We start from the raw sequence: 57,671 nt of genomic DNA, 5'->3' as shown, positions 1-57,671 counted from the left end.
TTCTAATGGTCAGCGTCAGCCAATTAATGCAAGTTCTCGGACATATACCACAACTCAAAAAGTTTCACAGGGGCCTAGCACAGGTCAAGTTTTAACTGATGCAGCTATCGGTGCTGGTGCTGGTCTTTTAGGTTCACTAGTAACTGGTAACCGCAAAATTGACGATTTAAAACCTGTTCTCGGTGGGGCTGCGGGTGCGGGAGCAAGTGTGCTGTTGAGGAAAAAACAAGGAAATGCCTTTGTTCTTAGACCCGCACAGGATTTGAAGCTTACACTGAATTCTAATTTGAATTTAGTACCACAATCCCGCTACTAGATTTAACTTAATTTAAGTCGTGACTTTAATCACCCCTAATAGGCGATCGCAACTTTAAATATACTGTGCGATCGCTTTAATTTTTAATAGTAAAAACTTATATTTAATAATAACTAGTTTACCTTTATATTGTTTTACTCACTATTAATATTTATTAGAATCCTTATCTAATTGCACTATGTGGGGAACTAAAAAAATTAACACTATTTTATTCTCTATCCAAAAGAGTATTCAAAATTACGTAATATCCTGATATTTTTGTTAAATAGTGGCAAAAAGGAGCTTTTGCTTGTGGAAATTCGAGGTTTTGGTATAGGTGCATGTCTTGCAATTCCTGTAGTATTAGGTCTTTTAACTCAGGGAGAAAGGATAAAAGAATTTTTAGTTCAAAATATCAATCAAGTATCCACTAACAACGAAATGAGCCTATCTAGTGACCAGCTAATTAGCGCGAATTCACAACCGAAAACATACTATGTTAGTGGTAGTGGAAACGACAAAAATAACGGACTCTCTACTTCAGACGCTTTTAGGACAATTCAAAAGGCAGCAGACCTTACCAACCCTGGCGATACAGTATTGATTATGAACGGCGTATACAAAAATATAGCCAAAGCTGTAAGTGTAGTAAATATTAAACGTTCTGGAAAAGCAAATGCGTGGATTAAGTATAAAGCATATCCTGGACATTCCCCAAAAATTCAGCACAATACATGGAATGGTATCTTGATTTCAAATGGAGCTTCATATATTGAGATCAATGGGCTGGAGGTGATAGGGAACAATGCCAATATCACCCTTGATTATGCGATAAGTCAGAAGACTAACAAAGTAAACCCACTGACTAATGGAAACTGCATCAGCGTTGACGGACGAAAAAATAGTCGTAGTCATCACATCCGTATTCTGAACAACAAAGCGCATGACTGTGGGGGAGCGGGTATTTCAGCGATTCAATCTGACTATGTGACAATAGATAATAACGTAGTGTTCAATAATGCCTGGTATAGCATTTATGGTAATAGTGGTATTTCATTGTTGAACAATTGGAATTCTGACAATAACCGGGGATACAAGATGGTGGTTACCAACAACAAGAGCTACAACAATCGCATGTACATCCCTTGGATTGCAGTCGGGAAAATCACAGACGGAAATGGCATCATTATTGATAGTTCAAGAAATGGCGATCAGAATTTACAAATGAGTCCATATACAGGACGTACTTTAGTTAAAAATAATCTTTCGTTTAATAATGGTGGTTCTGGTATTCATTCATTTTTAAGCGATCATGTGGATATTGTAAATAACACTGCTATTGCAAATAATCAAAGTCCAGAAATTGAAGATGGGCAAATATTTGCTATCAGGTCATCTGATGTCAGAATTTTAAGAAACATTCTTTATGCTTTTCCTGGCAAGGTTATTAATAGTAATTATCAAGCTCAAAATGTTACTTATGACTACAATATCTACCTCAATAGTTCTAAGATAAGTGTTAAGGGGTCTCACGATGTTGTTGCAGACTCAGAGTTTTTAAGTAAGCATCCTACGATTGAAAAAATATTTAACAATTGGAAATCAAAGGTAAATAAACAAAATCCGCCAACGCGGAATAATGTAGAGTCTAAGTCGGCAAGTTTAGTTTGTGAACCAATGACTTATACTTTGCAAAGCGAACCCATCCAAGTGGGATGCTCCTCGACATCTGTGGCTCAAACTCCTACTGCACCTTCGGCTCAAACTACTGCTTTTTCTGATGTTTCATCTAATTATTGGGCGGTACAATTTATTCAACAATTGTCACAACGAGGTGTAATTGCTGGATTTCCTGATGGTACTTTCCGCCCTGAAGAAGCGGTGACACGCGCTCAATTTGCCGCTATGGTCGATAAAGCTTTCAAAAAATCACAGCAACGACAGGCAATCAAATTTTATGATGTGCCTAGCAACTACTGGGCATCAAGTGCCATTCAACAAGCCTATAGCATTGGTTTCTTAGCAGGGTATCCTGGTAATCGCTTTGGGCCTAACCAGGCTATTCCCCGCCAGCAGGTTTTGGTGTCCCTCGCCAACGGTCTGGGATATACTTCTGGTGGCAATACCCAAAGCACTCTCAGGTATTTCAACGATGCCTCTAGGATTGCTAGCTACGCCCGTAGCCCGATCGCAGCAGCAACAGAGAAAGGAATTGTGGTGAACTATCCGAATGTGAAGTCCCTGAATCCAACCGCAACTGCTACTCGCGCCCAAGTAGCAGCTTTTATCTACCAAGCACTGGTTAGTTCTAATCAGGCCCCAGCAATTAACTCCCCCTATGTAGTGTCAAACCCCAGGAATTAACTGCTTGATGTCGTAACTCAATTCAAGTCCTAACTTTAATCATCTCTGATAGGCGATCGCTACTTTAACTATAGTGGGCGATCGCCTTCATTTTTAACCCCAAAAAATCTGTTTTTCAGCAACTATTCTATCTCGGTACCGTCTCATTCAATGTTCATATTTTCTCAAATACTTATTTAATAGTGTTAATCAGTAATAGGCTGATTACACTATTACCTATTGCTAGCTCTGTTGGCAGATATTCTCTGAATTTGACTATCTAATTATATTGTATGTCGGAAGTAATGGTTTTGACAAAAACAGAAATAATTGGGAACCTAATACTTCAGTAAATGTCTAATTAGTTAACAGTAAAAAAACTAATTGTACTGGGATTAAAAATTAATGTTTACTTTAAATAGGTTGCAATCTGGAACAGCTGCACTCATGGCTTTAAGCGTCACAGTCGTTACTGTAGCGCCTTTTATTACAGCTTCACCATCTTTTGCTCAAACTACTTTTTCTGATGTTTCATCTAACTATTGGGCAGCACAATTTATTCAACAATTGTCACAGCGAGGTGTAATTGCCGGATTTCCTGATGGTAGTTTCCGCCCTGAAGAAGCGGTAACACGCGCTCAATTTGCTGCTATGGTCAACAAAGCTTTCCAAAAACCAGCGCAACGGCAAGCAATCAATTTTGCTGATGTGCCCAGCAACTATTGGGCATCCAGCGCCATTCAACAAGCCTATACCATTGGTTTCTTATCTGGTTATCCTGGAAATCGTTTTGAGCCTAACCAAGCTATTCCCCGCCAGCAGGTTTTAGTTTCCCTCGCCAATGGTCTGGAATATAGTCCTAACGCTAATACCGAAAGTACTCTGCAATACTTCAACGATGCTTCTAACATCGCTAGCTATGCCCGTAGCCCGATCGCAGCAGCAACAGAGAAGCAAATTGTGGTGAACTATCCTAATGTGAAATTCCTGAATCCAACTGCAACCGCCACTCGCGCCCAGGTAGCAGCTTTTATCTACCAAGCATTGGTTAGTTCTAATCAAGCCTCAGCAATTAACTCGCCTTATGTCGTGGCTGTCGGGTCTACTACCCCAACGCCTGTAGCTGTGACAATTCCTCAAGGGACTGCTATCCCTGTGAAGTATGATAAAGCAGAAAAAATTCTGGTTACAAAGGATGAAACAGCACCTTTGACATTGACAGTATCCCAGAACGTAGTTACGCAAGACGGATCTGTAGTGATTCCGGCTGGTAGTCAAGTTATTGGTCAACTCAAACCTGCTACAGGTGGTTCTCAATTCGTTGCCGAGAAACTAGTTTTGACCAATGGTCAGGAGTATCAGGTTAATGCTACTTCAGATGTGATTACCAAAACTGAAACCGTCAAGAAGGGTACTAGTATTGGTTCAATTCTCAAAGATACTGTATTGGGCGCAGGTGCAGCAACTGCGGTATCTGCTGTCACAGGCGATCGCGCGATCGCCACAGAAGAAGTCTTAGGTGGTGCTGGTATTGGTGCGTTGGTTGGTCTGTTCTTCGGTAAAAGTAGTGTTGACTTAATCGCTATTGACCCAGATACCGATTTACAAATGACCATCAATCAAAACTTGTTGGTTTCACTAAGATAGTCATTAATCTTTACAAAGGACAAATCCTAAACTTCTGGTAACCAAATAATAAACGTGGTTCCCGGCGCATTAGGTGAAGTTATTTTAGAGTTGATTGCAGGGCTGAAAATCTCGATTTCGCCCTGCATTTGCTCTATTAATTGTTTTGCGATCGCTAACCCCAAACCAGTACCAGGGATTTCTGTTTGCGCTTGTACACCTCGATAATGCCGTTCTCCAAGATGTTCTAAATCCTGGGGGGGAATTCCAGGCCCATTGTCACTAATGACAATCCCTTGAAAATTAGCCTTTTCTTGCCCGGCCTGAATTAAAATTTTGCCACCAGTGGGAGTGTATTTCAAAGCATTATCAATAATGTTAGTTAATACCTCTCGTAATGCTTTGACGTTGGCACGTACTAGGGGTGAATTCTGTTGAATTTCAGTTATTAGTTTTAGCTTTCGCTCTTGGGCGATCGCTTTGGCTGATATTAATAATGGTTCTAATATATCTGCTAACGAGCAGTCAACTGCTTTGTCTCCCGTTCCCGGCAATAATAACGGTGGTTTAGCATCTTTTTGGATAGTTGCTTCTACAAATACTTCTTCGGGGAGATGTAGTGGTGCTAAATCTGCCTCTGTTAAGTTAATTACTTGATCAAATTGTTGCAGCAATTCTTGGAGGCGATCGCTTTCTCGCACAATACTATTTGCCACATTTCGGTTGGTATCTGCTGGTCGCAACCTTTTCAATAGCAGTTTACCAAAAGTCCGCAATGCTGTTAATGGGTTACGAAACTGATGCAACAGATTATCTAGCAAATCTCGCTGTTTTTCTTGGAGAACTTGCTGCTCATGTAATTGCTGCTCAAACCATGCTCGCCGTTGATCTAAAATACAAGCGATCGCCAGTGTTTGGGCTATGCGTTGAATCTGACTTTCTTCGTGTTCATTCCATGCCCGATCTTTCCTACCTGTCACTAGTAACCCCATCATTACACCCTCATAAACCAGAGGTAAAACTATTTGGTTACCACTAAATAGATATTCCTCTTTTAGATGGGGTTGAGACGCATTTGGTATCTCAGACTCCGGTGACGAGGTTGAAGACTCTGATCCTGCTGTCAATAACCTTCTCTGTTGATTAGGTAATATCAACACATTTCCAACTTGAAGTTGCTTGTGTACTGTCGCTTCAGTAGCCTCTTCCCCTGGAGGCAATAATGCTGTTTCCGGGTAAATTACTACAGGAATCAGTTTGGCATCACCCGAAGGAGTTTCTACCAATTCTTGTGTCAGGTACACAATACTTAAAGTTGCTCCCAGCCCTTGGGTTAGTAGCGCTATTTGCTCTCGACATAGAGCCAGAAAATCGGAACTGGCAGACATTAACATTTTTTAGCTTTTGCTCAATATTACAAATTTTGAGGCATGATTAAGAAAGGATACTTAGTTTTACCTCACCCATTTAATAAAGCTTAACTAAAATCTTCTACATGAAAGTTTGTACCAAAGGATTATATCCTTAGGTAGTTTTATTTTACCTATGTCCAAAGATATTAATTTTCTTAAATTAAAAGGTTAAAAACTATTGATATTTTGAACTAGAACCTATATAATTACGACTGATTTTGTAGCTATCACTACAATCTATAGCTTGAAAGAGGAGGACAGTAGATTGGCAAGGAGACGCAAAAGGAAAAGTCGTCGTCGTCAGGAAGGACGGCGGATTTTGGAACATGTGCCTCAATATAGCATCGAAAGTGGCGAAGAAAAACCTGTGACAGCAGCGAGAAGATTCATTCAAGCTGAAGGTATTTTGCCACCCGCCTTGTTACTCGTAAAGCGAAATGAACACACCACAGACCGCTATTTCTGGGCAGAAAAGGGACTGTTTGGTGCTCAATACGTAGAGGAAAACCATTTCTTGTTTCCTAGCTTGAGGGTGTTAGAACCTTCGCCAGGTCAAGAACCTCTTGCTTTAGCTAGTCGGTGAACCATAAATAATCATCTTAGGCATTGAATGTGGCTCCTGACTATCATTAACTGGCAAAATTGCTAAGTTTATGCAAAATTTAATTTTTTTTTAGTTTGGAGTTGATTTGCTTTTTAAGGCTAGTCCAGGTAGTTGGAATTTCAACTTGTGTCAAACCACGCTAGATTGCATGGATTGATACTATTTTGAAGATGCAGAAGGGAGTAGGTATAGAGCCAAGCGCCTCCAAAAGCGCTAGTGAAGTTACGTTTTATGCCATAAATTGTTAAACCTTGCTCTGTCAACAAATTTAAGTTTATGAACTTAAATTTTTCCCCACGACAAAAGTAGTGGGGGTTGACAAAGCAGAAGTTTTAATTTGCTCCTTCCTACTTTCTAATGCCTAAAGAGTAGGTCAGATCAGAAGTCTGCATATCATAGTTAAGAGATGGTCATAAAAACCAACAGTTATTCAGCAGCCTTGAGCTGTAAAATCCTCTGTAACTCGCCCAGTTCATCTCGATGGGCGACTACAGTGATTTTACTTGAGGAGGTTTGTTTGCTCTGAGTTGTTTCTATTTTGAGCAACACCTTCTCAAGTCTTCCAGATTTTTTCCAATAAAATAGACCACTCAAAGGCGACAGCAGTACCATAGGTAGAACAAAGGTACTGAGGTTAGGAAAAAGCAGGTACACGACTAGTGATAGACAAACAATACCAGTCGCTGCTAGCAGAGTTAAAAATATAGCTAAGAACCAACTGGGGCGAACAAAACCTTCAAAAGTCACTTGGTTTTGTTCTCTGTTTACCTCAGCTACTCGGTAAGACCGCGAACGAAAATACTCTTTTAATTGAGACATTAAAGCAGCTTCGTCTTGCTCAGATACCAGTTGTGCTGTTTCTATGCGGTCTTTAGTCGAGGCACGAATAAAGAAAAACAGCCCAACTGATAACAACAAGGTTAGCAGGAACGTAGATGGCAAAATAGCAGTATCCATAACTAATTGTTATTGTTTGACTGGAGGAGACTTATTCATTATCAATTATTCGTTACTTTGTCCTCCTGTTTACGTAGTCAAGCCATTGAAAAGCTAAATCCTGCGCTTGAACTTGCCATTCTGGAGAAACTTGGTACATTCGCCTGGGGCGTCCTCGTCCTTCGAGTTTCTTCCAATATCCAGTGATTGCCCTTTCATCTTCCAGAAATTTGATTGCACTATAAAGTACGGTATCCGAAAGTCTATAGGTTGGATATTCAGTTTCTAATCGCTCAATCAACTCGGTTCCGTAAGATTCACCTTGTAACAAAACAGACAGTATGTAACAAACTGCTACTTCCTGACAAAGGTAAGTTGGCGGAGGATTCTCAAAGAATTGATATATATCCTCAAGTTTCATGGTTAGTGAATGGCTAAAAAAATGCCTTAGGGTAGGGTCTACAATCCTTGTAGCCAGTATATAGTGCTACTGCTAAGTGAGTAATATATATAAAGCTACTTAGGCTAGATATCCATTGTGTAAATACGAAATAATTACCCACAACTTCACAGGTGTGGGACGAGTTTGCGTGTTTAGGGGCACAAAATAGTGTATCCCTACTCAAGCTCGATACGGGTGGTGAGGAGCGAACAGACAGTGGCAAAGTCACTGTCTTGGTGTTAAGTAATGCCGAGCTAGTTAGAACTGCTGAAGCAATAAAATGCCATCGAAGAAATTTTACAGGTAAAATGCTATTTTGTCTGTAAAAGTTCATAAACACTTTGTTTTACAGTGATTTTCCCAATGCGAATTCTAAAAGTTTACGCTAGGGGATATGTCTGGGTTAAAGCTGCTACGGCAGTAGAAACACTTAAGCAGTAACCGTTACTGATTTTCTCAACAAGAGAATCTTTTGTCTCTTATGGCAGGTGTGATAGTAAATTTATCAAAGAAGACCTCAAGGCGGGGGAAAGAAGACCTGACAATTCAAGTTATATGATAAAAGCCCACGAAAAATTTAACCCCCTAGTCCCCTTCCTGCTTCCTAAAGCGGGAAGATTCAAAGTCTCTCTTCTAAAAGGAGAAAGAAATAGAAGTGAGGTTTTCTAGATGCCGTGAAAAGTCAGAAAGAAGGGCGAAAGGCGTGGAAAAAGAACTCTCCGTGTCTTTGTGTCCTCTTCCGTGCCCCTTGATCAAGCACCCAGCAAATTGGTATTACTATGTCACAAATCCCTGATGCCCCATCATCTTCCTCAACTCTGCGGGCAATTGCCCAAATATTTCGTCTCTTCGGTTGGAGTAGCTTCTGGATTCAGTTAGCTTTAGGTGTAGTTTCTGGCGTGATTTTGCTGGCTAACAGCCTTTTTGGTCGGAATATTGGTAGCACTAATAATGCGGGAACAGGTTTTGGTGTCTTATTAGAAGTTTGTGGACTTTTGGCATTGGGTGGAGGCATTTATTTAGCTTACCGTTACACCAGAATTGGCAATCAACTCCAATCCTCTAATCCCAGCAACCGCCCCCGGAAAAGTGAGACTGTACAAGTGTTACGCTTAGGATTGTGGGTGAATTTGGGGGGAATATTATTAACTCTATTAGGGGCGCAAGCAATTGTAGGTAGTTTTACGCTTAGGGCTTTGTCTCAAGGTCAATTGATATTTTCTGCCCAAGCGAATCAAGCGATTATCAGTGGTTTAGATATGTTTGTGGTTTTAGCAAATATCCAGACTTTACAAGCCCACTTTGCTGGACTGTTAGCATCACTTTGGCTACTCAATCGCATCAACCGACCTTAGTTTAGGAGTCAAAAGTCAAGAATTACTAGGTTCTTCTCTCCTCATTCCCCTCTTTTGACTTGGGTGCATAATTGGCTATATGCTGCTGAAATGTTGGCTGGAAGATAATAGGCTAAAAACTGAGAAAAATTTGTGCTGGATATCAAGCAAATACGGGAAAATCCGCAATTAGTTCAAGAACGATTGGATAGTCGTAGTGGTAAATACGACATCGAACCGATTTTACAGTTAGATCGGCAACAACGGGAACTTGAGGGAACGCGCAGTCAACTCCAAGCTCGTAGCAACGAAATTGGTAAAATTGTCGGGCAAAAGATTAAATCTGGGATAAATCCTCAAGACCCAGAAATTCAGACTTTGCGGGATGAAGGTAACTCTGTCAAAGCTACATTGAGTGAACTCGAACCCCAAGAAAAAGACCTTAAAGCTAAAATTGCTCAACTTGTGTTGGCACTTCCTAACTTACCAAGCGACTCTACACCCCTTGGTAAAAATGAGGAAGATAACATAGAAGTACGTCGTTGGGGTGATGAGTACATTCCTCAAAATCCGAATATTCTCCCTCACTGGGAAATTGGCGAAAAGCTGGGTATTCTTAATGTTGAACGGGCTGTAAAAGTTGCCCAAAGTCGCTTTGTAACTTTAATAGGCGCTGGTGCGGCATTGGAAAGGGCATTAATTCAATTTATGCTGTCTCTCCATACTCAAGCTGGTTATGTGGAAGTCAGTCCGCCTCTGTTAGTGAATACCGAGTCTTTGACGGCGACCGGTCAGTTACCCAAGTTTGCAGAAGAAAGCTTTAAATGCGCTGATGATGATTTGTGGCTGATTCCGACGGCGGAAGTTCCAGTTACAAATTTATACCGGGGTGAAATTCTCGCTGCTGAAAACTTGCCTATCTATCACTGTGCTTTTACTCCCTGCTTTCGCCGCGAAGCTGGTAGCTATGGACGCGATATGCGGGGGTTAATTCGCCTGCATCAGTTCAACAAGGTGGAAATGGTGAAATTTGTCGAACCCAGTACATCTTTTGATGAATTGGAAAAATTGGTAGGGAATGCAGAAGCAATCTTACAGGCGTTGAAGTTGCCTTACCGAGTAGTAAATTTAAGTACAGGAGATTTGGGATTTGCTGCTACCAAAACTTATGATTTAGAGGTTTGGTTGCCCTCTTCTGGCAAATACCGCGAAATTTCTAGCTGTTCCAATACTATAGATTTCCAGGCGCGGCGGGCTGATATTCGCTTCAAAGAGGCGGGAAAAAAAGGCACTCAGTTCGTACATACCCTCAATGGTTCGGGTTTGGCTGTGGGAAGGACTATGGCAGCAATTTTAGAAAATTATCAGCAACCTGATGGGACAGTAAGAATACCAGAAGCGCTGCAACCTTACTTGGGGCGTGAAGTATTGTAATTAGTCATTAGTCTTTTACCAATGCCCCATGCCCAATGCCCAATACCCAATGCCCAATTAGAATGGAGATAACTATAGCTTAATATTTTCACTAATTTACTCTATGTCAGTTTTAGCAGCGATCGCAGTTTTGGCTGTTTTGATTTTGGTACACGAGTTGGGACATTTTGTTGCAGCCCGTTCTCAAGGCATTCTCGTTAACCGTTTTTCTTTGGGTTTTGGCCCAGTTCTTCTTAAGTATCAAGGAAAGCAAACCGAATATGCTGTCCGCGCCTTTCCCTTGGGCGGCTTTGTGGGCTTTCCCGATGATGACCCCGATAGCGATGTTCCACCCAATGACCCAAATCTACTACGTAACCGTCCAGTTTTAGATAGGGCGATCGTTATTAGTGCTGGAGTAATCGCAAATTTAATATTTGCCTATTTAGTGTTAGTTCTGCAATTGGGTATCGTCGGCATTCCCAAGGAATTAACCTATAAAGCTGGTGTCGCCGTACAGCCTGTTAATCAAGAATCTGTTGCTTATCAAGCAGGAATTCGGGAAGGAGATATTATTCTGGCTGTTAACGGTCAAGAACTCCCGGCTTCTGAAAAGTCAACTCCTTTGCTGACAAAAGAAATTCAAACTCATCCCAATCAGCAAATTGAACTGAAAATTCTGCGTGACAACCAACAACAAACTCTGAAATTAACACCAAAATTGGGAGCCGATGGTAAAGGTGTAGTTGGTGTGGCACTTAGTCCAAATGCTACGGCAGTTTATCGCCGTCCTAATAGTCCTTTTGAAATTTTTGGGATTGCTGCTAACAGATTTCAACAATTATTTGTTGGTACACTCAGTGGTTTTGGGCAATTAATTACTAACTTTCAACAAACTGCTGGACAAGTTTCTGGGCCAGTTAATATTGTCAAAATCGGTGCAAAATTAGCTGAAGACAATAGCGCAAATCTGTTGTCTTTTGCGGCAATTATCAGCATTAACTTGGCTATTATCAATATTTTGCCTTTACCAGCTTTGGATGGCGGACAACTCGCTTTTCTGCTGATTGAAGGTTTACGCGGTAAGCCTGTACCAGCCCGGATTCAAGAAGGTGTAATGCAAACCGGTTTGGTGTTACTCTTAGGGTTAGGAATTTTTCTGATAGTCAAAGAAACTACTCAATTAACTAGTCAATTAGAGTGGGTGCAAAGATTGTTCCAGTAGAAAATAGGGAGTGGGGAGTAGGGAGTGGGGAATAGGGAAAAGGAAGTTTTACCTTTGAAGCAACGGGCGATAGAAATTTTAGCTAGGCTAAAGCGTCTTTATCCAGATGCTACTTGCTCTTTGAACTACTCAACGCCAGTACAATTGTTGGTGGCAACTATTCTCTCTGCTCAGTGTACTGATGAGCGGGTGAATAAGGTGACACCAGCTTTATTTGCTCGGTTTCCTGATGCTGAGAGTTTAGCGATCGCTGACTTGGTAGAATTAGAAAACCTAGTGCGTTCAACAGGGTTTTATCGCAATAAAGCTAAGAACATTCAAGCTGCCTGTCGAATGATTGTTAGCGAATTTGACTCTGTTGTGCCTAACCAAATGGAGCAATTATTAAAGCTTCCAGGTGTGGCGCGGAAGACAGCCAATGTAGTCTTGGGTCATGGTTATGGCATTAATGTTGGGGTGACGGTAGATACTCACGTTAAGCGCCTTAGCGAACGTTTGGGTTTAACCCAAGCAAAAGACCCCGTTCGGATTGAGCAAGATTTAATGGGTTTATTGCCACAACCTGATTGGGAAAATTGGTCAATTCGGCTGATTTATCACGGTCGTGCTATTTGTAAAGCACGCTCTCCCGTCTGCATTGCTTGTGAACTTGCCGATTTATGTCCTGCTGCTAATAAGCCAGTGGTTGTAGGATAAGCGACACAAGTAACCCCAGAATTGATGGAGAGACTGTAGAATGGAGAACGGTGTCTTTAAATAAGTTAGAGAATAATGGCAAAAAAGAGCATGATTGAGCGCGAGAAAAAGCGCACGAAGTTGATAGAAAAGTATGCTGACAAGCGGGAAGCTCTTTTAGAAGAGTTCAGAAGTGCAGCATCTCCCCTAGATAAGCTGGAAATCCACCGGAAGATTCAACAACTACCCCGGAATAGTGCGCCCACCCGCCACCGCAATCGTTGCTGGTTGACTGGTCGTTCTAGAGGTGTTTACCGCGATTTTGGACTGTCTCGGAACGTGCTAAGAGAATGGGCGCATGAAGGTCTATTGCCTGGAGTTGTTAAGTCTAGTTGGTAGTTAAGAGTCAGTAGAGACGCGATTAATCGCGTCTGTACAATGGTCATTGGTAAATAACAAAGGACTAATGACAGAGGACAAATGACAAAATATTATTGACCACAACACTTATCAATTCCCAGACTTTCTAAGAGTAGATCGCTGACGGCGTTAGCGATCGCAAACTCTCCATAGAAGCTATTGGAAAAATCATACGACTGCATCTCTGTGACAATGGCAATTACCAGAGAACCAAGGTCGTTTTCTCCTTCCATCCGTTGACGCACAAAAATCTGTGCGGCTCGTTGGGCAATGTTTTGGTTGACTGCTTCGGGGATAAATTCTGTATCTAGCCACCGTTGTAAGCGTTCTCGTAACCATTCACCTTCGAGGAGAGGGTTTTCGGGTGGTGGTAGGGTAATGGGGGGAATTGGTTGAGTCATTTTTTTTATTTTAAACGCAGAGGGACGCAAAGGGAAACGCAGAGGAACGCGGAGGGTGATTGATAGGATCGGATGGCGTTTCTATGAGTGTTTTTTTTATATTTATTTATGCAATATGATATCGCGGCTATTGTTGGGGGTTATGCACAAGGCTATTTTCTCATGGCTGATGAGCGCGATCGCCTGAGTTGGTATGCAAGTCGCGATCGAACTTTTATTCCTTTGGATGAACGGTTTCGCTACCCTAAGTCTTTGCAGCGTGTCTTGAATCAAGAGCGTTTTAGTGTGGCTATTAATCGGGACTTTCAAGCTGTGGTGGCTGGGTGTGCTGACAGAGAGACAACTTGGATTTCACCGGAATTACAAAAGATTTACTGGCTACTTTACCAGAGTGGTTATGCTTTTAGTTTTGAAACTTGGCAGGGTGACGAGTTAGCTGGGGGAATTTTAGGGATTGTTATTGGTGGGGCTTTCATTGGAGAGTCGATGTTTTACCGGATTCCCGAAGGCTCGAAGGTAGCGATGGTAAAGTTGGTGGAAAGATTGCGTCAAAGGAAATTTGTGTTTTTTGATGGCCAAATGATGAATCCGCATTTGAAGAGGTTTGGGGCTTATCGGGTTGAAGATGAAGAATATCAAGGTTTACTTAAGCAAGCATTGGAACGTCGCTGTTTTTTACTATAAAAATAAATGGATTTCTCATTCATCTGTAATAAGCGATAATGGGCTTAACTGTTTATGTATTGCTCATTAAGTCTTCATGCAGTTTGAGTGGGACGAAACAAAGAATCTTGAAAATATTCGTAAACATCGAATTGATTTTGCAGATGTCCCCGGAATGTTTAATAATTCCATGCTGATTGAGCTTGATGAGCGTTTTGATTATGGCGAAGATCGCTGGATCGGAATCGGCTTTTTAGGCAACGGTGTAGCGGTTGTCGTTTGGGCAGAACGGCAGAACAACATAATCCGCGTTATTTCAGCACGAAGGGCAAACCGATATGAGCGTCAACGACTTGAACAATACCTCACGTACTGATTGGGCTGCATTAGAGGCGATGACAGATGAGGACATTGATTACTCAGACATTCCACCATTGAGCGATGAGTTTTTTGAAAATGCCACGCTGAGGATTCCCGCAACACGAGCTAGTGACCTGATTGAGTTAGATTCAGAAGTGATAACGTGGTTTCGTAAACAAGGTGCAGAGTACAAAACACTAATTAACTCAGTTTTGCGCCGTTACATTGAAAACAGTGGCGATCAAGGTGCACGCTAACAATAACTTTACAGCAAACGGTCTACCACTTATCCCGGTAAAGATGGAGACGATGTGCCAATCTATCTAGAAAAACAGTTAGCAAGTTTATTAACTGAACTCCAAGAGTTAAGGGAGGACGAGGATTCATGAATCGATACAGTATGATTCTTCAATGGTCTGATGAAGATCAGCTTTTCCTAGTCACCATTCCAGAGTTTGCCGATCGCGTTATTATGCCTTGCACTCATGGCAAAACTCGTGAGGAAGCTATTCGTAATGGCGAAGAAGTGATTGAAATGTACTTGGAAGCTTGGCAAGTAGAAGGTGAATCTATTCCTGAACCTAGTACGCTTCAAATTGCCTGATTACCATTCCAAAACCAAAGAAATGTTTACTGCTTATATGCCTCTAGTGAACTGTGGGGTGTTGGCGATCGCACTCTCAAATCCCTTAGACTTTTTCTTCAGTAACTAATGTCAAACTAATCCATTCGCCTTTATCGTTATAGCTGCGAATCATCCTCTGGCGCAGGTTTGGCTGGATTAACCAACCCGCTTCCAAAAATAATGGTTGACGCAATTGCACCTTTAGAGGAGAAGTTGCAGAAGCGCCATCAGGTAACAATAATACTTGTACTTGCTTTTCGGGATCTTGGTCAAAGAGAACGATGGAACCTTTGATGGTAGCAGTTGAGGTAATTGTACGCTCGCCAAAAGAGGTACTTTGAATTAATCGCCCAGTATCATTAAGTTGTATTTTCAAAGTTGTAGAGTAAATATCAGGCGAACGCAAATCTCGATATATTGTTACTGCTTGCCCTTGCCATTCTCCCAACAAATCATTTATCTGCAAAGGTGGACGTTCTGTTGCTGCGGTTCTGGCTAGATGTTCTCGAATTAGAACTAGTCTACTTAGATTACCAGTCTTATCAAACAGTTGCACCAGGCGTAAGCGGCGATTTTCATGAACAAAAGCGAGTTCTGCACCAAATTCTGAAAATGGCCCTAGCTGAATTAAACCCTCAGAAAATGAACCATTTTCAAAAAAAAGTAGACCCCCTCCCACAGAACTATATTCTCTAATTACATCATCTCCTCCTGAACGGCTTAGAGTTAGGCGTACTGTCTGGTTATTGTTTAAAGCTTCTAGGGAAAGATGGCTAGGAGCATCGTTAAGAAGTGTACCTTCGGGAGAAAAGTTGGTAAATGAACCTTCCCATACACCGAGATTTTGCAGAAAACATTCCCATTGTGATTTCATAAGATTTTGTCATTAATCATTAGTCATTTGTCCTTTGCAATGTCCAATGATTAATGATTAACCTTTGGCAAAACGTCGGACAGCGAATAAGCTTCCCATTAATCCTACAGCTGCACCGAAACTTAAGAGAATTAGGGGCAATAATAAAATTTGGGCTGGAGTGAGTTGCACTCCGTTGGTGATAGCTTGAATAAATTCAGGTTGATTGGCTAGCAACTTACCGAGAAACTGTTGAATCAGAGAAATGAAACTCCAAGCGATCGCACCACCAACTAAACCGAAGGTAATCCCTTGTAAAATAAACGGGAGGTAAATCCAAGCAGAGGTTGCTCCCACTAGTTGCATAATTTCAATTTCCTGGCGTCGCGCCATGACAATCAGCCTAATTGTCGTAGTAGTCACTGCGATCGCTGTTAAAGTCAGAATAATCGTAATTGTTAAAGTAATCCAATTTAGACCTTGGTGCAATTGGGCAATGCGTTTAACCGCTTCATCCACATACTGCACCGTCTCAACTCCCGGCAATTTGGCCAACTCCGTTGCTAAAGTTGGTACAACTTGAGAATTACGCGCCTTCACCTTCATCTCATCAACCAAAGGATTCTCACCTAGCTGCTGCGTAGCCCCCTCTATATCAGAAATTCTCATTTCCTTAACTAACTTAGTCCAAGCTTGTTCTTTGGTAATACTTTGTATCGCCGCCACCTCTGGCATTGTTGCGATGAGTGACTCCATGCTTTCGGCCCGCGTATCCGGTTCGAGATAAACTGAAACTTCTAGCTGACTACCAAACTGATAAAGGAGTTTTTCAACTTGCCAAGAGGTTTGCAAACTCAAGCCAAATAAAAACAGTAACACTGTTACAGTACTTACAGCTGCCCAATTCATCCAACCTCCCCGCAGTAAACCGAGGAAAGTTTCTTTTAGCAGATAGTCAAGTTTCGTAAAAGATTTAAACACACATCACCTCGAAATTTGAATGAACTTAGCGTGTTGACGTTAAGTTCAGCTTTTATGTCTTTGCGTCAATAACATCACTATTTATAGTCAATAGTGCAAAGTTTGCCAATACATTAGCCTTTCTACATTTCTACTTCCTTGCTGCTCCTTTGCTCCTGCTGTCTCGACGATTTACCTTGCTCTTGTGCCATTCCCTATAGATAGACTCACTGTCGATCCCACAGTTATTAATAACAATTGGCTACCTGGTTTGCTTTCTAAGCAATTTTACTGTTTTTACAAGTGACTTTAAAAAAGGGAGAAAATAGTTTGGTAGTTCTACGATGTTTAGTATCTAAGGAGAGATGTAAATTTAAAGGAACAAACAAGATTGATTGAAGGAATTTTAAATTATGAACTTCTTAACTAAAGCCAATTTGAATAATAACTTATTAAGCCAAATCCGATATCAACTTGAGTCCGTAGAAATACATGATTATCATCTAGCCAAACTATTGTGCAAAGTAATTCCCTCCAATTGCCCTTTTGCAAGAACTGTTACAGTTTTCGGTCGGACTCTGTTCCAAATTCCACCTTTGTGTAAAATTAACCCCCTCTATGAACAAATAGTTGGTCTTCGTTTTAAGTGTTTATTATATTTAGTTAATGAATGTGGTGAGGATGCAAGAAAATATTGTTAAATATAGGTTTATTTCAATAAAAGATAGATTGGATAAATCTTTTTACTAAAAAAATATTGTATAGAAATCCTAGTTGCAATCAAAGGTGAATCAGAAATAGGTTGTCAAACGACTTACAATCAATTTCATATTAGGTAAGGCTCAAAAGCTTGAAAAGTACAGTTTGATGACTTTTGACTTTTGACACTTCTCTGCGAGACGCTACGCGAACGACTCCGCTCAGTGTTAACTTTTGACTTCCCTGAACGCGAACAGCGTCCCTAAGGGTTGGGGCTGACTTACCCGCCAGGAACTAAACTTCTTTGGCTTTCAGCTAAAGTCTACTTCAGTAGACTAAAGATTTTTGGTTATATTTTAATCATCTTCGCTACTAGACGCACTTGCGTTCGCTTAGAGCAAGTCAGACGCTCGTTCCTAACGCTACACTATCGAGCGTCGGGAACCTCCGTAAAGCACTGTCTCCTCTACATGTATTTCAAAAATTAAATATGAGTCTTATAGAATGAAGATAGTAGGAATTTTCACCATCTAGCCATCAAGACTCATGCCTTCTGAAATTGCTGTCGAGAAAAAAAAGTTAAAAAATCCACCTTTGGAGCTTCATTATTTAGGCGATCGCGTCCTACGTCAAGCTGCAAAGCGAGTTGCGAAAATAGATGACGAACTCCGCCAAGTAGTGCGCGAAATGTTGCAAACTATGTATAGCAAAGATGGCATTGGTTTGGCTGCACCCCAAGTGGGAATTCATAAACAACTAATTGTCATCGACCTGGAACCAGAGAACGCAGCTAATCAGCCCTTGGTGCTGATTAACCCCACCATTAAACAAGTAAGCCGCGACATCTCCGTAGCCCAAGAAGGATGCTTGAGTATTCCCAACGTATATTTAGATGTAAAGCGCCCCGAAGTCGTAGAAATTGCCTATAAAGACGAATACGGTCGTCCCCGGACATTAAAGGCTAATGACCTCCTGGGACGCTGCATTCAGCACGAGATGGATCACCTGAACGGTGTAGTATTTGTAGACCGTGTGGAAAATTCCTTGACTTTAGCCCAGGAGCTATCTAAGAATGGCTTCTCGTATCAAGCGGTGAAACCAATAAAATAGGGGGCTAGTTGTGTATTTAACTCCAAAAAGCGGTTTATTTCTGGGTGGTTCTTGTGTAAGTGCGATCGCAGCTGTCGGTTCGATTTTTGAACTCAGTTACGGACGACCGGATTTTGGTTTCACAGCCACTGCGATTATCCTGGCATTGAGCATTCCACTCACAGGATTATTTTTTTTCGCCGCAGTGAAGGACGCAAGAGCTAATATGAAATAAGCATCAGGTACATAAAAAAGGTAAAAGAATTGAGTAAAAAGGCAAAATTCATTCTTTTACCTTTTATTTTTGCTCTCCTCCACCGCCCCTAAAGCTTTTAGCGTCATTAACTGCGCTGCGGTTAACCCTGTAACTCCTGTGATATTCATTCCTTCGTAGGGTCTTGGCGATCGCAGTGTTTTTAGGCACTCACCCGTCAATACATCCCAAAGTTTAATTGTCTCATCTTGGCTGCCACTGGCTAAGGTTTGACTATCTGGACTGAAAACTACTGACAATACTCCCAAAGAGTGTCCCTGTAAAGTTTTCAGGGGTTCTCCTTTATTGAGATTCCACAGTTTGACTGTTTGATCGTCACTAGCACTTGCTAGGAACTTGCCATCTGGACTGAAAACAACTGACCTGACCCAGTTAGTATGCCCTTGCAAAACTTCTAAGCATTTACGAGATTTGACATCCCACAGTTTCACTGTTTGGTCTTCACTGCCAGTAGCCAATATTTGACCATTCGGACTGAAAGCTACTGACCTAACCCAATTAGTATGTCCATCTAAAGCTTTTAGAGGTTTACCAGAGTTGACATCCCACAGTCTCACTTTTTGCTCGTCACTACCACTTGCCAGTAGCTTGCCATCTGGACTGAAAGCTATTGACCAAATCCAAGAGGTTTCCCCCTGCAAAGCTTGCAAGCAGATGCCAGATTGGACATCCCAAAGTCTCACTGTTTTGTCTTCGCAGCTACTAGCGAGAATATTGCCATCTGGATTGAAAGCTACTGACCAAATCCAATTAGTATGACCCCGCAAAACTTTCAAGCAGTTGCCAGATTGGACATCCCACAGTCTTACTGTTTGGTCTTCGCTTCCGCTGGCTAAGGTTTTGCTATCGGGACTAAAAACAATTGAGCTGACTCTACCAACATGCTCGTGCAGAATTTTTAGGCATTCACCAGAGTGGACATCCCACAGTTTCACTGTCTGGTCTTCACTACCACTTGCCAGTAGCTTGCCATCTGGACTGAAAGCCACTGACCTGACCCAATTGGTATAGCCTTGCAAAACTTTCAAACATTTACCAGAGTTGATATCCCATAATCTTACTGTTTGGTCATCACTACTACTTGCAAGTAGCTTACCATTTGGGCTGAAAGTCACTGACCAAATCCATTTGGTGTGTCCTTGCAAAGTTTTCAGGCATTTACCAGAGTTGATGTCCCATAATCTTACTGTTTGGTCTTCACCGCCACTTGCAAGTAGCTTGCCATCTGGACTGAAAGCCACTGACCAAACCCAATTGTTATGTTCTTGCAAAGTTTTTAGGCATTTACCAGAGTTGACATCCCACAGTTTCACTGTTTGGTCTTCACTGCCACTTGCCAGTAGCTTGCCATCTGGACTGAAAGCCACTGACCAAACCCAATTGGTGTGTTCTTGCAAGGTTTTCAGGCATTTACCAGAGTTGACATCCCACAGTTTCACTGTTTTATCGTCACTACTACTTGCCAAGATTTTACCATCTGGGCCGAAAACTACAGAATTTACCCGACTAGTATGTTCCTGAAGGGTTTTCAGGCATTCACCAGAGTTGATATTCCACAGTTTTATTGTTTGGTCATTACTACCACTCGCTAAGATTTCACCATCTGGGCTGAAAGACACTGACCAGATCCAATTAGTGTGTCCTTGCAAGGTTTTAAGACATTTACCAGTGCAAACGTCCCATAATCTTACTGTTTGATCGTCACTGCCACTTGCTAAGGTGTTACTATCCGGACTGAACACGACTGACCATACCCGCATAGTATGCCCTTTACAAGTGAAAAGTTGTTTGCCATCAAAGTTCCACAAACGAACTTTACCATTAGCATCACCTGTAGCCAAAAATTTACCATCGGGGCTAAATGTCACCGATAAGATACTCCCAAAGGTTTCTGTAAAAATTGACTTAGATAAGTCTGAGTAAGCGACATTGAGATCGTGCAAATTTTTACCTTGCAAGTAGGCTTGCCAAACAGCTAGATAAGAAAAGTCATAGCCACTTAAATCGGCCTGTAGTTGACACAGCAAATTAAGACTATTACCCCCTGCATATCCTCGTTTGATAGCAGATTTGTCTCGCAGTTTCTCCAGAATTTGGGTTAGTTTGTCTCCAACATATTTTGGAGTTATAAAAATATTGAGTAACCTTTCGGCAACTGGCTTAAGAAGGAGACGAATTTGAATATCTCTGACATAATTTTTAGCAGTAGCTCCTATCAAGGCATGACTATTGAAAAGTGCAACTTCACTACTGGTAATTTCTTGGCAGACTTGTTCAATCAGTTTGTCAGTGATGTATTCCATCACCACAGGCTGGAGGGTGAATAGTGCAGATGTTTTCTCACTTATTTGCTCAATTAGCGATCGCCTGCGTAGTGATTCTACTGCCTCCAGTAATTCCCTTTTTAACAAAGGACTTATAATATCATCTAGCAAATCTTCTAGTGAAACTGCTTCACGCTTAATTGCCAACCAGTAGATAATTTCTTTTTCTAGATCCGATGTCCGCTCAAACTGCTGATCTAATAAATTACGGGTGTCGCCAAAAATTATCTCTCCTTCATTTAAAAAGGCAGCGATATTACCACGAAATAATTCTCTGATTGTCTCAGACACTAGCTTTAATGCCAAGGGATTACCTGAATAATTCTCAACCAATTTTGCCCAGCTGGTATGTGAACCAACCAAGCCTTTATCTTTAAGAATTTCTTGTACTTCTGTTTCTTCCAATCTGGGTAGTGATAATGTTCTGACTGGTGATGCTTCTCCCTCTAATGGTGCAAATTCTTTGGGTTTTTCCCGAGAAGTTAGCACTAAACAGCTTTGATGAGGTTCTTCTCCTACCCGTTTGAGTAGCTGACCATAACCTTCATATTCTTTTGTATAATGTCCGGCGCGATCGCCCCCTTGCAAAATAGCCTCGGCATTATCCAAGACCAAAAGACAACGCTGTTTTCGTAAATATTTAATCAGTAAGGTTATTTGATTATCTACGTTTTCTGGTATGTCAATTTCTTTTTCATCAGATAAAAATACGATTAGGTTAGCCAAGAGTTCTTTGAGAGGTGGGGCATTGCGGAGCGATCGCCAAATCAAGTATTCAAAATCATACTGCACTTCCTCTGCTAGCTTTACACACAAAGTGGTTTTGCCAATTCCCCCCATCCCTAATAGTGCTACTAATCGGCACTTATCCTTGACAATCCATTGCTTTAGGCAAAACAATTCTGCTTCTCGTCCGTAAAAGCTACCACTGATACTAGGTGCTTCGCCCCAATCTGGAGGCTTGCTGGCAATGGGTTTTACACTAACTAAAGATGCTCGATACTCACTATCAATCACTTGCTGTAACTTAGTGAGTTTACCTGGGCCACCACCACTCACATTGAATTTTTTGTAAACTTCACTTAATCTTTTGCGTACTGCCTCGGCACTGATACCTAATTCTTCGGCGATCGCATTTGGCGATTTGTCTTGAACGGCATATAACAACACCTCTAGCTCACTGCTAGACACACTCCGTTCTTGGGCTAAAGCCAAAATAAATTCTTTAGGAACCTCACTCATACTCACACTAAGGCAAACTACACTCTAATGTTAGCTCACTACGTGAGAAAGTCATCTGCCTAAGTGGCGCTTAAACTATATATCTTATGACTTTTTAAATAATTTTCTCAGTTTTACTTGACTCAGTAACCAAGTTACTTTATAGTGAATAAAACATAGGTTAATTGAATAACTTAGTAAGTTTACGGTTGAATTACCCAAACTTAGTGAGTAAAAGGTAAAGACAAAAGCTAGAACTGTTAATCGATTTTAAAAAAGGCAAGCATTCAAAGTCTGTTGTCTGTAGGAATTGCATTTTAGGGGTTGATGCGCGTAGTGTGCGTTCTGCATCATCACGAGCATTGAGCGCCTAACAATGAATTGCAAAATTATCTTTGCAATTCATTTAAAAGTTCACTTTCACCATTTGTAAATACCAAAACCACTGTTGTTGGTATTCAAACTTGATTCAGGTTTGGTAGGACTGCTGCGTGCTTTGACTAGCTAAAAGCAACGCAATTATTGACTCCTTTTTTAGGACAGTCGAGGTAGCCCTAGCTGCTACTTAGATTCAACTCTCAAAACAGGACAAAAAATATGAAAATCAATCTCAAAGATGATGAAAATCTACTATTTAAGTGGTTTTGTCAGGGACTTAAGTATTTTCTGCTGACTTTGCTTGGTTTGGCGATCGCTCTTGTATTGTCTCACGTTTTTGGCGCTGTCTCAATAGCTGGGATGCTGTTATCCACAAGTCTATGGATTTGCTTTGTGAGGATAGCAGTATCTCTGTTTTGTCTATTTGCGATCGCCATGATTATTGAGTCCTGGAGTTGATTCCTCATCCAATCATCAGCAACAAGATTGCAATTTTAGGTTTGTAGTGAAGTTTAGTCAACTTTCTTAAGTTAAGTACAAGTTAGCCCAAGACTTACCACTAGGAGATTGTATCATGTCAAGCAACAGCAACGACTCTGGGGTAAGAGAAACACTTTCGCCGCTTTTAGTCATCTTAGTGGCAGGGTCAATCTCTTTGGCGATCGTTAACAAAGCTAATCATCCAGCATATTTTGACATCGTTAAAATAGCTATGGTCTACAGCTTTGGCTCAATCAAGTCCCAAGGAAAAACTAAATATTCCAATAACCAGGATGATGTAGATAAGGATGAGTTGAAATAGCAGACATGAGAACTATCTGTGAAGGCAGTAAAAAATCACTGTTTTTTACAGATAGCCTGCCAAAGGTGAGTTGCAGATTAGAATTTGCTTCTAAAATAGAAGAATGCTGTCAACTCCCACTCAACTACTGCGACTATCTCAAGGACAACTTAACTTACTAGAAGCTTGTCCGCGTAAATTCCAACATACTTACCTAGAACAACTAAATTCGCCCTCAAACCCAGAACAAGAAGAACGGCAAACTTTGGGTAGCCGCTTTCACTTACTAATGCAGCAGCGAGAAATGGGTTTGCCTATTGATAGTTTCCTGCAAGCAGATGTTAAACTGCAAAGCTGGATGCTAGCTTTTGCTGATGCAGCCCCAGAAATTTTAACGTCTGCATCTGATAATCAAATTTTCCGTGAGAGTGAACATTATCGAACTCTGCAAGTTCAGGATTATTTGCTAACGGTTGTCTATGATTTATTGATTGCAGATAACCAACAAGCGCAAATTCTCGACTGGAAAACTTATCCTAAACCACCTAATAAACGCAAATTAGAAGCTAACTGGCAAACACGGCTTTATCTGTATGTATTGGCAGAAACTAGCGACTATTTACCAGAAAATATTTCGATGACTTACTGGTTTGTCCAATCTGAGGGTAAACCGCAAAATATTAAGTTTAATTACAGTACTGTTCAACATACACAAATAGCAAAGAAACTTAATCAACTATTAACCCAGTTAACTATTTGGCTGGAAAATTACCAAAATAACCAGCAATTTCCTCAAGTGGTGGAGGGTAGCAAAACCTGTGATTATTGTCAGTTTGCTAAAAGGTGTTATCCTTACGGTGGTAAACTACGTACCCAAGCTCCTGAAGAAGCAGTGAAAGACTCATTACCGAATTTTGATAGCATTCAAGAAGTCTCACTCTGATTTTATCTTTAGAATTGTGTTATTAAAAAATATTTTTTATAGTTGTATTAATAAAAAGTCATTTTTGTAAATTTAAAGTATTTAAAAGCATTTTAATTAAAAGAACTACAGAAATATTATATAAGTTGTGGAAATTATCAAACCGCCTTCGCTATGAGAGGCTTTCGTCAACGTGAAGCGTCTTGTAAAGAAGACACCAAAGGGAAAAGAAGAGAATTTCATAAATGATTTAGGACTGCTATATATAAAAAATCACAACTTCTAAATTTATGTCAAGCTCTGACGAAACTGAAGCGATTTATGTCCGCGAATTAGGAATTGATGACATTGCTCCCGTTTACCACTTGGGAGAAGGGTTATTTACCAGCGATTTATATCCTTATTTATACCGCACCTGGGACGAATGGGAGGTGATTGGACTTTACAACACCGATCCCGAATACTGTCTTGTGGCCGAAACAGATGGAGAATTAGCAGGATTTATTTTGGGAACCATCATTACCAAAGCATCCTGGACTTACGGATACATTTTATGGCTGGGAGTTAGTCCAAGGTTCCAGCGTCGGGGAGTAGCAGATAAGTTAGTTGATAAAGTCGTCGCCCGGATGATTGAAGATGGAGCGCGGTTTATGCTGGTAGACACTGATCCTACCAATACTTCAGCATTAAAGTTTTTTAATCGCAAAGGTTTTGGTAATATCCGCCAGCATATTTTCTTATCGATGAATTTAAGCAAACATGAATATTATGGCAGATTGATTGATTACGAACACCAAAAAGCTGAAAGAGCCGGTTACAAGCGCTCGCGTCCAGCAATTCGTGCCCGTAAACCCGATAGCGTCGCCAATGAAGTAGTCCTTAATTCCCTAGTCAGTGAATCTCAAACGCCTGAGGATCAATCTCCAATCTAACAGTTAAAAGTTAGTAATTAAAAGTTATAAATTAAAACTCTTAACTCCTAACTTCTCACTTCTAACTCCTAACTTTCTTTGTATGCCAGAACAACAGCAGTGGAATATAGCAGCAACAGAACAACCCCCAGAGTGGTTCATCCAAGCGGTAAAACAGCATACACCTGCATCCAGTGGAATATATGCAGCGCAATTGTTGTGGCAACGGGGAATTAAAGATCATCAACAATTAATAGCTTTTATTAACCACAAAGCTTATCAACCAGCGAGTCCCTTTGAGTTTGGGCAAGAAATGCACTTAGCGATCGCCCGGTTGCAACAAGCATATAAGATCAAAGAAAAAATTGCCATTTGGGGAGATTTTGATGCTGATGGGATTACCGCTACATCTGTACTTTGGGATGGATTGGGGCAATTTTTTAAACAAAATACTCAGTTAATTTATTATATTCCTAATCGCCTGAAAGAATCTCACGGACTCAATAATCAAGGGATTGATAACCTTGCAAAACAAGGTTGCAAATTAATTGTTACTTGCGACACAGGCAGCACAAACATTGAGGAAATTATCTACGCCAAACAACTAGGCATAGATGTAATAGTTACAGACCATCACACTTTACCCGTCGAACGTCCACCCGTCGCAGCAATTATTAATCCTCGTTATTTGCCCAGAGAACATCAAATGTTCAATCTGTCTGGGGTAGCAGTAGCTTATAAGTTAGTCGAAGCGTTATATCAAAGTCTGCCTAATATTGCAAAATATCCCTTAGAGGATTTATTAGATTTAGTAGCAGTAGGCTTAATTGCCGACTTAGTACAGTTAAGTGGAGATTGTCGCTATTTAGCACAGATGGGAATTCAACGACTGCAAGCAGATTTTCAACAGCCAGCAGCAGCGCGTCGGCGTCCGGGGGTGGGGCGATTATTAGAATTGTGCCAGAGAAGTGGCGATCGCCCCACAGACATTTCCTTTGGTTTGGGGCCAAGAATTAACGCCGTCAGCCGCATCCAAGGCGATGCTAGTTTTTGCGTTGAATTATTAACTAGTCGGGATGCCAAACGTTGTAACGAACTAGCCGAAGTTACAGAACTCGCAAACACCCGTCGCAAATCTTTGCAAAAAGATGTGCAAGCGCAAGTAGCACAAAAACTTACTCAATTAGACTTATCAACCACCAGCGTCATCGTCCTAGAAGATGCCCAATGGCCTGCGGGTGTCTTGGGCTTAGTTGCTGGACAAGTAGCACAAGAAACAGGTCGCCCGACTATTTTGTTAAGTACGGAAGGGAGTGGGGAATCGGGAGTAGGGAGTGGGGAAGAAGATTCCGCCCCTACTACCTTAGCAAGGGGTTCCGCTCGTTCGGTGAATTCAGTTGATTTATACCAACTGGTAATAGACCAAGCACATTTGTTACATCGCTTTGGTGGACATCCCTTTGCAGCAGGTTTGAGTTTGTTGGTGGAGAATATTCCTTTATTTACAGCAGCGATTAATCAACAGTTACGGCAATCTTTAGGTAGTACAACCCTAACGCCAAGCGTGCAAGCAGACTTGACGGTAACAGTCGCAGACTTGGGAAAAGAGTTATTTTTGGAGATGAAACTGCTAGAACCTTGTGGAATGGGTAATCCTGTTCCGAAATTGCTAATTCAAAACTGCTGGTTTGAAAATTCTTGGCATCGTAATCAGCAGGATTGGCAAGGGAAAAAGGTACAGTATATTAAAACTGAGTTTGATATTCGGGATGATTCCAGCAGAAGTGCTTTTCCTGGCATATGGTGGGGGCACTACAAAGATGAATTGCCTATAGGAAGGTGTGATTGCATAGCAGAGCTAGACTATAACACCTTTAAAAAACGTTATGAAATCAGATTAATTGCCGTGCGTCCCAGTGTTAACTCAGCACTCAGCACTCGGAATTTACCACTCATCTTAGACTGGCGCAACTTTCCGACTCCCCACTCCCAAGTACAGACGCGATTAATCGCGTCTCTACCCACTCCCCCATTCTTGCTTGAAGATTGTCCTACAAACTGGGATGATTTACGTGCATGGTTGCGGCGATGTTTAACGATAAGTAGTTCGCAACAATTAGCGATCGCTTGGTCTAAACCCAACCTGCAACCACCCAATCAAATTTGGTTGACTCTTGTAGGAATTGCCAAATATCTTAGTCGCACAAATCAACTAGTTACCCGCGTCCAACTTTTAGAGAAAATCGGCATCACTGACCAAACCTTACTTCTAGGAATTAAAGCCTTAAAATATTTAGGGTTCACAGTCAAGCGACAAGACCGTTATTTGCAAATCACCTGGCATTCAAGCGATAGTGCAGAAAACTTGGCTGAGGCAGCAGTAGAACGATTTTTAGCTGCTGTCAGAGAAGAACAATTTCAGCGACAGTATTTTGCTGAAGTTCCTTTATCTACTATTGTGGCGATCGCAAGTTCCGACAATTACATGGGTACAAACTTTTAACGATAAATACGTCAAGCCTCTATTCTGAAAAGGAAATATTAGAAAGATTCATCATCTTCAGACAGAGGCTCAGGTGGTAGCAGGATGAGGGGATGAGGATTGTACGTAGTTGGAGGTTGGAAGTACAGCAAACGTACTCCTTTGGCTTCTAAGTTCTGTGGTTTTGTGTAGACATCGTAAGCTAAATCCACATACCAGGATTTAGATTTGTCTATTACTTTCGCCAAAGCATTATCAATGCGTTCAGCATAACCCTTTAATACTTCATCTTCTAAATTAAATAATAACTCTGAATCTGGAGCTTCTACCAACAGCCGCTCGTACTCAGCTTCAATTCTTGCAATTTCAGGAGCTACGTTTACTTGCATTGCTGCCTCCATCGATTGTGGCACATTCAATAGAGAAAACTGCGGGGGCAAGCCTGGTGTATCAACTTGCTCATCATAAAACTGATCGCTTTCACCTTCTTCAGCATTAACACAACCAGAAATGAAGATGTGACCTGTTGCATCAGTTTCTAGCAAGATACCGTTGATGTCACGAGTCACCCTAAAATGAAAAGCATCGCACCCTAGTTCCATTGCCAGTGCGGACAAACGAGGGCGACTAGCACCTTCTGCGCGCGCACAAAGCAGATCGACTGGCCAAGTCTTAACAATCGTCCACCCGCCCTCACCAGCAAAAAAGCCAACAATCCACCCACCCGTTCCATTAAAAAAGCATACAATTCCCAGTTCGCGTACAATTACTTCCCACAGATATTCATCCAGATTGCAAACAAGCTCAGGAGGCTGGGGAATACGCAGACAATCTGGCTCCTGTTCTAACAAGCGCGTCACTTCCTGTTCGATCACATCAAAATCGTCTGAACGAATACAAGTAGTATAATTCGCGTACCTAAAAAACATCTCAAACCTCCCTTACTAAAAACATAGTTTGGTTTTTTCACGCCGACTTACTCAAGTTGAAAGTACAATAGCCTGTCTGAAAAGTAAAAAAGCCCACGTAACGGTATCCTCTTAATAGAAAAAATCCCGTCGACCTCACATTTTAAAAAATAAAGCCTGTATTCATTACTGAATCAGGCTTTTGAGGCTATTTAAGACTTTTGCACAGAGAACTTCGGTTTAATTACTGAACAGTGAATCCTTCTGGTCTGATTGCATCTTCCAAATCAACCCCCATTAGGTTAATCCCCTGGATATTTGCATTTGTGAGATTTGTCTTTTCCAAGTCTGCGCCCTGTAAGTTAGCTGTTTGCAGATTTGCTCCCAATAGGTTGGCTTTCTCTAGGTCTGCATCAAATAGGTTTGCTCCCACAAGGTTTGCTCCCAAAAGGTTTACCTTACCTAAATCTGCTCCTTGAAAGTTTGCCCCTTGTAAATTTGTTTGCTGTAAGTTAGCCCTTTCTAAGTCTGCATTTTGTAAGTTAGCACCCTCCAAGTTTGCCGCTTGCAGATTTGCGTCCTTTAGCATTGCTCCAGTTAGATTACATCCGATACATTCATTAGTTTGTAATAAACGTCTAACGTTTTCTGCTACAGACACTATTGGCGATGTAACCGGAGATATTACTGGAGCAGTAACAGACTCTGTTGGCAATGTAACCGGAGATATTACTGGAGCTAGTTCAGATTCCGTAGGTATGGATGGTGTTAGTGTTTGAGCTTTAACTGCTTGCTGATCAAGGAGCGAAAATCCTATTACAAGTACCAGAAATACTGCTGTTATGATCCACTGAGTTATTTTTTTTGGATTTGGTTTATTCATTAGTTCCTTCCTATGATGATTCGTAGTGCTGGGCTTGCTTTTATAAGAGCCATCAATAATGTGCTTTATTCTCACTTTAGATAACTTGATTGATAACATCAAATATTATTTTGATTCTAATTGATAAATTCAAGTGATTAAAAAATCTTTTTAGATGGGAAGCGATCGCTGACTTTTTTGGTTACATCACAGAGATAGCACCCATCAATAATTTCGAGTTTTCAGATCGGGTGCAATCGCCTCATGCCTAATGAGAAAGCATTGCCAGACTAGGTAAAAGCCGATATGTTTCACTCTTAATTAAGATAGAGAGTCCCAAGTAAATTAAGACGAAGGGGAAGATTTTTCGACCGAAGCGAGTTAAAACGGGAGCCATGAGAGGATTACGAGTCAGGTTGTAAGACAGTAAGCACCACATCCCAACAGTGAAATAGCAAGCACAGAGAATTACACCCAAACTTGGAAGATTACTACTGGCAAACAATGGTACATAGATCCCAATGTTGTTTCCTCCATTGGCAATGGTGACAGCAGAAACGCGGTAGGTTTGCGGATCGCGGATGGTTGCTAATAGTGATTTCTTCTGGCGTCCAGATTTAACAGGAGAGGTTAAGTCAACTGACACAGCTTGCACTGTCTCTTCTTCTTCTCGACTGATAAGATTACTAATACCAATGGTGATGGGAAGCAAACCCAGCAAACCAATCCAGGTAGTTGGAATAATTAGACCGCCGAAGAAACCAGGGAGACTAGCGCATACTAAGGCTGTAAATCCCAGAAATTCACCAATAACAACATGCTTAGGACGAAAGCTGCGATTGACTTTTCCAAAGAAAGCTGTCAAATATAAATTGTCGTCAAAGGTGGTTGCAAAAGCGGCAGAGATTCCAATAATTAATGTACTAATTAACCAACTCATAATTGCTGCTCACGATATATTCAATGCTGTTTGTCCTAGTCCTTCTCTGCTCCTTGATGTCAGGGCAGTTCAGGATATTTTGTGACTGTTTTACCCAACGACAACCGATCGCCAGTTCCCCAGTTTTTAGAAGCTATCGCCTCTAATCAGATTGGTGATTTTTTTCTCAGCAAGGTACCTTGGGAGCTCATGAAGTCAATATTATGGCTTTCACCCAAATAAGAGCAAATACTCTTGTTTTTTAAAACGATAAATAAAAGTGATTCTTAAAGGAGGCAGATAGCGCAGCGTAAAGCCTTTGGCATGGCGACGCTACCGCGTAGCTTGCTTCCCCGTAGGGGTACGCTTAGAGCGAGTCCGCGAACGTCGGGCAGAAGGTTCTTTTCACTGATAGGATTCAAACCCCCCTTGATTTGGAGCGAGTTTGAGAAGTTTCTTTGCTCTTGCTCCTATTGAAGCAATGCTAAGTAGTTTTCTGTCGGTAAAGTTTAAGATATTCTTGACCGCTAGCGTTCAACATCGGTTAATATGACTAATCGCGTGGCTTCAGTTTTTAAATTTACAGTAATGTTTAATATTTAACTTGTAATTATGCTAACCAGTGTTGACCGTTTATTATTTGTCCGGCGAGTCCCAATTTTTAAGGAATTGCGGGATGATTTTATTGTGCGGCTCACTTCAGTAATGAACGAATTGTCATTTCCAGCTAATTACACAATTTTTCGCCAGGGAGAAGAAGGGCGATCGCTCTATATTGTCGTCTCAGGCCGAGTTAAAGTTCACATTGGTAATAAACTACTTGCAGAGGTGGAACAGGGAAAATATTTTGGTGAGATGGCAGTATTTGATACTCAACCTCGTTCTGCCACTGCAACGACTTTAGAACCTTGTGAATTTTTAGAACTGACCCAAGAGCAGCTGTATGATGCGATCGAAGAAACTCCCGAAATTGCGGTGAATATCATTCGTGAGTTATCCCGTCTGATTCGCAAATTGAATGACGATCTGAGTGTCACCTCTTTACGGAGTTAATGCTTTGATAGTTTTTAATTCACCCTACTGGGTTTTGTGCTTATATCCACGTTTCTATAGATGCTAGTTTTTGACATTCTCGAAGAAACTGCTGGGGAATTTCTCTACTTTCTCCCCAGTGCGAATGCACATAAGAAGCATAAACATTTGCAGGCAAACCCCATCCCTCGCATCCCATATTTTCCTCAGAGTCGTAGCGAGAAGTTTCAAATAGGGGCTGAGTAGGATTTAAGGTTAAATGGGAACGATGAAACTCATGTCCGTAAACAGTTGTACCTGCTTTGACTAATAGATTATCTTGCAAAGCTACTGCCCGACGATAGCCTAAAGTTAAACGCCCACCCATTACAGCAGATGTCGGTAAAACTCCCGCCATTGACCAAGATTTACCTTCAAAATCGATAATTTGCTCACATAAATACATTAATCCTCCGCATTCAGCGATCGCAGGCATTCCTTGAAGAATTGCTGTTTTCACTGCATCACGAACGCTAGTATTTTCTGCTAATTGCTGGGCAAAAACTTCTGGGAAACCTCCGCCAAAATACATTCCCTGTACATCTTTTGGTATTGCCGCATCTTCTAAGGGACTCCAGAAAACCAATTCGGCGCCAAGTTGTTGCAGCAAATCAAGATTGTCTTGATAGTAGAAATTAAAAGCGCGATCGCGGGCTACTGCAATCCTAACTGGGGATAAGGGAGATAGGGAGGATGAAGCAGAAGGAGAAAGGGGTTTTGATTTTAACAAGGGTAATAAGTGTTGCCAATCGAAGCAGGTATCTCCTAAATCGGCGAGACGATTAATTAAAGCGTTGAGTTCGGGAAGTTCTGCTGTGGGGACTAAACCCAAATGGCGATCGGGAATCGTGATGTTATCTTGACGGCGCAGTACGCCGAGAATCGGTAATTGTAAGGGTTCTAGAGAATCTTTGAGTAAAGAGAGATGGCGATCGCTCCCCACGCGGTTTAATACCACCCCAGCTATTTTAATTCGGGGATCAAAAGACCGATAGCCGTGAGCGATCGCAGCTACAGAACCAGATAAACGACTACAATCAATCACCAACAGTACAGGTAAATCTAAAAGCCGCGCGATGTGTGCCGTACTCGCAAAATCAGTAATTTGTCCTTTGTCATTAGTCATTAGTCCTTTGTTTTTGACAAATGACAAATGACTAGTGACTAATGACGAAATTCCATCAAATAACCCCATTACCCCTTCCACTAGGGCATATTCACTCATCTGACTATGATGGGCAAAACATTGTTGAACGTAGGCTTCGGAAGTCAACACTGGGTCTAAATTGCGGCAAGGACGACCAGTTACGTGTTGATGAAACATCGGATCGATATAGTCTGGGCCTACCTTGAAAGATTGCACCAGGCGATCGCGACGGCACAAAGATGCTAAAAGGGTGAGCGTAACTGTTGTCTTGCCCACCCCACTACGTTCTCCAGCAATGATTAAAGCCATAAATGAAACAAATGAGGTTTTTATACCAATTAAGAGAGTTAGGCTGAAAAAGATAGTTTAATAATATAGCTAGAGATTAGCCGACATCGGATAGTAATGAGCCATCAAAAGAGGAACGTTTTATGATCGTTGTTCATCATCTTAACAACTCGCGATCGCAGCGTGTGCTGTGGTTGCTTGAGGAATTAGGTATCGAATACGAGATCAAATTCTATGAACGCGATGCAAAGACGATGCTAGCACCGGAGTCGCTGCACCAAGTCCATCCGCTTGGCAAGTCACCAGTAATCACAGATGCAGACCTCACCATCGCTGAGTCAGGCGCTATCATCGAATACCTTGTTAATCGCTACGGCAATGGTCGGTTAGTCCCAGCATTCGATACACTAGAGCATCTACGCTATACATATTGGCTGCATTACGCTGAAGGCTCTGCAATGCCACCTCTGGTAATGCGATTAGTATTGAACAATTTCGGGGCAGGGGACAGCAGCGTTGTTAGTGGATTCGTCGCGCCTCAGATCAAACTTCACTTTGACTACATAGAAAGTGAACTACGTAAAAATACATGGTTTGTTGGTGAGGAATTTACCGCCGCCGATATCCAAATGAGCTTTCCTCTCGAAGTAGTCGCTATGCTCCCCGAAGAGGTGGAGAGCCGACCAAAGGTCAAAGAATTTGTCGATCGCATTCATGAGCGACCTGCTTACAAACGTGCGCTTGAGCGTGGAGGCAGATATGACTATATCACCAAAACGCCATAAATCGCCGTCTCCACAAAGAAATTATTATACAAACGGCGATTTATCGCGTCTCTTGCTCTTGCCTTAACTTCTAACAAAAACAAAGATAGGCAACTATTTGCTCACCCTTGTTTTTGTTATTGTGTAAATACATATAGCGATCGCACATCTAAAGTGTGTTAATTTTTCCTAGCTCATGATGCGACTAACTTTTTGCGGCTAGGACGCTTGTACTCTGATTTTTTCTTCAATCCTACCGCTTGGGCTTGATCGCTATCTAACCCATATTGCCCACGCACAACTTCTTTCATCGCTAACACTGCATTGTGAAATTCCCATTCTGTTAATCGTGCCGCATCAGCCGCAGCACGGTATAAAGCTAGTTTCTCAGTTTCGGCTTGTTGCTGGGTTAACATAGCTTGATAAGCTTGCTGTAATTTAACAGCAGAGGCATCAGCACGGTTAGTTTCATAAGTAGTGATGGTTTGCAAACCGTGCCATGAACTAACATCTTCACTGATTACTTGAGGGCGTAAACGGCGTGTTGTGTCTTGGGTAGCCATATAGCATACTGATGTAATGTACATATTTAATGTACCCATTGAAACTCTAAAGATATCAGTAAGCTAAAGTTTTTAGATAAAACAAGGTTAGGAAAAGGGTAAGCTCATTTTTGCAACTTAGAAACAACAAAGGTGTAGGTCGATGCATTAAAGTTTCAAGCCAATCCAACAAGCTTGCAGTTCGATGCATCAAAGTTGCAGGTCAATGCATTAAAGTTGCAGGTCGATGCATCAAAGTTGCAGGTCGATGCATCAAAGTTGCAGGTCAATGCATTAAAGTTGTAGGTCGATGCATCAAAGTTGCAGCCTGGTAGGGGTCTTTGGTATTTAGTCCAAAAAACCAAAGAAAATAGAAAAACCCTCCAGATTATTGAAATATCCAAAAATCTGAAGAGTTTGTGTTTGATTTTTCTAATTGTGGTAACTTTTATTTTTTCCAGGCGAAGCTAACTAGTAGTCCATCAGACCAACTTTGATAGATGAATAAGCTTGTAGTTAGGATTTTAGTCCTTAACTTGAGCGCTTTAGCGCTCACTACAAACCAAGCATTGTTGTCTTGCCAGAGATAGTAGGTACAGCACGGCGGAAATAAAGCAACCATTCAAAATCAATGAAACACTTACGGTGTATTAATTTTGAATTTTGACACTTCGACTTTGCTCAGTGTTAACTTTGGAATTTCGCCTTGCAGTACTAGTTTGTTTCCAATTTAAAAATCTTCGCTGTCACTCCTAGACTTTCTTCAAAAAGTGACTCGCGGCCCCAGCGTTGCACCTGCTGACTCAGCAAAGCTTCCGCCTTTTGTTCCGAAAGTGAAGTTACCTGTTGAAACAGACCGGCAGATTGAGCGCCACCGTGGGTTTCCATCCGCATACAACCACCAGTTTCTGAGCAGATAACTGTACCACAGTCTGCCTGGGGATTTGTCGAACTGAGGCGCAAGGCAATCAAATCGCCGATAATATCGCCCACATCAGCAACCGGAACTCCTGCTAATTCGGCTTCTACTTGTCGCTGTTCTTGAGCAATAAAACGGATGCGAGTGATGTCATAATCACCGCTTTCCTTTTCATAAGAAACTGGCTGCCATTGCAATCGGCTTGCTAGCCAACCCAAAAACAGCAAAGCTTGAGCGGGGTTGCCTTTTTCGTAATCAATCGTAACGCGGTCAATTTCTTTGAGAGCGGCGCGACGGTTAGGTGAGTCGTAAGCCTCAGCTGTCAATTCCTGCCATGATGCGAGGCGACGCCAGTTCAAGTCAGCTAAAGGTACACCCGTTTCTACCAACTCTTCTAAGCTGAGTAAATCACTTTCTGGGTTGTTAAAGTTGCAAGAATCTACAATTACATTATTGCAGACTGCTGCTAGGCGCTTGAATAAACCATTGTTAGGGTCTGGTGTTGCCTTCCACCAGAGAAACTTTGGCAAGCCGCCAATCAACAAGGCTGGAATCATACCACCGATGCGTTCTAAAGCAGCAGCAGTTCCACTGAGAGTAATGTATTCGCAACAGATAAGTGTGCTTGAGGATTGCTTTTGGATGGGGCAATAGGCAGAAACTTGAGCCTTAACCCCTTCATCTTCGCCAGCAATGGGAAATAGCGCAATAATGCGGCAGGGGTTGCGGAGAGCGATTTCATCGGCAATTCTGGGGCTGCCGCTACTTAACCCAGTAGCAGAATGTTCACCTCCAGTCCCACCTCGCTGACCTTTAGCGAATTCTTCTCGTAATACAGTTAGAGTTTCTGGTGTTGCTGTTCCACTTTCTGGTAGATTATGTTTCTTTTGGACTTCCCGCAATGCTGCTGTCATTTGTGGCCCTAAAATTCCATCAATTGGGCCGTTGTAAAATCCCAAAGCAGCCAACAAATACTGAGTTTCTTCTGGTTCGTAGACCACTAAAGTAAATGTAGTTGCCCTAGTAGCACTGGGAAGTCCACCGTCCTCGCCAGTAATACCGTAACTTTGCCAAATTTGATTGAGTTCGGCATCTATTTCGTTAAGCGAAATATCTTTCGGTGCCTGGAGTGAGAAAATTGTAGAAGTTTGGGTAGGCATAGGAGATTTTGGATTTTGGATTTTGTCATTTGTCATTTGTCATTTGTCGTTTGTTTTTACTAGTGACTAATGACTAATGACTAATATTTACAGTCTGCGCCAGCGACGGCCATCCTGGTTAATTAAGAGTTCTGCTTGTTCTGGTTCCCAAGTACCGGCTTCGTACTGGGGAATATTATTAGGATCGGCGGGTGCATCCCAAACGGAAAGGGCTGGTGTTACTAATTGCCAAGCTGCTTCTACTTCATCCGCCCGTGTGAACAATGTTTGATCGCCCATCATACAATCAAGGAATAAGCGATCGTAGGCATCGGATGTTGCTTGGATGCCAAAGGAACCATAACTAAAGTCCATGTCAACGGAACGGGTGCGGAATTCTGCCCCAGGCATTTTGACATCAAAGCGCAGGGAAATACCTTCATTTGGCTGAATCCGCATCGTCAAAATGTTGGCATTTGTCTGTTGGGCAGCAGATTGGAACATCCGAGATGGAACTTCGCGGAAGTGAATGGAAATCTCACTGACTTTTTTCGGCATCCGCTTTCCAGTCCGCAAGTAGAAAGGAACACCTTTCCAGCGCCAGTTATCCACCACAAACTTCATTGCGACATAAGTGGGTGTGGTGGAGTTAGGGTTAACGCCTGGTTCTGTCCGATACCCTGGCACTGCTTGACCCTTCATCCAGCCAGCACTGTATTGCCCACGGACTGCTGACCGCGACAGATTGTGAACATCAGCTAAACGAGTAGCTTGGAGTACCTTCACTTTTTCTGTACGAATACTATCGGCATCCATTGCGTTAGGTGCTTCCATCGCGGTTAGGCAGTAAAGTTGCATGAGGTGATTTTGCAACATATCCCGCAGTGCGCCGACGGTTTCATAGTAGCCAGCCCGGTCTTCCACTCCCACGGTTTCTGCGACGGTAATTTGTACGTGGTCAACAAATTGGCGATTCCACAAGGGTTCAAAAATCGCATTGGCAAAGCGAAACACCAGCAAATTCTGGACTGTTTCTTTACCTAAGTAGTGGTCAATGCGGTATACTTGGTTTTCTTTGCAATACTTCTGTACCACTTGGTTAAGACTTTGGGCAGAAGCCAAGTCTCGACCAAAGGGTTTCTCGATTACTAGACGATGTTTGTAAGCATCTTCTAGCATCCCACCGCTTCCTAGCTGCTTAATGGCTTCGGGAAAGAATGAGGGGGCAACGGAGAGGTAGAACATGCGATTACCTCGTGTGCCCCGTTTTTCGTCTAACTCACTCAATAAGGTTTTTAATTTCTTGTAGCTTTCAGGGTTGTCTATATCCCCAGGACTGTAGAACAGACCTTGAGAGAAGTCTTGCCAAAGTTCCCCTAAATCGACATCAGGATGTGCCTCTTCCATGCCCTTCTGCATTTGTTCACGGAAGTATTCATGGCTCCACTCTCGACGCGCTACGCCGACAATAGTAGTTTCTGGCGGTATCCGCCGTTCTCGCCGCAATTTGTAAAGTGCTGGCACTAGTTTGCGCCAGGTGAGATCACCAGAAGCGCCAAAGATAACTATAATTTGGGGTTCGGGCATCCCTTGTTGTTGCAGACCAACGCGCAAGGGATTTTCTAGCAGACTAACCATAGGAATTTTGGATTTTGGATTTTGGATTTTGAGATTGGGGACTGGGTATTAGAGACTGGATATTGGGTATTGGGCATTGGGGGTTTAGTATTAGGAAAATTGTTTACCAGTCCCTAGCCCCCAGTCCCCAGTCACCAGTCCCTAGTCCCTAGTCCCTACACTGGTGACAATACCTTGATCTTGTCTTCTAAAGAGTTCATCAAGGACTGGAAGGGCTGAATGAACTTGTCAATACCGTCAACTAACAGTTCATCCATGACGGCATCAAGATCGATGTTGATGTCGGGATCTTTAAGGTTTTCGATCAGGGTGTAAGCATTATCTACATCTGTTTCTAAGCGATCGCCTACGTTACAATGATCGGCACAAGCTTTAATCGTCGCTGGTGGTACGGTGTTAACGGTATCTCGCCCAATCAACTCTTCGATATACATCACGTCGTTGTAGTGGGGGTCTTTGGTGCTAGTACTAGCCCAAAGTAGCCGTTGTACTGTGGCCCCTTTTTCTGCCAAGGCCTTCCAACGATCGCTCTCGATAATTTTCTTGTATTCCTGGTAGGCAATCTTAGCGTTAGCGATCGCTACTTTCCCTTTAACAGCTCTTAGCCTTGCTTCCACAGAAATATCATCAACACCTTTTTTCAACTTAGCATCAATTTTGGCGTCAATGTTGCTATCAATTCGGCTGAGGAAGAAGCTGGCGACTGAAGCAATTTTACTGATGTCTTTGCCTTCAGCCAGCCGTTTTTCTAAGCCACGAATATAAGCCCAAGCTGTGTTTACGTAGCTTTCTACAGAAAACAGCAATGTGATATTAACATTCATCCCTTCGGATATTACCTGCTCTACTGCTGGCAAACCAGGTTCTGTACCGGGAATTTTAATCATTAGATTTTCCCGACCAATTTCTTGGAAATAGCGCCGGGCTTCGGTTATTGTTGCTTCAGTATCATGGGCAATAGTTGGTGGAACTTCAATACTCACATAACCATCTAGTCTATTCGAGGCTTCATAAACAGGGCGTAAAATATCACATGCATAACGGATATCTGCAAAAACTAGGGATTCGTAAATTTTATCTATGGGTAAATTAGCACGAACTCCGGCTTCTATATCCGCATCATAAATGACGTTACCTGCGATCGCTTTCTCAAAAATAGCTGGGTTAGAGGTAATCCCAGAGATACCTTGATTTTCAACCAGGTCTTTGAGTTCGCCTGATTGAATAATGTCACGGCTCAAATTATCCATCCAGATACTTTGACCGTATTGCTTAATTTCTAGTACATGATTGGTAGACATAGCTCTAATTCGTTTCACTCCTGTATAGTGATCTTTCTAAGTAAGTTGGCAAAACTCATCACAATTTGATGTTTACTCTTGAATTGTGGCGTTGCCAATCACTTATTCGCATCGGCCAGCTGAGATAATCTTTAATACATCTTTAAGAAGTGCTATTCTGCATCGCCAATTTTAAATCACCATGATTAACTTTTAATTAATGCCAGATGCTAGACGCATCCTTGATCTTTTTATTACCGTCTTTTAGTGCAGCATGGCAAAAATAACTATCCAGTTGAAAAAGTTTAAAAAGCTTTATTTGCAAGCTTTGTTTTCTTCTAAATCGTGCCTTTTTACACTAGTACAAGTCAGCAGCCATTTCATTACAGACAAAAAGACCAAAATTAAATCCTTTTGATTTTTGACTTCCCCGTAGGGATTGCTAGTGTCCGTTTTGAATAAAAGACTCCACCTTTGCTACATCCTCTTTGCTACCAATAATTAAAGGTGTGCGTTGATGCAATTTTTTCGGTACTACATCCAAGATATCCATCAGTCCAGTAGTGGCGCGACCACCTGCTTGTTCAATCAAAAAGGCTAGAGGAGCGGTTTCATAAAGCAAGCGTAATTTACCTTCTGGGTTTTGAATTGTGCCTGGGTATAGAAACACTCCACCTTGAACTAAAATTCTATGAATGTCGCTCACCATTGCGCCGCTATAACGAGCGCTGTAGCCTTCTGTGCGATGAACGTAGCGGATGTATTCTCGAATTGATTCTTCCCACTGCCAGAAATTACCCTCATTCACGCTGTAAACAGAACCGTGGTTAGGAATCCGAATGTTCTCTTCTGTGAGAATAAATTCTCCTAAGCTAGGATCAAGGACAAAAGAATGAACCCCCTTACCTATAGTATAAACCAGCATTGTGCTGGGGCCATATAGAATGTATCCGGCAGCGAGTTGCTTACGTCCGTTGGTGAGGAGGTCAGTTGCCTTTTGATCGCTATCAGTTCCTTCTTGTTGGCGAATGGCAAAAATGGAACCTAAGCTGAGATTATTATCAGTATTGGATGAGCCATCAATTGGGTCATATAGCAGGGTATAGCGACCAATAGGGCAATTTTCCGGGATATAGTAGGGTTTTTCCATTTCCTCAGAAGCTAGGCGACAGACTAAGCCGCTTTGCTTAAAAACTGAGATAAATACATCATTGGCATAAACATCCATCTTTTTAACGGATTCTCCTTGGACATTAACTTCCCCAGTAAATCCCAGGACACCTTCCATTAAACCAGCGCGACTCATACGGCGAGCAACCAGTTTCCCGGCCAAAGCGATGCGATTCATCAACGCACTTAAATCCTGTGCATCTGGCGAAAAACTCTGAAGTTGCTGTAAGACGTGACGCGATAAGGTTGTACAATCACGATCTAAGGATCTGTCTGTAATTTCATTGATAGACGATTCTATTGAATCTGGCGCTTTAGCCATTTTTTTGTTCTCCGCAGCCCTAGCTGTTAATTGGGTTTTAATCGTGTATGGCAACTTATAGTTGCTGCTTCTATCTTAGAAAGGTAATTTGATAACTTAGATGCGACTTTAGATAAACTAAAGAAATGAATTTTCAGTGACTCTTGCACTTAGAGCCTATATACGTACTAAGTCGTCTAAGACATCACTAATATTGAATTAGGAATTTACTTAAATTAGTTAAGTAGAGAAAATAATAAAAGTAACAAACAGCTAAGTATTATATGCAGCCTGAACTATCATGAAGTTATGGGAGTATCACGGTTAATATTTCAAGCAAATAAATTCGCCGTAGGCACTTCCTCTACAGCAATCAAGCTAAGTGGTTTCCGTGTCTACGGCGCTCTTTTTGTGATTGGCATCAGTTTACTGCCAAGTCCGCAATATCCTCTGAAAACAAACAATAAGTGTATTAATGGTACTTCAAAGTTTATTGTGGCGATACTCCTAAGGAGTCGTTTTGCGATCGCCAAAACACATTTGGGTATTTTTATGTGAAATTATGGTTACAACGGATACTGCTAACAAGAAACCTTAAAAGTAACTTAAAGACGGCAAAATCAAGGGAGTACCTTGGCTATGTTGTTAATTATATTTGGCAAGATGCTGTAACTAATTTAGCTGATATGCGCTGTACTAATTCAGGCGATCGCACCTGAAGCGATGATTGGACTAATTTGTTAAAAGCTGTTGGTTTAAAAGAATTCGCCTCTGCGCCAATTGTTGCGCGTTATAGCTCAGAAAAACTGTGGTTTAAAGAATCAAAGTGAACTGTAAATCTAGCTTGGAAAGCAAGGGAACATGAAGAGGGATAAGCAGAGGCTCTGCCGGAGAGGGCATTGCGAAAGACATAACATCTTCAGAGCCAAGCCGAGAGACTAGTTTAGACCCACTTACACTTAGCGTTGCTCCTAAACTTATTTCAGAGGATACTTGAGATGCACTTACACTTAGTGTTCCTCCGACAATTTTTTCAGCCTCCACATCTCTGATGTCCTGCTCAACAATTGATTCAATATGGTCTAAATCCAGGATTTTTATTTTCAAGGAATGATGCATTGTAATCACCTAATTGATTATTTTGCTTTAGAAGCAAAATATAGCGTTTCCCAAGCAACTGAGGTACACCTAATTTTTTCTAACCTTTATCCAAAATGCCAGCAGATTTAAAACTGTACCTCACTAGACCGGGAAACGCTATAATCTAATTCTTTAATTTTCACAATAATTTGTAACTGTAAATCTACCTTGTTTACCAAGGGAGGATGAGGAGGGATAGGCAGAGGTACTGGAGGATGAGGAGGGATATGCAGAGGTACTGCCCAAGACCCAACTTCAGAGCCAAGCCGAGAGACTAGTGACGCACTTACACTTAGTGTTCCTCCGACAATTTTTTCAGCCTCCACATCTCTGATGTCCTGCTCAACAATTGATTCAATATGGTCTAAATCCAGGATTTTTATTTTCAAGGAATGATGCATTGTAATCACCTAATTGATTATTTTTCTTTAGAGGTCAAATCACCTCTATTTAATAACCCAAGTTGCAGCATAAATTTTTCTGCCAATTGTGCCAATTCTTCACAAAAGTTTATAATCTCTGCTGTCCAAACAGCACAAAAATCCCTGATTATTTCTATTGTTAAGGGAAATTCATCAAATGACTGAAAATTTACGCGATTCGTGCTGGCTTTTAAGGCTAATGATTTCTTTAGCTATTAGTGGCGCATACGTCAATGCTGGGGATTGTACCTTGGCTCAAATTACGCCTGATAACACTTTACCGACTAATTCCACTGTCAAATTAGAGGGTAATACCACAATTATTGAAGGAGGAACTCGAGCTGGAAGTAATCTTTTCCACAGTTTTGAGCAGTTTTCTGTACTCACTGGCACTCAGGCTAACTTCAAGTTCGACAACGCAATAGAAATTCAAAATATCATCAGCCGCGTCACGGGTGGTTCTGTTTCCCTAATTGACGGTCTGATTAAAGCCAATGGCTCTGCTAACTTGTTTTTTATCAATCCCAATGGAATTATTTTTGGGCCTAATGCCCAATTGGACATTAAAGGTTCTTTCATCGCAACTACAGCAAACCGCCTCAAATTTGCAGATGGCGCTCTGTTTAGCGCGTTTCCTCTCCAAAACACACCTCTGCTAACAGTAAGTGTTCCCATTGGTTTGCAATTTGAGGGAACAGCAGGAGGTATTCGTGTAGAAGGATCTGATCTCAAGGTAGAACCTGGCAAAACTTTAGCACTCGTGGGTGGTGATGTGACGTTGCAGGGAGGTGAACGAGCAGCTTTAAAACAACCAAATTTAGCGGTTTTAGGAGGACGGATTGAGTTAGGTAGTGTGGCTGGTGTTGGAGAAGTCAGCTTGAACCAGAAAGATAACGATTGGGTATTAGGGTACGCCTCTGTAAATAATTTTGGCGATATTCGATTACAAGACGGAGCGTATGTTGATGTTAGCGGTGTGGGCGGTGGCGATGTTCAGATTCAAAGCAATAATTTGGCTTTAACTCAAGGCTCAGTGATTTTTGCCGATACACAGGGTACAGAGGCTGGTGGAGAGGTGCTTGTTCAGACAACAACGACGGTGACTCTAACTGAGGGTTCGCGGATTACAGCCGATGTTTTAAAAGACGCGACTGGTGCTGGAGGAAACGTGACGATTGAAACTAAACAGTTGAGTATTCAGGGCGATGGCTCAATAATAAGAGCTGGCACCGATCCGTTGAGCAAGGGAGGGGGGGGAATGCTTACGGTTCGCGCTTCGGAGTTTGTAGAACTAACAGGAACAATAACAAGCGGCTTGTTTACTGAAACTCAAGGTGCTGGAAATGCTGGAAAGTTGACAATCAACACTCGACGGTTAAGTTCTCAAAATGGAGCGCGAGTATCAACTTCTACTCTAGGTGAGGGACAGGGGGGAAATTTGACTGTAACCGCCACCGATTCCGTGGAAGTTATTAATGGTAGTAGCTTGTTTACTGAAACTCAAGGTGCTAAAGATGCTGGAAGCTTGACAATTGATACCGGACGCTTGATTATTCAAGATGGAGCGCAAGTATCAACTTCTACCCGTGGTGCCGGACAAGGGGGAAATTTATTTGTAGCTGCTAGCGATTTGGTGAAATTACAAGGAACAGAAATATCAATAGATGGGCAACAATTCCCTAGCTTTTTAGCTACTCAGGCTGAAAATATTGGAGATGCTGGTAATTTGACGATTAACACTAGGCAATTAATTGTGGAAAATGGCGCCCAAATATCTACTGCTTCTATTGATCAAGGAAAAGGTGGAGATATAAGGGTTAATGCTACTGATCGGATAATTATATCTGGCAGTTCTCCCTTCAAAAGGCGTGTTCCAAGTGGTGGAAGTGAGTTTGTTAAGAGTGGCTTGTTTGTTAGCTCTCAAGGCTTAGGGAGTGCAGGCAACGTTCAGTTAATATCTCCTTTTATTCGCTTAGATAACGGAGGGAAAATTACTGCTGAAACTGCATCCGGTAATGGCGGTGACATTAGACTTTACGATCTAAATTTATTGTTACTAAGCGGCAAGAGCCAGATATCTGCTACCGCAGGCATTAATCAACAAGGTGGAGATGGCGGTAATATCACCATCGATGCCCCTAATGGCTTCATCGTCGCCAAACCTAATGAAAACAGCGACATTACCGCCAATGCCTACAATGGTAATGGGGGAAGAGTCAAAATCAACGCTACTAAGATTTTTGGAATTGCGCCACTAACTACCGAAGACCTTAAAAAGTTGCGCCCTATAGATTTAGACCCGCGTCAACTTCAGACAAATGATATTACGGCAATTTCCCAAACAAGACCTGATTTAAGCGGCATTGTAGAAATCAACACGCTTAATGTTGATCCTTATCGAGGATTAATTAACTTACCAGCCGTACCAATTAATACTCAAGTGTCTCAAGTTTGTCAAGTGCGTCCTGGTGAAAATCAAAGTAGTTTTACGATCACCGGACGCGGTGGCTTACCACTCAACCCCATAACAGAACGCCTCACTCCTGATTCAGTTCAAGTAAATTGGGTAACTCTTAACCCAAAGAGTGAAAACCACTCTAGTGCAGATGTTTCAACTCAGACAATTAGTTCTATTCCAGTGCCGGTTGTGGAAGCGCAAGGGTGGATGATAAATGCTAAAGGTGAAGTTGTACTCACGGCTAATGCACCGACAAACACGCTTTATAGTTCGTGGCAGAACCCAGCTAATTGCCGTAGCAATTTTTAAGATTTTAGATTGCCAACTGGGTAATTACTTGGAAATCATCAATTATAAATTATCAATTACCCTCAATACAGAAGCGATCGCGACTAACGTGGCTCACGCATACTTGGAGATTTCTATTGGGCTAATTTGTTAAAAACTATTGGTTTATCAGAATTTGCTTTTGCGCCAATTGTTAGACGTTATGGTTTGGAAAAATAATTGCGATGCAGCTAAAGCCGTGTACAAACAGAGGATAACTCAATATTGACGGTGTAATGCTGGAAAAAGCGCCTTATTTTAGTTGTTAACAGATATACAACACATATCAAGCAAGTAGGCATATTAAACTAACTACGTAAACTTATATAAAGCGCCATAAACACCTTAATTATAAGCTTTTAAAAATTTTATCTTTCTTAATTTAGTTGTGTTTTTTAGTGCCTACCTACTTAGCTGCTAGTTAATATAAGCAGTGGAAACACTAAATTATCGGAGTCAATAACATGGCAAATATTCAGGGCAACTCTGGAAACAACTATCTAGTTGGGACTCAAGGAAGCGATCAAATATATGGCTATGAAGGCGATGACACTCTAATAGGTGGGTTGGGCAATGACTACTTAGTGGGAGGAGGTGGTAATGACATTCTCACTGGTGGTAGTGGTAGAGATACCTTTGTCCTGAATTACTCAGGTGGTGGTATTGATAGAATTAAAGACTTCTCCGTTAGTGATGACGTTCTTAAAGTTACTACATCAACAATTGGCGCTTCTAACTATCTTATAGGTACACGAGCATCTCTGAGCAATTATGAAGTGGGCGAAGATGCTGGTACGGTTTCTACTAAGTCTGCAAATCGTTCACTAACGCTTGGTTCGAGTAACACTAGCCAATCTTCTAGTCTTTTTATATATGACGCAAGCACCGGTGCTTTATTTTATTTGAATCAGCAGATAGCTTGGCTATCTCCTAACCTTGACTGGAATACAGCTGTTGTAGTGGCTTCAAAAACTACTAATAATTAACATTGACGAATAAAAAATCTGACTCCATAGCAGAGTCTCTTACTAAAGTTGGGAGAGTCAAACTCGCCTTATACAGTGTATAGACAGACAAGGAATTCGCGCTTTGATTACGGAATTGGTATTCTAAGTGCGATCGCGTTGTTTTGTTTTTTAACCAATGTCATCTGTAATGCTAATTGCCAGTTAAAATCAGCAATAGAAACACGAATTTCTCAGGGAGTAACGAACGTGGCAACTATTCACGGCACATCTGGAAGCAACTATCTAACTGGGACTTCACTAAACGATCAAATCTACGGTCATGAAGGTAATGACACTCTAATAGGTGGGGCAGGTAATGACTACTTAGAGGGAGGAAGTGGTAATGACAGACTCACTGGTGGTAGTGGTAAAGATACCTTTGTCTTATATTACTCAGGTGGCGGCATTGATACAATTACAGACTTCTCAGTTAACGACGATATTCTGAAAATTAATACTCCTACTGTTAGCGCCACTAACGCCATCTCTAAAGGTTCTACAACCAATGACACTCTAATAGGTAAATCCGGTAAAGACTCCTTAGCAGGAGAAATTGGCAATGACATTCTCACTGGTGGCAAGAATAGTGACACTTTGCTTTCTATTACATCTTCTGAAGATGCTATTCAATTAACTAACTCTATAACTGATGTTTTAGTATCAACAAAAATTCCGAGTAACGAGATGAAAGTTACTCCTCCTACAGAATCTCCACATCCACAATTAACAATAATTGGTGGAAGTGCGGGACTGCCTAGTTATTGTAGCTATAACGCAAATACTGGTGCTTTATTTTATCTTGATCAGCAGTTAGCTTGGCTACCTCGTAACCTTCACTTTGCTAACAATGCATGACTTAGGCAGTGACAGAAAAGCGAAAATAGCAGGTATAGTCTAGTTTTTAGGGCTTCTAATTAGATTTTCCAATTACCTTTTTGCGATGCCTGTCTTTAAAAGTGCCGTTCTTGCATCGCTAACGTTGCGCTAACAGTTCTCTACATCCTAATACCCTACCTCTAACCCCCAGCATTGATGAGGGTTACAGCACTTCTTATGAAAAATCAGCGTAGTTGACAGGCGAGAGGGACAGCCTTGAACTAAAGTTCAAAGAAAAAAGAGGTTTGTTGAATTCACCTTAAGTCTTAAAATTCATACAGTCACTACGTCACAACAGCAGATTAGTAATCAAAAACCTAACCTTCCAGCAGAGTTAACTGGAGAGGGGCACGGGCAAAGGTTTGCACAAGTATTACTAAAGTAGTGTCGATCTTGCAATAAAGTAATTTTCCACAGTTAGGAGATAAGTTCTGTGAGTTTAAGAAGTTGGTTTGGTCACGGTTGTCACTTAGGGTTGTCAGGCTTGGTGATTCTAACGGGTGCAATTGGAATCCAAGGAGGCTTACGCACATTTGCTCAGGTCACTGCTGATCCTTCTGTGGGAACTCAAGTGAAGCAAATCGACAACACTACCTTGGATATTACAGGGGGTACAACCGTTGGCAATACAAATTTATTCCATAGTTTTAGCAACTTTAGTATTACAAGTGATCAGGTAGTCAATTTCCAAAACGCCCCTACTATCAACAATATTTTGGTGCGAGTTACAGGGAGAAATCCTTCTGATATCGAGGGAACACTTCAAACTCAAGGTAATGCTAATTTCTTTTTAATGAATCCTAACGGCATCATATTTGGACAAAGTGCCTCATTAAATGTTAATGGTTCATTTATTGGCACAACAGCTAATGCAATCCGGTTTCCGGGTGGTGGAGAATTCTCCATGACTTCACCCGTCAATCCGCTTAACCCTTTGCTGAGTGTGAATCCTTCTGCATTTCTATTCAATCAAATTCCATCCCAGCCTGTGAAGCCGATTCAAGTCAATGAAGCATTTCTGTTTGTTCCAGAGAATCAGAATTTACTGCTATTGGGAGGCGATGTGAATTTAGAAGGAGCGATCGTGTATGCTCCAGATGGTCGAATCGAATTAGGAGGATTGGCAACAGAGGGGACAGTAGGGTTGAACATTGATAACAACAATTTCCGCTTAAGTTTTCCTGAGAATGTAGCGCGAGGAGATGTATCTGTTACTAATTTCAGTACAGTAAGTGCTAGTGGTGAAGGCGGTGGTGGTATCCAAATACAGGGCAGGCGTGTTACATTCGACGATAGTTCAGAAATTGCGGTAAATAACCTAGTCTCAAGACCAGGAGGAACATTAGGGGTTAACGCTTCGGAGTCAGTAGAACTCTTGGGAGGAAGCCGTCTATTAACTGAGACAACAAGGTTTGGAACAGCCGGAGACTTAAGGATTGAAACTGGGCGGTTAATTGTTCAAGATGGTTCGCAGATTTCAGCTTCCACTTCTCTACAATCTACAGGAGGAGGAGGAACTTTATTTGTCAACGCTAGGGACTCTATCCAACTCATTGGAACCTCCTTAATTATAGAAGGTGAAAAACCCAGGCCTAGTGGCTTGTTTACTGTAACACAAGGTGCTGGAAATGCCGGAGAATTAAGAATTGAAACTGGGCAATTAATTGTTCGAGATGGAGCGCAGGTTTCAGCCTCCACTTCTAAAGAATCTACAGGAGATGGAGGAACTGTGTCTATCAACGCTAGGGATTCTATCCAACTTATTGGAACAAATGGTGAGAGTAGAAGCGGCTTATTGGTTGGGACTCAAGCTACTGGAAATGCCGGAAACTTAAATATAAAAACTGGACAATTGATTGTTCAAGATGGAGCAAGAATTTCAGCTTCCACTTCTAAAGAATCTACAGGAGAAGGGGGAACTTTGTCTGTAACCGCAGACTCTATCCAACTCATTGGAACCTCACAAATGGGAGCTAGTGGCTTATTTGTTGGCACTGAAGCTACTGGAAATGCCGGAAACTTAAATATAGAAACTGGGCAATTGACTGTTCAAGCTGGAGCGCAGGTTTCAGCTAGTACTCGTAGTCAGGGAAGGGGAGGAACTTTGTCTGTAAACGCAGACTCTATCCAACTCATTGGAACTTCGCAAATGGGAGCTAGTGGCTTATTTGTTGGCACTGAAGCTACTGGAAATGCCGGAGACTTAAATATAGAAACTGGACAATTGACTGTTCAAGATGGAGCGCAGGTTTCAGCTTCCACTTCTAAAGAATCTACAGGAGAGGGGGGAGATATTATAGTTAAAACCGGAGAATTAAATCTCTTAAATAATGCTGATATAACTGTGAGCAGTCAAGGTACAAAAAAAGCAGGTGATTTGGAAATCACCGCTCGTTCCATCAAATTGGATAACCAAGGTAAGCTGATTGGGCAGGCTAACTCCGGTGATGGTGGTAATATTGCGCTGAACTTGCAAGATTTATTGTTACTGCGCCGCAATAGTGAAATTTCTACCTCAGCAGGCACTAGTGGGGCTGGTGGAAATGGCGGTAATATCACCATCAATATCCCTGACGGTTTTATCGTCGCCAACCCAAATGAAAACAGCGATATCACCGCTAATGCATTTAGTGGTAATGGTGGGAAAGTCACAATTAAAGCTACTAATATTTTTGGAATTGCACCACTAACTAGCGAAGACCTCAAAAGGTTGCGTCCTATGGATTTAGACCCGCGTCAACTTCAGACAAATGATATTACGGCAGTTTCCCAAACAAGACCTGATTTAAGCGGCATTGTAGATATTAACACCCTCGATGTTGACCCCTATCGAGGATTAATTAACTTACCAGCCGTCCCAGTAGACACCAAAGTGTCGCAAGCCTGTCAAGTGCGTCCTGGTGAAAATCAAAACAGTTTTACGATTACCGGACGCGGCGGCTTACCACCCAACCCTAGAACCGAAGCACTCACTCCTGATGCAGTTGAACTAGATTGGGTAACTCTCAACCCAAAGGGTGAAAACCGTGTTAGTACAAATTCAAGTCAGGCAAATAATTCTAGTCCAGCGCCGATTGTGGAAGCACAAGGGTGGGTGAAAAATGCTAAAGGTGAAGTTGTACTCACGGCTGATGCGCCGAAAGCTTTGCCTCATAGTTCCTGGTTTACTCCTGCTTCTTGTTTCTAAAAAATCAGATTATGTCACAATACGCTTGGGTTAAGCAAAGCTCAATTCAACAAAGTCTCGAAATGTTGGGTTTCGTTCCTCAACCCAACCTACACATTTCAAGGTTTTTGGTGCGAACCCAAGCGTATTAGGTTATATCACGATCGCTTAATCAAGCTGAATAAAAAATGTTCCTAGTGAGGACTTTAGTCCTGCCTTCTTCAAGGGTGATTTATGTCAAAGCCAATTGCCTACTAAAACATAGGGTGCCCAGAAATATGGAGTTTTTTCTCTAGCAAAAATAGCTAATTGGGCACGCTGGAGTGCCTCGGCTTTATTCATCCCAAGCTTTAGCTGTCGATAGAACTCACTCATTACATCGACAGTGGAGCGATCATCTATTGACCACAATGTTGCTAGTGTACTGCGTACTCCCGCCCGCATAGCTATCCCAGCCAGTCCCAAAGCTGCTCGTTTGTCTCCCTCAGCAGTTTGGCAAGCACTAAGGACGAGTAATTCAATGCCACTAAATCTGTTTTTGTCGCTAACTCGCAGTAGATTATCAAATTCCTTGACTTTAACCAGTTTATCCCAGGTGAGAATAAAGGTTTTTTCAGCATCAGAACTAAATTCACCGTGAGTTGCTAGGTGAACCACGGAGAAGGAAGCTGTTTGCAACTTATTTTGCAGGTTTGTTTGGGTAAACTGCTGATTTAACAGTTCTTCACTCTTAGGTACTTCAGATTTGATTTCTTTTAATTCCCGTGGTACATTTTCTAATTCGGGAAATTCTTTGCCTTCGACTGGACGTTTTTCGCTGACTCCGGCTGTTAAAGCATTTAGCTGTATCTGTCGCAAAGGTTTAGGATCGAGAAGTTGCAAACCTGGTGTCAAGGCGATCGCATATTTCTCTACTAGATATTGCTTCTGTTGTTTGTCGTAGAGAACCGCCATTGGGATATTTCGCAACTCACCATCAAGTACAAACACTAAGGTTTTTATCCCACTATTGACTAAATCTGTTTGTGCAGGTCGAATTAACCAATCATATATTTTTTGGGACTGCTGCTGAACCCGACCTGTTGCGGTAACATTTAGTAAGTTTTTCCTCAATTCTGCTATTGTGTTTTCCACATCATTTTGAGCTATTACAGTTTTGTAGTGGCGCAAGTCTTGATTAGGCAATTTGAAGATAACATCTACGCGATCTGGCAAAATAATTGGATAAATCACTGCTGCTCGTTGGTCTTTTTTGTCAACCACTGGGTCAAGTTCCTGCGTAGGGTTTAAACAGGCTGACCGAAAGAAGTTATCCAATTCTGCCAATTGCAGAGATTCAATTACATCACGAGCAAGCTTTAGATTGTCTTGATTGATACCCTCTTGTGGCGATCGCGGTGTATTATCTTTTAGTAGAGAAGCGTCTTGTTGGTCTAGCTTCTCGAAGGGAACAGAAGCGCTGTTGCCTTGGGGAGAACGCAACAGCAATTCAACTAACTCTCGATACACTGGTTCGATATTTTCCCGAAAGGAAAACTGCAAGTCTGGATTGAGGGCTACTAAATCACCACGCAGAGATTTAAGGGTCTTGTAGGCTACATTATAGGATGCGATCGCGCCTTTAGTATCTCCCTTTTTTTTCAGTATGCGTCCTAGCTGCCATTGCCACTGATAACCAATATCCGATGCATTAATACTTTGCGCTGTGAATAAAGCTTTCTCGGTAAGCTCTTGAGCATCAGAAAACTGCCCGGTTTTTTCATACAACTCACCAAGACTACCCATAGCATAAGATTCTGCTCGCCGATCTTGCAAGTTCTGTGCCTGTTTGATCGCAGTGGACAATTGCTGGGCAATGTTCAGCCATGAGGGAGTATCTATGCTAATTTTTTCTTTTAATTGTGTAAGATTTTGGGCAAATTTAATGCGAGTATATACTGAGGTTCGGCTGGGTGGCAAATTGCTAATTACCGTTTGGATTTGAGACGACAACGCCAATGCATCTTGATCTTGGTTTTTTTCTAAAAGTAAACTAAGTAAATTTAGGCGAGCCTGGATGCGGGTGATGGAGGAAACAGATACAGCAGCAGCCTCCTGATAGTATTGCAAAGCCGCTTCAGTGTCTTGCTGGGCGCGGGCTGTGTTGCCTAAACTGAGTTGAGCCTCTGCGATCGCTTTTGGAGATTGCAATCGTTTTGCCACTGCTAAACTTTTCCCCAATACCAAACGTGATACATTTAAATCACCGACAAGTCGGCGGATGTTGCCAAGACTACGTAGCCCTGTAGCTACAAGAAGTGAGTCTGGAAGGGTTGTAAGGGTTTGCTGTACTTCGTTTAAAGTTTTGTTAGCCTGAAGGTAAAGCCCTAAAGTTTGCAAAGCTTGTGCAGAGTTAATTTGGTTACGAGTTAATCTAGCCTTGTCGCCTATTTGCTGATAAATATTAGCGGCTTTTTGCCAGGTAGTTAAAGCCGCTTCTGCTTGTCCTTGTGCCAGTTGTAACTGTCCTTGCACATCTAGGGCTTGGGCAATAAGTTGGGAACGCTCACCGGAACCGCCCGTATTTTCCTCTGACTGTAATAATTTTAAACTTTGGGCGTTTGCTTCCTCAGCTTCTGCCCACAGGCCAAGTTGCTGATAAGCCAAGGAGAGATTACTCAGCGTCATCGCTTCTTGTAATTCATCCCTAGAAGTTTTAAACGCAGCAGCAGCCTGTTGCAAAACTTTTATCGCTTCAGTAAATTGTCCCCTGTCGTATAATATTTTGCCTTGTTCCACTAAGCTTGCCGTTTGGGATGAGCCGCTTTTCTGGGGGAGTAGGGAGTTGAAAGTAGGGGATTTGGCATTTATCAATTTCCTGTTTTCACTACTTCCTTGTTTTCCCCACTCCTTTTGCTCGGTCAAATTTTGCATAGCAGGGTAGACGGCAGGAGGTTTTGCTAAAACAGGGGATAAAGCTATGCATAGAAATGCAGTGAACAGCGCTAGGAAAAAATAATTTGGGCATTTCATAGTTCAGTTCTGTATATTCAAATATAATTAGACATTGCTTTTTATCAATTGCCACTTGTTTACAGAACCTTAAAGGCATTTAGTGGTCTATCTCATTAATTTTGCGGGGTAATACTAGCTCCTGATTAAATAGCAATGTGGGTACATCTGTCTTTACAAGCTTACAAGCGATCGCTAAAGAAAAAGGGTGTATGAGCAAGAAGTATAATATATACCTATTTGACTTTTGACTTTCGCTCTGCGGCACTAGTCTCCAGTTCCATGTCCTGAACTCTGAGTTTTAGCTTCTGATGGATCAAGCTGAGGTTTTTGATACTTACCTGGATACTTATGCTGAAAATAAGCTTCTAGCACTTGTAAAACCATCGGCCCGCAAATAGTACCGCCATGTTCGCCAGTATTTTCACCAAAGGCCACAACCACAATTTCCGGCTTATTACTAGGAGCATAAGCACCAAACCAAGTATGATTTGGGCGACCAACACCAGCTTCAGCAGTGCCACTCTTTCCAGACGCTGGGGCAATTGTCGGCACATCCAAGCGCTTACCAGTACCCTCACTCACTACCCGCCGCAGTCCATCGCGGAGAACTTTGATAGTTGTCGGCTTCATATTTAAGGATTCTCGCCAACTTTTTGCTTCTTCGTTGTCTTTGAGCAAATGCGGCTGAACTCGATACCCACCATTAGCAGGGACAGAAAACATAATCGCCGATTGCAGGGGTGTCACTTGCAAAGCACCTTGACCAATTGACATATTAATAGTGTCGCCTACAGTCCAAGGTGTTTTCAAAACTTTCTGCTTCCATGTGTCATCTGGAACCAAACCTTTTGATTCTTCGCCCTGAAATTCAATGCCAGTTCTTTGACCAAACCCATATTTGCGACTCCATTCAATTAAAGTTGGGCCACCGACTTTTCTACCAACTTGATAGAAGAAAGTATCACTACTCATAGCGATCGCTCTGGGAAATCCTAATGGCCCAAATCCAGCATGGTTCCACTCACCAAAAGTTACCCCACCAACGGTCAGAGAACTAAAGGTCTGTAATATTGTATCAGGAGAAAATTCACCTGATTCCAACCCGGCTGTGGTGGTGACAATTTTGAAAGTACTGGCGGGAGGAAAGGCACTCAAGGCACGATTAACCAGAGGATGATCTTTACCTTGCAAGGTTTCCCAATCTTTCTGGGAGAGTTTTTGTTTGGAGAAGATATTCGGGTCAAAGGTGGGGTAAGATACCAGTGCTAAAACAGCACCGTTATTTGGATCGAGTGCTGCGATCGCACCTCGGTGATTTCCCAAAGCTTTTTCTGCTGCCTTTTGCACATCTAAATCTATGGTCAGGTGCAAATCGTTACCAGCTTTTGCCTGTTTTTCCCCCAAAACCCGGATTGGTCTACCTGCACCATCCACTTCCACCTGCTGACCGCCCCATTCACCACGTAGCATTTTCTCATAAGCCTTTTCCACCCCCATTTGACCAATTACATCTCCGAGTCGGTAGCCTTGCTGCTTCTTGTCTTTTAACTGGTCGGGGGTCAACTCTCGCGTATAACCTAGTACATGAGCCAATTCTTTACCGTGGGGATAATAACGCACGGAATCTGTATTGATTTCTACTTCCGGGAGATCATTTTTATACTCCTTTAATGCCGTGATTTCTGCTTCATTTAGATCACGAGCAACCCGGATGAGTGAAGAAGAATTAGCACCAGCTTGTTCTAATTTCTTTTCCATTTCATCTTGGGGAATGTTGAGAATTTGCGCTAGACGCGGGCCCACTACAGACCAGGAAGGCTTAGTATGTGCCATCGGCCACAAATATACAGAACTAGGATAGCGAGTAGTGGCTAAAAGTTTACCATTGCGGTCAAAAATATTTCCCCGTTCGGGTTGTTTAAGAATCATCCGAACGCGGTTTGCTTCGGCTCGTTCCCGGAGTTTTGGCCCCTCAACAATTTGCAAATATGCCAAACGAGCCTCAATACCAGCGAGTATTAATCCGGTAAATACGATTAAAAATATTGATTGGAAACCACGTCCAACTGTACGTGTATCTTTTTTGCTGCCAATTGATGGAAATAAAGACATAAGACAAATAATGATTCCAATAGAGGTATTATCTGTATACAATTACCCTAAACTCATGCCCAGTACTGGGTATAAAAGAATTGGACAAGTATATTCTTGAACAATTGTTTTTGGCGGATACAATGAACCAAAGTGTCAAATCTAGTCTGCCCAATAGACTACTGACATCACGTAATATCACGGCATTCTACTGAGGATTATGGCTCAAATTGTCATGCAGAATCAAAGGGGGATAACAAATTTTCAGCCACTTGATGTTGAACTGCGTAATGTGTTCAAGTTTTTTAACCAAGAACCAGCAGTAAATGGAATCGATTTGGATATCAGACAAGGAGAATTTTTTAGTATTTTAGGCCCCTCCGGTTGTGGTAAAACAACAACACTGCGTTTAATCGCTGGGTTTGAAATCGCTGACGCTGGTAAGGTGTTGATTCAGGGTCAGTCTATGACTAATGTGCCGCCTTACCGCCGACCCGTCAATACTGTATTTCAAAGTTACGCTCTATTTAACCACCTGAATGTCTGGAATAACATCGCCTTCGGACTACGGTTAAAAAAAATAACCAAATCGAAAATTGAAGCTAGAGTCGAAGAAGCTTTAAAACTCGTGAAAATGGAAAGTTTGCGATCGCGCTTTCCCAATCAACTTTCTGGTGGTCAACAGCAGCGAGTCGCTTTAGCAAGAGCTTTAGTCAACCGTCCCACCGTGGTATTACTAGATGAACCTTTAGGGGCGTTAGATTTAAAACTACGTAAAGAAATGCAGGTGGAGTTATCAAATTTACACAAAGATTTGGGAGTGACCTTTGTGATGGTGACACACGACCAAGAAGAAGCATTATCTTTGAGCGATCGCATTGCTGTGATGAACCAAGGCAAAATTGAACAAGTTGGCACTCCTAGCCAAATTTACGAACGTCCTTGTACATCCTTTGTTGCTGATTTTATTGGCGATACTAATTTATTTAGTGGTGAAATTGTCGCGGTAGACTCTTCTAATATTAAAATTTCCACAAAAACGGGACTCTCAATTATCATTAGTCGCGCAGAAGATACACCGTCTGAATTATCACAAGCAGTGGTAGTTTGCGTGCGTCCAGAAAAAATACAACTTTCGCTTTATCCACCCAACTTGCCAACTAACTGTTTTGAAGGACGGCTTGTCAATATTATGTATTTAGGCACACATGTTAATTATGTTGTGGAATTAACAAATGGCATTAGTATAAATGTGTTGCAACCGAATACTTTTGGCGTTTTACCAGACCGCAACACACCCATCTACGCTTGGTGGGCAGAAAATGATTGTTTAGCTATTAGTCAATAGTTATAAAATTCAATAATGGAATAAGACCTTGACCCAAGAATCAGGAGAGCAGAGGGAAAGATACTGTAATTCACCTGCCACAATTTTAGTAGCCCTAAATTTATTTATACCCAAAAGTAAAGATATTTGTTTAGAGATATGTAACACCAAAAATAATACGTCCAAACTTTCAGAGTCAATACATTTATGTATGAAGATTTTCCCCCTGCTCCCCGCTCCCTGCCCCTTTTCCTCTTGTTTACCTTGTACTAGGAGTATTAACCCATGTCAATTTCGCAAAGAGTTCCTTGGGTATCCCTGGCATTAGTACTGCTTAGTTACAGTACTCTGGGCTGGGTAATATCTGAAACACGCGCTCCCCAGTCTGTGTGGGTGGCAACTGTCATTGCTATCTTGCTTTTAATAGTAACGTTGACCATTCCTTGGACGAAAATGACATATTACTTCAGTATTTTGATTAAATCAAATACGAGGTCTTTCGCCGTTGCTGTTTTAGCAGCTTTCTTGTTTTTTATTATGATTGCCTGGTTTCGAGTATTTCTTGATACTTTACTAATCGTTTCGGCAACTATCTTAGTTAAGATAGACTTTCAAACAGCAGGTCTTAGGGAAGGGCTAGCCTTTTGGACTACATCTGCCTTTTCATTGATCGGTTTGGCCTTGGGTGCGCTAATCTACAAGTTAATATATTCGTGAATTTTGGTAATTTCCTTAAGTCATCGGCTTTTTTACGTTTATTTATAAATTCTGTATTCAACCTCATCAAGAAGATAACCACTCTCGTTAATTTGTTGAAACTCTCGAAATATTTTACCCCCAAGACTTTCGGCAATTTTCCGACTGGGGATATTTCTTTTATCAACAGGGTAGGAAAGATAATTGTATTCCAAATTTTTATCCACCCAGCCTTTTAATGCATGAATTGCCTCTCTACCAAAACCATGACCATGAGCGGATTTCTTAAGCCAAATTCCTAACTCCGGTGTATGAGTATCAATAGCCCCAACCTCGCAAATTCCTAAAAACTCTAAATGCTCCTTCTTGAGAATTACCAACACTAAATCAGTGTGATTTTCTCGTTGTAGAATCATATCTTTGATTATATTTTCGGTTTCACTAAAACTCTGGACTGGTTTCGGATACATAAAGATAACCTGAGTTCGGGTTAAGCAGATTGAGGTAAAAGCCATTCCATCTGAAGGCTGGGTTTCTTAGGTTGATGGCAA

51 protein-coding genes and 2 pseudogenes (1 of these 53 running past the window's edge) are annotated in these 57,671 nt (G+C 41.7%); 32 read left to right on the top strand and 21 right to left on the bottom strand.

Annotated elements, in window-relative coordinates; all coding sequences use genetic code 11:
- From RMZ43_RS28820 to RMZ43_RS28810, 3 genes and pseudogenes are all read left to right on the top strand, one after another.
- Nucleotides 1-316 carry the 3' portion of a conjugal transfer protein TrbI gene (locus RMZ43_RS28820; RefSeq protein WP_322653704.1) on the top strand. The gene continues 401 nt to the left of window position 1, outside the view, so the window shows 316 of its 717 coding nt (coding positions 402-717); its start codon lies off the left edge, out of view; its stop codon occupies nt 314-316.
- A gap of 1,656 nt (nt 317-1,972) precedes the next feature.
- A pseudogene (locus tag RMZ43_RS28815) lies at nt 1,973-2,644 on the top strand (S-layer homology domain-containing protein); the annotation flags it as partial.
- A gap of 399 nt (nt 2,645-3,043) precedes the next feature.
- Nucleotides 3,044-4,285 carry an S-layer homology domain-containing protein gene (locus RMZ43_RS28810; protein WP_322653705.1) on the top strand — a complete coding sequence of 414 codons (1,242 nt, stop codon included), beginning with the start codon at nt 3,044-3,046 and terminating at the stop codon, nt 4,283-4,285.
- A 26-nt stretch (nt 4,286-4,311) separates the two neighbouring features.
- Here RMZ43_RS28810 and RMZ43_RS28805 read toward each other — a convergent pair whose 3' ends face one another.
- Nucleotides 4,312-5,658 (bottom strand): GAF domain-containing sensor histidine kinase, encoded by a 1,347-nt coding sequence (locus tag RMZ43_RS28805; protein WP_322653706.1) that lies wholly within the window; start codon nt 5,656-5,658, stop codon nt 4,312-4,314.
- Nucleotides 5,659-5,941: 283 nt separating this feature from the next.
- On the opposite strand from RMZ43_RS28805, the gene RMZ43_RS28800 reads away from it, so the two are divergent.
- Complete coding sequence (locus RMZ43_RS28800; protein ID WP_041566316.1) at nt 5,942-6,259, top strand: DUF3155 domain-containing protein; 318 nt, start codon at nt 5,942-5,944, stop codon at nt 6,257-6,259.
- A gap of 447 nt (nt 6,260-6,706) precedes the next feature.
- On the opposite strand, the gene RMZ43_RS28795 is transcribed toward RMZ43_RS28800, so the two are convergent.
- Together RMZ43_RS28795 and RMZ43_RS28790 are read right to left on the bottom strand one after the other, a co-directional pair.
- On the bottom strand, nt 6,707-7,237 hold the full coding sequence (locus RMZ43_RS28795; RefSeq protein WP_322648550.1) for a cofactor assembly of complex C subunit B: 531 nt from the start codon (nt 7,235-7,237) through the stop codon (nt 6,707-6,709).
- A 52-nt stretch (nt 7,238-7,289) separates the two neighbouring features.
- On the bottom strand, nt 7,290-7,637 hold the full coding sequence (locus tag RMZ43_RS28790) for a PadR family transcriptional regulator (RefSeq protein WP_322648549.1): 348 nt from the start codon (nt 7,635-7,637) through the stop codon (nt 7,290-7,292).
- 152 nt (nt 7,638-7,789) lie between these two features.
- On the opposite strand from RMZ43_RS28790, the gene RMZ43_RS28785 reads away from it, so the two are divergent.
- The 6 genes from RMZ43_RS28785 (at nt 7,790) to rpsN (ending at nt 12,704) form a co-directional block, all read left to right on the top strand.
- The gene (locus tag RMZ43_RS28785; protein ID WP_322653707.1) at nt 7,790-7,984 is read left to right on the top strand and encodes a hypothetical protein; all 195 of its coding nucleotides are present in this window, start codon (nt 7,790-7,792) and stop codon (nt 7,982-7,984) included.
- 453 nt (nt 7,985-8,437) lie between these two features.
- Nucleotides 8,438-9,013, top strand: a complete 576-nt coding sequence (locus RMZ43_RS28780; protein WP_322648547.1) for a DUF3611 family protein — start codon at nt 8,438-8,440, stop codon at nt 9,011-9,013.
- Between the two features lie 132 nt (nt 9,014-9,145).
- Nucleotides 9,146-10,426 carry a serine--tRNA ligase gene (gene serS / locus RMZ43_RS28775; RefSeq protein ID WP_322653708.1) on the top strand — a complete coding sequence of 427 codons (1,281 nt, stop codon included), beginning with the start codon at nt 9,146-9,148 and terminating at the stop codon, nt 10,424-10,426.
- 103 nt (nt 10,427-10,529) lie between these two features.
- A complete protein-coding gene (rseP, locus tag RMZ43_RS28770) occupies nt 10,530-11,630 on the top strand; it encodes an RIP metalloprotease RseP (RefSeq protein ID WP_322653709.1) in 1,101 nt (366 codons plus the stop codon).
- Nucleotides 11,631-11,654: 24 nt separating this feature from the next.
- Nucleotides 11,655-12,326 (top strand): endonuclease III, encoded by a 672-nt coding sequence (nth, locus tag RMZ43_RS28765; RefSeq protein WP_322653710.1) that lies wholly within the window; start codon nt 11,655-11,657, stop codon nt 12,324-12,326.
- Between the two features lie 75 nt (nt 12,327-12,401).
- On the top strand, nt 12,402-12,704 hold the full coding sequence (gene rpsN, locus RMZ43_RS28760; RefSeq protein ID WP_190939279.1) for a 30S ribosomal protein S14: 303 nt from the start codon (nt 12,402-12,404) through the stop codon (nt 12,702-12,704).
- Nucleotides 12,705-12,796: 92 nt separating this feature from the next.
- Here the strand turns inward: rpsN and RMZ43_RS28755 are convergent, their stop codons facing one another.
- The gene (locus RMZ43_RS28755) at nt 12,797-13,126 is read right to left on the bottom strand and encodes a hypothetical protein (RefSeq protein ID WP_012410384.1); all 330 of its coding nucleotides are present in this window, start codon (nt 13,124-13,126) and stop codon (nt 12,797-12,799) included.
- Between the two features lie 108 nt (nt 13,127-13,234).
- On the opposite strand from RMZ43_RS28755, the gene aat reads away from it, so the two are divergent.
- The 4 genes from aat (at nt 13,235) to RMZ43_RS28735 (ending at nt 14,753) form a co-directional block, all read left to right on the top strand.
- Complete coding sequence (gene aat / locus RMZ43_RS28750) at nt 13,235-13,810, top strand: leucyl/phenylalanyl-tRNA--protein transferase (protein WP_322648543.1); 576 nt, start codon at nt 13,235-13,237, stop codon at nt 13,808-13,810.
- A gap of 76 nt (nt 13,811-13,886) precedes the next feature.
- A complete protein-coding gene (locus RMZ43_RS28745) occupies nt 13,887-14,165 on the top strand; it encodes a BrnT family toxin (RefSeq protein ID WP_322648542.1) in 279 nt (92 codons plus the stop codon).
- Complete coding sequence (locus RMZ43_RS28740; protein WP_322648541.1) at nt 14,128-14,406, top strand: BrnA antitoxin family protein; 279 nt, start codon at nt 14,128-14,130, stop codon at nt 14,404-14,406. The genes RMZ43_RS28745 and RMZ43_RS28740 overlap by 38 nt, the downstream gene beginning before the upstream one ends.
- Before the next feature lie 128 nt (nt 14,407-14,534).
- On the top strand, nt 14,535-14,753 hold the full coding sequence (locus RMZ43_RS28735; RefSeq protein WP_100899697.1) for a type II toxin-antitoxin system HicB family antitoxin: 219 nt from the start codon (nt 14,535-14,537) through the stop codon (nt 14,751-14,753).
- Between the two features lie 85 nt (nt 14,754-14,838).
- Here the strand turns inward: RMZ43_RS28735 and RMZ43_RS28730 are convergent, their stop codons facing one another.
- Together RMZ43_RS28730 and RMZ43_RS28725 are read right to left on the bottom strand one after the other, a co-directional pair.
- Nucleotides 14,839-15,648 carry a DUF3598 family protein gene (locus RMZ43_RS28730; RefSeq protein ID WP_322653711.1) on the bottom strand — a complete coding sequence of 270 codons (810 nt, stop codon included), beginning with the start codon at nt 15,646-15,648 and terminating at the stop codon, nt 14,839-14,841.
- Nucleotides 15,649-15,705: 57 nt separating this feature from the next.
- Nucleotides 15,706-16,608, bottom strand: a complete 903-nt coding sequence (locus RMZ43_RS28725; protein WP_322653712.1) for a cell division protein FtsX — start codon at nt 16,606-16,608, stop codon at nt 15,706-15,708.
- Between the two features lie 392 nt (nt 16,609-17,000).
- Between RMZ43_RS28725 and RMZ43_RS28720 the strand changes: the two genes are divergently transcribed.
- The 3 genes from RMZ43_RS28720 (at nt 17,001) to RMZ43_RS28710 (ending at nt 18,610) form a co-directional block, all read left to right on the top strand.
- Nucleotides 17,001-17,288: a Mo-dependent nitrogenase C-terminal domain-containing protein gene (locus RMZ43_RS28720; RefSeq protein ID WP_322653713.1), complete on the top strand. Its 288-nt coding sequence runs from the start codon at nt 17,001-17,003 to the stop codon at nt 17,286-17,288.
- 544 nt (nt 17,289-17,832) lie between these two features.
- Nucleotides 17,833-18,396, top strand: a complete 564-nt coding sequence (gene def / locus RMZ43_RS28715) for a peptide deformylase (protein ID WP_109011115.1) — start codon at nt 17,833-17,835, stop codon at nt 18,394-18,396.
- Nucleotides 18,397-18,406: 10 nt separating this feature from the next.
- On the top strand, nt 18,407-18,610 hold the full coding sequence (locus RMZ43_RS28710) for a hypothetical protein (protein ID WP_109011114.1): 204 nt from the start codon (nt 18,407-18,409) through the stop codon (nt 18,608-18,610).
- Nucleotides 18,611-18,666: 56 nt separating this feature from the next.
- Here RMZ43_RS28710 and RMZ43_RS28705 read toward each other — a convergent pair whose 3' ends face one another.
- Nucleotides 18,667-22,215: an NB-ARC domain-containing protein gene (locus RMZ43_RS28705; RefSeq protein ID WP_322653714.1), complete on the bottom strand. Its 3,549-nt coding sequence runs from the start codon at nt 22,213-22,215 to the stop codon at nt 18,667-18,669.
- 576 nt (nt 22,216-22,791) lie between these two features.
- Between RMZ43_RS28705 and RMZ43_RS28700 the strand changes: the two genes are divergently transcribed.
- From RMZ43_RS28700 to recJ, 5 genes are all read left to right on the top strand, one after another.
- The gene (locus RMZ43_RS28700; protein WP_322653715.1) at nt 22,792-23,031 is read left to right on the top strand and encodes a hypothetical protein; all 240 of its coding nucleotides are present in this window, start codon (nt 22,792-22,794) and stop codon (nt 23,029-23,031) included.
- A 115-nt stretch (nt 23,032-23,146) separates the two neighbouring features.
- Entirely contained in the window at nt 23,147-23,374 is a 228-nt protein-coding gene (locus RMZ43_RS28695; protein WP_322653716.1) for a hypothetical protein, read from the top strand.
- 103 nt (nt 23,375-23,477) lie between these two features.
- Nucleotides 23,478-24,296, top strand: a complete 819-nt coding sequence (locus tag RMZ43_RS28690) for a PD-(D/E)XK nuclease family protein (RefSeq protein WP_322653717.1) — start codon at nt 23,478-23,480, stop codon at nt 24,294-24,296.
- Between the two features lie 269 nt (nt 24,297-24,565).
- Entirely contained in the window at nt 24,566-25,207 is a 642-nt protein-coding gene (locus RMZ43_RS28685; protein WP_322653718.1) for a GNAT family N-acetyltransferase, read from the top strand.
- 82 nt (nt 25,208-25,289) lie between these two features.
- Nucleotides 25,290-27,689 (top strand): single-stranded-DNA-specific exonuclease RecJ, encoded by a 2,400-nt coding sequence (recJ, locus tag RMZ43_RS28680; RefSeq protein WP_322653719.1) that lies wholly within the window; start codon nt 25,290-25,292, stop codon nt 27,687-27,689.
- 38 nt (nt 27,690-27,727) lie between these two features.
- Here the strand turns inward: recJ and RMZ43_RS28675 are convergent, their stop codons facing one another.
- From RMZ43_RS28675 to RMZ43_RS28665, 3 genes are all read right to left on the bottom strand, one after another.
- Complete coding sequence (locus tag RMZ43_RS28675) at nt 27,728-28,597, bottom strand: hypothetical protein (protein WP_322653720.1); 870 nt, start codon at nt 28,595-28,597, stop codon at nt 27,728-27,730.
- 223 nt (nt 28,598-28,820) lie between these two features.
- Nucleotides 28,821-29,459, bottom strand: a complete 639-nt coding sequence (locus tag RMZ43_RS28670; RefSeq protein ID WP_322653721.1) for a pentapeptide repeat-containing protein — start codon at nt 29,457-29,459, stop codon at nt 28,821-28,823.
- 247 nt (nt 29,460-29,706) lie between these two features.
- Nucleotides 29,707-30,378: a cadmium resistance transporter gene (locus tag RMZ43_RS28665; protein WP_322648528.1), complete on the bottom strand. Its 672-nt coding sequence runs from the start codon at nt 30,376-30,378 to the stop codon at nt 29,707-29,709.
- Between the two features lie 591 nt (nt 30,379-30,969).
- Between RMZ43_RS28665 and RMZ43_RS28660 the strand changes: the two genes are divergently transcribed.
- Nucleotides 30,970-31,410, top strand: coding sequence for a cyclic nucleotide-binding domain-containing protein (locus tag RMZ43_RS28660; protein WP_322653722.1), 441 nt, complete (start codon nt 30,970-30,972; stop codon nt 31,408-31,410).
- A gap of 40 nt (nt 31,411-31,450) precedes the next feature.
- On the opposite strand, the gene RMZ43_RS28655 is transcribed toward RMZ43_RS28660, so the two are convergent.
- The gene (locus tag RMZ43_RS28655) at nt 31,451-32,884 is read right to left on the bottom strand and encodes a cobyrinate a,c-diamide synthase (RefSeq protein WP_322653723.1); all 1,434 of its coding nucleotides are present in this window, start codon (nt 32,882-32,884) and stop codon (nt 31,451-31,453) included.
- 122 nt (nt 32,885-33,006) lie between these two features.
- Here RMZ43_RS28655 and RMZ43_RS28650 point away from each other — a divergent pair, with 122 nt between their 5' ends.
- Nucleotides 33,007-33,648, top strand: coding sequence for a glutathione S-transferase family protein (locus RMZ43_RS28650; protein WP_322653724.1), 642 nt, complete (start codon nt 33,007-33,009; stop codon nt 33,646-33,648).
- A 173-nt stretch (nt 33,649-33,821) separates the two neighbouring features.
- Here RMZ43_RS28650 and RMZ43_RS28645 read toward each other — a convergent pair whose 3' ends face one another.
- The 5 genes from RMZ43_RS28645 to fbp all read right to left on the bottom strand — a co-directional run bounded on the left by RMZ43_RS28645 (nt 33,822) and on the right by fbp (nt 40,637).
- Complete coding sequence (locus RMZ43_RS28645; protein ID WP_322653725.1) at nt 33,822-34,190, bottom strand: hypothetical protein; 369 nt, start codon at nt 34,188-34,190, stop codon at nt 33,822-33,824.
- Nucleotides 34,191-34,883: 693 nt separating this feature from the next.
- The gene (opcA, locus tag RMZ43_RS28640) at nt 34,884-36,248 is read right to left on the bottom strand and encodes a glucose-6-phosphate dehydrogenase assembly protein OpcA (protein ID WP_322653733.1); all 1,365 of its coding nucleotides are present in this window, start codon (nt 36,246-36,248) and stop codon (nt 34,884-34,886) included.
- An 87-nt stretch (nt 36,249-36,335) separates the two neighbouring features.
- Nucleotides 36,336-37,865: a glucose-6-phosphate dehydrogenase gene (gene zwf, locus RMZ43_RS28635; protein WP_322653726.1), complete on the bottom strand. Its 1,530-nt coding sequence runs from the start codon at nt 37,863-37,865 to the stop codon at nt 36,336-36,338.
- A gap of 155 nt (nt 37,866-38,020) precedes the next feature.
- A complete protein-coding gene (gene tal / locus RMZ43_RS28630) occupies nt 38,021-39,166 on the bottom strand; it encodes a transaldolase (protein ID WP_322653727.1) in 1,146 nt (381 codons plus the stop codon).
- A gap of 421 nt (nt 39,167-39,587) precedes the next feature.
- Nucleotides 39,588-40,637, bottom strand: a complete 1,050-nt coding sequence (fbp, locus tag RMZ43_RS28625; RefSeq protein ID WP_322653728.1) for a class 1 fructose-bisphosphatase — start codon at nt 40,635-40,637, stop codon at nt 39,588-39,590.
- A 288-nt stretch (nt 40,638-40,925) separates the two neighbouring features.
- On the opposite strand from fbp, the gene RMZ43_RS28620 reads away from it, so the two are divergent.
- Together RMZ43_RS28620 and RMZ43_RS28615 are read left to right on the top strand one after the other, a co-directional pair.
- On the top strand, nt 40,926-41,174 hold the full coding sequence (locus tag RMZ43_RS28620) for a hypothetical protein (protein WP_322653729.1): 249 nt from the start codon (nt 40,926-40,928) through the stop codon (nt 41,172-41,174).
- A pseudogene (locus RMZ43_RS28615) lies at nt 41,153-41,335 on the top strand (DUF928 domain-containing protein); the annotation flags it as partial. The gene RMZ43_RS28620 and the pseudogene RMZ43_RS28615, both read left to right, overlap by 22 nt.
- Nucleotides 41,336-41,429: 94 nt before the next feature.
- On the opposite strand, the gene RMZ43_RS28610 reads toward RMZ43_RS28615, so the two are convergent.
- On the bottom strand, nt 41,430-41,735 hold the full coding sequence (locus RMZ43_RS28610) for a hypothetical protein (RefSeq protein ID WP_322648521.1): 306 nt from the start codon (nt 41,733-41,735) through the stop codon (nt 41,430-41,432).
- 107 nt (nt 41,736-41,842) lie between these two features.
- A complete protein-coding gene (locus RMZ43_RS28605; RefSeq protein ID WP_322648520.1) occupies nt 41,843-42,157 on the bottom strand; it encodes a hypothetical protein in 315 nt (104 codons plus the stop codon).
- 178 nt (nt 42,158-42,335) lie between these two features.
- Between RMZ43_RS28605 and RMZ43_RS28600 the strand changes: the two genes are divergently transcribed.
- The 4 genes from RMZ43_RS28600 (at nt 42,336) to RMZ43_RS28585 (ending at nt 50,033) form a co-directional block, all read left to right on the top strand.
- Complete coding sequence (locus RMZ43_RS28600) at nt 42,336-44,945, top strand: filamentous hemagglutinin N-terminal domain-containing protein (protein ID WP_322648519.1); 2,610 nt, start codon at nt 42,336-42,338, stop codon at nt 44,943-44,945.
- A 482-nt stretch (nt 44,946-45,427) separates the two neighbouring features.
- Nucleotides 45,428-45,949, top strand: a complete 522-nt coding sequence (locus RMZ43_RS28595) for a hypothetical protein (RefSeq protein ID WP_322648518.1) — start codon at nt 45,428-45,430, stop codon at nt 45,947-45,949.
- Between the two features lie 228 nt (nt 45,950-46,177).
- On the top strand, nt 46,178-46,825 hold the full coding sequence (locus RMZ43_RS28590) for a hypothetical protein (protein WP_322648517.1): 648 nt from the start codon (nt 46,178-46,180) through the stop codon (nt 46,823-46,825).
- Between the two features lie 454 nt (nt 46,826-47,279).
- Nucleotides 47,280-50,033: a filamentous hemagglutinin N-terminal domain-containing protein gene (locus RMZ43_RS28585; RefSeq protein WP_322652526.1), complete on the top strand. Its 2,754-nt coding sequence runs from the start codon at nt 47,280-47,282 to the stop codon at nt 50,031-50,033.
- 216 nt (nt 50,034-50,249) lie between these two features.
- Here RMZ43_RS28585 and RMZ43_RS28580 read toward each other — a convergent pair whose 3' ends face one another.
- Together RMZ43_RS28580 and mrdA are read right to left on the bottom strand one after the other, a co-directional pair.
- On the bottom strand, nt 50,250-53,024 hold the full coding sequence (locus RMZ43_RS28580) for a CHAT domain-containing protein (RefSeq protein WP_322648515.1): 2,775 nt from the start codon (nt 53,022-53,024) through the stop codon (nt 50,250-50,252).
- Nucleotides 53,025-53,270: 246 nt separating this feature from the next.
- Nucleotides 53,271-55,118 (bottom strand): penicillin-binding protein 2, encoded by a 1,848-nt coding sequence (gene mrdA / locus RMZ43_RS28575; protein WP_322652525.1) that lies wholly within the window; start codon nt 55,116-55,118, stop codon nt 53,271-53,273.
- A 199-nt stretch (nt 55,119-55,317) separates the two neighbouring features.
- Between mrdA and RMZ43_RS28570 the strand changes: the two genes are divergently transcribed.
- Together RMZ43_RS28570 and RMZ43_RS28565 are read left to right on the top strand one after the other, a co-directional pair.
- A complete protein-coding gene (locus tag RMZ43_RS28570; protein ID WP_322648513.1) occupies nt 55,318-56,445 on the top strand; it encodes an ABC transporter ATP-binding protein in 1,128 nt (375 codons plus the stop codon).
- 264 nt (nt 56,446-56,709) lie between these two features.
- Entirely contained in the window at nt 56,710-57,141 is a 432-nt protein-coding gene (locus tag RMZ43_RS28565; protein ID WP_322648512.1) for a hypothetical protein, read from the top strand.
- Between the two features lie 38 nt (nt 57,142-57,179).
- Here the strand turns inward: RMZ43_RS28565 and RMZ43_RS28560 are convergent, their stop codons facing one another.
- Complete coding sequence (locus RMZ43_RS28560) at nt 57,180-57,635, bottom strand: GNAT family N-acetyltransferase (RefSeq protein ID WP_416212416.1); 456 nt, start codon at nt 57,633-57,635, stop codon at nt 57,180-57,182.
- Between the last annotated feature and the right edge of the window lie 36 nt (nt 57,636-57,671).

Origin of the sequence: Nostoc sp. CmiVER01, assembly GCF_034531135.2 — a bacterium.
In the GTDB taxonomy this organism is placed as follows: Bacteria; Cyanobacteriota; Cyanobacteriia; order Cyanobacteriales; family Nostocaceae; genus Nostoc.
This window is presented reverse-complemented; position numbering and strand designations above follow the sequence as displayed.

Coding starts and splice junctions, on each gene's coding strand:
- RMZ43_RS28810 (WP_322653705.1), top strand. CDS start 3,044: ATGTTTACTTTAAATAGGTTGCAATCTGGAACAGCTGCACTCATGGCT.
- RMZ43_RS28805 (WP_322653706.1), bottom strand. CDS start 5,658: ATGTTAATGTCTGCCAGTTCCGATTTTCTGGCTCTATGTCGAGAGCAA.
- RMZ43_RS28795 (WP_322648550.1), bottom strand. CDS start 7,237: ATGGATACTGCTATTTTGCCATCTACGTTCCTGCTAACCTTGTTGTTA.
- RMZ43_RS28790 (WP_322648549.1), bottom strand. CDS start 7,637: ATGAAACTTGAGGATATATATCAATTCTTTGAGAATCCTCCGCCAACT.
- RMZ43_RS28780 (WP_322648547.1), top strand. CDS start 8,438: ATGTCACAAATCCCTGATGCCCCATCATCTTCCTCAACTCTGCGGGCA.
- rseP (WP_322653709.1), top strand. CDS start 10,530: ATGTCAGTTTTAGCAGCGATCGCAGTTTTGGCTGTTTTGATTTTGGTA.
- rpsN (WP_190939279.1), top strand. CDS start 12,402: ATGGCAAAAAAGAGCATGATTGAGCGCGAGAAAAAGCGCACGAAGTTG.
- RMZ43_RS28755 (WP_012410384.1), bottom strand. CDS start 13,126: ATGACTCAACCAATTCCCCCCATTACCCTACCACCACCCGAAAACCCT.
- aat (WP_322648543.1), top strand. CDS start 13,235: ATGCAATATGATATCGCGGCTATTGTTGGGGGTTATGCACAAGGCTAT.
- RMZ43_RS28745 (WP_322648542.1), top strand. CDS start 13,887: ATGCAGTTTGAGTGGGACGAAACAAAGAATCTTGAAAATATTCGTAAA.
- RMZ43_RS28740 (WP_322648541.1), top strand. CDS start 14,128: ATGAGCGTCAACGACTTGAACAATACCTCACGTACTGATTGGGCTGCA.
- RMZ43_RS28735 (WP_100899697.1), top strand. CDS start 14,535: ATGAATCGATACAGTATGATTCTTCAATGGTCTGATGAAGATCAGCTT.
- RMZ43_RS28730 (WP_322653711.1), bottom strand. CDS start 15,648: ATGAAATCACAATGGGAATGTTTTCTGCAAAATCTCGGTGTATGGGAA.
- RMZ43_RS28720 (WP_322653713.1), top strand. CDS start 17,001: ATGAACTTCTTAACTAAAGCCAATTTGAATAATAACTTATTAAGCCAA.
- def (WP_109011115.1), top strand. CDS start 17,833: ATGCCTTCTGAAATTGCTGTCGAGAAAAAAAAGTTAAAAAATCCACCT.
- RMZ43_RS28705 (WP_322653714.1), bottom strand. CDS start 22,215: ATGAGTGAGGTTCCTAAAGAATTTATTTTGGCTTTAGCCCAAGAACGG.
- RMZ43_RS28700 (WP_322653715.1), top strand. CDS start 22,792: ATGAAAATCAATCTCAAAGATGATGAAAATCTACTATTTAAGTGGTTT.
- RMZ43_RS28695 (WP_322653716.1), top strand. CDS start 23,147: ATGTCAAGCAACAGCAACGACTCTGGGGTAAGAGAAACACTTTCGCCG.
- RMZ43_RS28690 (WP_322653717.1), top strand. CDS start 23,478: ATGCTGTCAACTCCCACTCAACTACTGCGACTATCTCAAGGACAACTT.
- RMZ43_RS28685 (WP_322653718.1), top strand. CDS start 24,566: ATGTCAAGCTCTGACGAAACTGAAGCGATTTATGTCCGCGAATTAGGA.
- recJ (WP_322653719.1), top strand. CDS start 25,290: ATGCCAGAACAACAGCAGTGGAATATAGCAGCAACAGAACAACCCCCA.
- RMZ43_RS28675 (WP_322653720.1), bottom strand. CDS start 28,597: ATGTTTTTTAGGTACGCGAATTATACTACTTGTATTCGTTCAGACGAT.
- RMZ43_RS28670 (WP_322653721.1), bottom strand. CDS start 29,459: ATGAATAAACCAAATCCAAAAAAAATAACTCAGTGGATCATAACAGCA.
- RMZ43_RS28665 (WP_322648528.1), bottom strand. CDS start 30,378: ATGAGTTGGTTAATTAGTACATTAATTATTGGAATCTCTGCCGCTTTT.
- RMZ43_RS28660 (WP_322653722.1), top strand. CDS start 30,970: ATGCTAACCAGTGTTGACCGTTTATTATTTGTCCGGCGAGTCCCAATT.
- RMZ43_RS28655 (WP_322653723.1), bottom strand. CDS start 32,884: ATGGCTTTAATCATTGCTGGAGAACGTAGTGGGGTGGGCAAGACAACA.
- RMZ43_RS28650 (WP_322653724.1), top strand. CDS start 33,007: ATGATCGTTGTTCATCATCTTAACAACTCGCGATCGCAGCGTGTGCTG.
- RMZ43_RS28645 (WP_322653725.1), bottom strand. CDS start 34,190: ATGGCTACCCAAGACACAACACGCCGTTTACGCCCTCAAGTAATCAGT.
- opcA (WP_322653733.1), bottom strand. CDS start 36,248: ATGCCTACCCAAACTTCTACAATTTTCTCACTCCAGGCACCGAAAGAT.
- zwf (WP_322653726.1), bottom strand. CDS start 37,865: ATGGTTAGTCTGCTAGAAAATCCCTTGCGCGTTGGTCTGCAACAACAA.
- tal (WP_322653727.1), bottom strand. CDS start 39,166: ATGTCTACCAATCATGTACTAGAAATTAAGCAATACGGTCAAAGTATC.
- fbp (WP_322653728.1), bottom strand. CDS start 40,637: ATGGCTAAAGCGCCAGATTCAATAGAATCGTCTATCAATGAAATTACA.
- RMZ43_RS28620 (WP_322653729.1), top strand. CDS start 40,926: ATGGGAGTATCACGGTTAATATTTCAAGCAAATAAATTCGCCGTAGGC.
- RMZ43_RS28610 (WP_322648521.1), bottom strand. CDS start 41,735: ATGCATCATTCCTTGAAAATAAAAATCCTGGATTTAGACCATATTGAA.
- RMZ43_RS28605 (WP_322648520.1), bottom strand. CDS start 42,157: ATGCATCATTCCTTGAAAATAAAAATCCTGGATTTAGACCATATTGAA.
- RMZ43_RS28600 (WP_322648519.1), top strand. CDS start 42,336: ATGACTGAAAATTTACGCGATTCGTGCTGGCTTTTAAGGCTAATGATT.
- RMZ43_RS28595 (WP_322648518.1), top strand. CDS start 45,428: ATGGCAAATATTCAGGGCAACTCTGGAAACAACTATCTAGTTGGGACT.
- RMZ43_RS28580 (WP_322648515.1), bottom strand. CDS start 53,024: ATGAAATGCCCAAATTATTTTTTCCTAGCGCTGTTCACTGCATTTCTA.
- mrdA (WP_322652525.1), bottom strand. CDS start 55,118: ATGTCTTTATTTCCATCAATTGGCAGCAAAAAAGATACACGTACAGTT.
- RMZ43_RS28570 (WP_322648513.1), top strand. CDS start 55,318: ATGGCTCAAATTGTCATGCAGAATCAAAGGGGGATAACAAATTTTCAG.
- RMZ43_RS28565 (WP_322648512.1), top strand. CDS start 56,710: ATGTCAATTTCGCAAAGAGTTCCTTGGGTATCCCTGGCATTAGTACTG.
- RMZ43_RS28560 (WP_416212416.1), bottom strand. CDS start 57,635: ATGGCTTTTACCTCAATCTGCTTAACCCGAACTCAGGTTATCTTTATG.